General features: G+C 60.5%; 42 protein-coding genes. 20 read left to right on the forward strand and 22 right to left on the reverse strand.

The features are described 5' to 3' along the window. Positions 1–164 precede the first annotated feature (164 nt). Positions 165–1214 (reverse strand): LacI family DNA-binding transcriptional regulator, encoded by a 1050-nt coding sequence (locus E4O98_RS11380; protein WP_248135032.1) that lies wholly within the window; start codon positions 1212–1214, stop codon positions 165–167. 163 nt (positions 1215–1377) lie between these two features. Between E4O98_RS11380 and E4O98_RS11385 the strand changes: the two genes are divergently transcribed. The 5 genes from E4O98_RS11385 to E4O98_RS11405 are packed head-to-tail and all read left to right on the forward strand — an operon-like array spanning position 1378 to position 5824. Next, positions 1378–2472, forward strand: a complete 1095-nt coding sequence (locus E4O98_RS11385) for a fatty acid desaturase family protein (RefSeq protein WP_248135035.1) — start codon at positions 1378–1380, stop codon at positions 2470–2472. Next, the gene (locus tag E4O98_RS11390; RefSeq protein WP_148853566.1) at positions 2469–2792 is read left to right on the forward strand and encodes a MocE family 2Fe-2S type ferredoxin; all 324 of its coding nucleotides are present in this window, start codon (positions 2469–2471) and stop codon (positions 2790–2792) included. The genes E4O98_RS11385 and E4O98_RS11390 overlap by 4 nt, the downstream gene beginning before the upstream one ends. After that, positions 2792–3991 (forward strand): FAD-dependent oxidoreductase, encoded by a 1200-nt coding sequence (locus E4O98_RS11395; RefSeq protein ID WP_032880444.1) that lies wholly within the window; start codon positions 2792–2794, stop codon positions 3989–3991. The genes E4O98_RS11390 and E4O98_RS11395 overlap by 1 nt, the downstream gene beginning before the upstream one ends. Before the next feature lies 1 nt (position 3992). Next, positions 3993–4811, forward strand: a complete 819-nt coding sequence (locus E4O98_RS11400) for a sugar phosphate isomerase/epimerase (protein ID WP_248135038.1) — start codon at positions 3993–3995, stop codon at positions 4809–4811. Positions 4812–4861: 50 nt separating this feature from the next. Then, a complete protein-coding gene (locus E4O98_RS11405; protein ID WP_032880448.1) occupies positions 4862–5824 on the forward strand; it encodes a Dyp-type peroxidase in 963 nt (320 codons plus the stop codon). On the opposite strand, the gene E4O98_RS11410 is transcribed toward E4O98_RS11405, so the two are convergent. Then, positions 5821–6693, reverse strand: coding sequence for an undecaprenyl-diphosphate phosphatase (locus E4O98_RS11410; RefSeq protein ID WP_078821756.1), 873 nt, complete (start codon positions 6691–6693; stop codon positions 5821–5823). The genes E4O98_RS11405 and E4O98_RS11410 overlap by 4 nt on opposite strands. Before the next feature lie 48 nt (positions 6694–6741). Between E4O98_RS11410 and E4O98_RS11415 the strand changes: the two genes are divergently transcribed. Beyond that, positions 6742–7380, forward strand: a complete 639-nt coding sequence (locus E4O98_RS11415; protein ID WP_348984631.1) for a GNAT family N-acetyltransferase — start codon at positions 6742–6744, stop codon at positions 7378–7380. A 179-nt stretch (positions 7381–7559) separates the two neighbouring features. Here the strand turns inward: E4O98_RS11415 and E4O98_RS11420 are convergent, their stop codons facing one another. Next, a complete protein-coding gene (locus tag E4O98_RS11420; protein ID WP_032880454.1) occupies positions 7560–8498 on the reverse strand; it encodes a GlxA family transcriptional regulator in 939 nt (312 codons plus the stop codon). A 173-nt stretch (positions 8499–8671) separates the two neighbouring features. Between E4O98_RS11420 and E4O98_RS11425 the strand changes: the two genes are divergently transcribed. The 3 genes from E4O98_RS11425 (at position 8672) to E4O98_RS11435 (ending at position 11184) form a co-directional block, all read left to right on the forward strand. Further along, entirely contained in the window at positions 8672–9301 is a 630-nt protein-coding gene (locus tag E4O98_RS11425) for a TetR/AcrR family transcriptional regulator (RefSeq protein WP_032880456.1), read from the forward strand. Further along, the gene (locus E4O98_RS11430) at positions 9298–9975 is read left to right on the forward strand and encodes a type 1 glutamine amidotransferase domain-containing protein (protein ID WP_032880459.1); all 678 of its coding nucleotides are present in this window, start codon (positions 9298–9300) and stop codon (positions 9973–9975) included. Before E4O98_RS11425 ends, E4O98_RS11430 begins: the two co-directional genes overlap by 4 nt. A 78-nt stretch (positions 9976–10053) precedes the next feature. Next, positions 10054–11184 (forward strand): alkene reductase, encoded by a 1131-nt coding sequence (locus E4O98_RS11435; protein ID WP_032880461.1) that lies wholly within the window; start codon positions 10054–10056, stop codon positions 11182–11184. Positions 11185–11255: 71 nt separating this feature from the next. Here the strand turns inward: E4O98_RS11435 and E4O98_RS11440 are convergent, their stop codons facing one another. Beyond that, complete coding sequence (locus tag E4O98_RS11440; RefSeq protein WP_248135044.1) at positions 11256–12254, reverse strand: NAD(P)H-quinone oxidoreductase; 999 nt, start codon at positions 12252–12254, stop codon at positions 11256–11258. A gap of 196 nt (positions 12255–12450) precedes the next feature. Between E4O98_RS11440 and E4O98_RS11445 the strand changes: the two genes are divergently transcribed. Continuing rightward, positions 12451–12837, forward strand: coding sequence for a DoxX family protein (locus E4O98_RS11445; protein WP_032880465.1), 387 nt, complete (start codon positions 12451–12453; stop codon positions 12835–12837). A gap of 54 nt (positions 12838–12891) precedes the next feature. On the opposite strand, the gene E4O98_RS11450 is transcribed toward E4O98_RS11445, so the two are convergent. The 3 genes from E4O98_RS11450 to E4O98_RS11460 all read right to left on the reverse strand — a co-directional run bounded on the left by E4O98_RS11450 (position 12892) and on the right by E4O98_RS11460 (position 16092). Beyond that, complete coding sequence (locus E4O98_RS11450) at positions 12892–13710, reverse strand: alpha/beta hydrolase (protein WP_005789458.1); 819 nt, start codon at positions 13708–13710, stop codon at positions 12892–12894. Positions 13711–13807: 97 nt separating this feature from the next. After that, on the reverse strand, positions 13808–15199 hold the full coding sequence (locus E4O98_RS11455) for an alginate export family protein (protein ID WP_148853563.1): 1392 nt from the start codon (positions 15197–15199) through the stop codon (positions 13808–13810). Next, the gene (locus E4O98_RS11460; protein ID WP_032880472.1) at positions 15196–16092 is read right to left on the reverse strand and encodes a hypothetical protein; all 897 of its coding nucleotides are present in this window, start codon (positions 16090–16092) and stop codon (positions 15196–15198) included. Before E4O98_RS11460 ends, E4O98_RS11455 begins: the two co-directional genes overlap by 4 nt. Positions 16093–16418: 326 nt before the next feature. On the opposite strand from E4O98_RS11460, the gene E4O98_RS11465 reads away from it, so the two are divergent. After that, positions 16419–17306, forward strand: coding sequence for a GNAT family acetyltransferase (locus E4O98_RS11465; protein ID WP_248135046.1), 888 nt, complete (start codon positions 16419–16421; stop codon positions 17304–17306). A gap of 40 nt (positions 17307–17346) precedes the next feature. Here the strand turns inward: E4O98_RS11465 and E4O98_RS11470 are convergent, their stop codons facing one another. The 6 genes from E4O98_RS11470 to E4O98_RS11495 all read right to left on the reverse strand — a co-directional run bounded on the left by E4O98_RS11470 (position 17347) and on the right by E4O98_RS11495 (position 23963). Beyond that, on the reverse strand, positions 17347–17625 hold the full coding sequence (locus tag E4O98_RS11470) for a hypothetical protein (RefSeq protein WP_050549410.1): 279 nt from the start codon (positions 17623–17625) through the stop codon (positions 17347–17349). Between the two features lie 171 nt (positions 17626–17796). Next, positions 17797–18816 carry a branched-chain amino acid aminotransferase gene (locus tag E4O98_RS11475; RefSeq protein ID WP_005789450.1) on the reverse strand — a complete coding sequence of 340 codons (1020 nt, stop codon included), beginning with the start codon at positions 18814–18816 and terminating at the stop codon, positions 17797–17799. A 204-nt stretch (positions 18817–19020) separates the two neighbouring features. Further along, complete coding sequence (lpdA, locus tag E4O98_RS11480; RefSeq protein WP_248135049.1) at positions 19021–20400, reverse strand: dihydrolipoyl dehydrogenase; 1380 nt, start codon at positions 20398–20400, stop codon at positions 19021–19023. A gap of 4 nt (positions 20401–20404) precedes the next feature. Next, positions 20405–21667 (reverse strand): dihydrolipoamide acetyltransferase family protein, encoded by a 1263-nt coding sequence (locus E4O98_RS11485; RefSeq protein ID WP_248135052.1) that lies wholly within the window; start codon positions 21665–21667, stop codon positions 20405–20407. After that, positions 21668–22726: an alpha-ketoacid dehydrogenase subunit beta gene (locus tag E4O98_RS11490; RefSeq protein WP_005789444.1), complete on the reverse strand. Its 1059-nt coding sequence runs from the start codon at positions 22724–22726 to the stop codon at positions 21668–21670. Position 22727: 1 nt separating this feature from the next. Continuing rightward, complete coding sequence (locus tag E4O98_RS11495) at positions 22728–23963, reverse strand: 3-methyl-2-oxobutanoate dehydrogenase (2-methylpropanoyl-transferring) subunit alpha (protein ID WP_005789442.1); 1236 nt, start codon at positions 23961–23963, stop codon at positions 22728–22730. Between the two features lie 195 nt (positions 23964–24158). Between E4O98_RS11495 and bkdR the strand changes: the two genes are divergently transcribed. Further along, the gene (gene bkdR, locus E4O98_RS11500; RefSeq protein WP_005789440.1) at positions 24159–24647 is read left to right on the forward strand and encodes a Bkd operon transcriptional regulator BkdR; all 489 of its coding nucleotides are present in this window, start codon (positions 24159–24161) and stop codon (positions 24645–24647) included. Between the two features lie 121 nt (positions 24648–24768). On the opposite strand, the gene E4O98_RS11505 is transcribed toward bkdR, so the two are convergent. Further along, positions 24769–25632 carry an MBL fold metallo-hydrolase gene (locus tag E4O98_RS11505; RefSeq protein WP_032880479.1) on the reverse strand — a complete coding sequence of 288 codons (864 nt, stop codon included), beginning with the start codon at positions 25630–25632 and terminating at the stop codon, positions 24769–24771. A 94-nt stretch (positions 25633–25726) separates the two neighbouring features. Here E4O98_RS11505 and E4O98_RS11510 point away from each other — a divergent pair, with 94 nt between their 5' ends. The 7 genes from E4O98_RS11510 to E4O98_RS11540 all read left to right on the forward strand — a co-directional run bounded on the left by E4O98_RS11510 (position 25727) and on the right by E4O98_RS11540 (position 41306). Next, positions 25727–26062 carry a metalloregulator ArsR/SmtB family transcription factor gene (locus E4O98_RS11510; RefSeq protein ID WP_005789341.1) on the forward strand — a complete coding sequence of 112 codons (336 nt, stop codon included), beginning with the start codon at positions 25727–25729 and terminating at the stop codon, positions 26060–26062. 51 nt (positions 26063–26113) lie between these two features. Beyond that, positions 26114–27358 (forward strand): FAD/NAD(P)-binding oxidoreductase, encoded by a 1245-nt coding sequence (locus E4O98_RS11515; RefSeq protein WP_248135055.1) that lies wholly within the window; start codon positions 26114–26116, stop codon positions 27356–27358. After that, positions 27359–28165, forward strand: coding sequence for a sulfite exporter TauE/SafE family protein (locus E4O98_RS11520; RefSeq protein ID WP_005789338.1), 807 nt, complete (start codon positions 27359–27361; stop codon positions 28163–28165). 309 nt (positions 28166–28474) lie between these two features. Further along, positions 28475–33574: an SET domain-containing protein-lysine N-methyltransferase gene (locus tag E4O98_RS11525; protein ID WP_248135058.1), complete on the forward strand. Its 5100-nt coding sequence runs from the start codon at positions 28475–28477 to the stop codon at positions 33572–33574. A 111-nt stretch (positions 33575–33685) separates the two neighbouring features. Then, the gene (locus E4O98_RS11530) at positions 33686–38359 is read left to right on the forward strand and encodes an SET domain-containing protein-lysine N-methyltransferase (RefSeq protein ID WP_032880487.1); all 4674 of its coding nucleotides are present in this window, start codon (positions 33686–33688) and stop codon (positions 38357–38359) included. 161 nt (positions 38360–38520) lie between these two features. Further along, the gene (locus E4O98_RS11535; protein ID WP_032880488.1) at positions 38521–40164 is read left to right on the forward strand and encodes an MFS transporter; all 1644 of its coding nucleotides are present in this window, start codon (positions 38521–38523) and stop codon (positions 40162–40164) included. Further along, positions 40161–41306, forward strand: coding sequence for an HlyD family secretion protein (locus E4O98_RS11540; protein ID WP_005789334.1), 1146 nt, complete (start codon positions 40161–40163; stop codon positions 41304–41306). The genes E4O98_RS11535 and E4O98_RS11540 overlap by 4 nt, the downstream gene beginning before the upstream one ends. A 566-nt stretch (positions 41307–41872) precedes the next feature. Here the strand turns inward: E4O98_RS11540 and E4O98_RS11545 are convergent. From E4O98_RS11545 to copC, 8 genes are all read right to left on the reverse strand, one after another. Beyond that, positions 41873–43153 (reverse strand): TRAP transporter large permease, encoded by a 1281-nt coding sequence (locus tag E4O98_RS11545; RefSeq protein WP_078821744.1) that lies wholly within the window; start codon positions 43151–43153, stop codon positions 41873–41875. A 1-nt stretch (position 43154) separates the two neighbouring features. Continuing rightward, entirely contained in the window at positions 43155–43682 is a 528-nt protein-coding gene (locus E4O98_RS11550) for a TRAP transporter small permease (protein ID WP_005789330.1), read from the reverse strand. A 63-nt stretch (positions 43683–43745) separates the two neighbouring features. Continuing rightward, the gene (locus E4O98_RS11555) at positions 43746–44708 is read right to left on the reverse strand and encodes a TRAP transporter substrate-binding protein (RefSeq protein ID WP_103735473.1); all 963 of its coding nucleotides are present in this window, start codon (positions 44706–44708) and stop codon (positions 43746–43748) included. A gap of 51 nt (positions 44709–44759) precedes the next feature. Beyond that, positions 44760–45635 (reverse strand): SMP-30/gluconolactonase/LRE family protein, encoded by an 876-nt coding sequence (locus E4O98_RS11560; RefSeq protein ID WP_248135061.1) that lies wholly within the window; start codon positions 45633–45635, stop codon positions 44760–44762. 30 nt (positions 45636–45665) lie between these two features. Further along, a complete protein-coding gene (locus E4O98_RS11565) occupies positions 45666–46484 on the reverse strand; it encodes an NAD(P)-dependent oxidoreductase (protein WP_032880497.1) in 819 nt (272 codons plus the stop codon). A gap of 170 nt (positions 46485–46654) precedes the next feature. Continuing rightward, entirely contained in the window at positions 46655–47917 is a 1263-nt protein-coding gene (locus E4O98_RS11570) for an OprD family porin (protein WP_032880499.1), read from the reverse strand. Between the two features lie 261 nt (positions 47918–48178). Then, complete coding sequence (gene copD / locus E4O98_RS11575) at positions 48179–49036, reverse strand: copper homeostasis membrane protein CopD (RefSeq protein ID WP_248135064.1); 858 nt, start codon at positions 49034–49036, stop codon at positions 48179–48181. A 3-nt stretch (positions 49037–49039) separates the two neighbouring features. Then, entirely contained in the window at positions 49040–49405 is a 366-nt protein-coding gene (gene copC / locus E4O98_RS11580) for a copper homeostasis periplasmic binding protein CopC (RefSeq protein WP_032880503.1), read from the reverse strand. Positions 49406–49521: 116 nt separating this feature from the next. Between copC and E4O98_RS11585 the strand changes: the two genes are divergently transcribed. Further along, positions 49522–50142: a TetR/AcrR family transcriptional regulator gene (locus E4O98_RS11585; RefSeq protein ID WP_005789320.1), complete on the forward strand. Its 621-nt coding sequence runs from the start codon at positions 49522–49524 to the stop codon at positions 50140–50142. Positions 50143–50224 lie beyond the last annotated feature (82 nt).

Here is a 50224-nt window from a genome sequence, read left to right on the forward strand (position 1 = left end):
ATCAAGAGCGGCTCGCTTCGCATCGTGGTTACGGTCGGCAGCTACAAAGTTGCGTAGATACCCATGCCGCGATAGCGGTGTTTCAGCCTCTGAATTTTTGACGGGTTCATTGCCATCGAGGTCGAATCGTTGCACCGCCCCTCCCACATTGTGTTCTTTTTGTCTCAGGTGCCCATGTTTTCCGGGGTCACTATCTGCGGTGGTATATGCACCCGATGCCGCACAGGATCGAAGCCTTCGTCATTCAGCAACTGCACCAGCAGTTGCACCAGCGCCGCCGCCGTCTGCCGCGGCTGCGAGTCCATTACCACATCGATCAAGCCGCGGCTCAACGCCTGGCGTGACAGTTCGGTCGACTCCTGCAGAATGCAGCACAGCGCCGGGCGCTTGGGCAGTTGGGCCAGGGCGTTGATCACGCCGTCGCCACCACCGCCTACCACGCATAATCCACGCAAATCGGTATGGCGGCTGAGCAGGTCCAGGGTGGCTTCCTCGGTGATGTCGCAGTTGTCCAGGTTGATCAGCGGCTCCAATGGCTTGAGCCCCGGCGCGTGTTCGGCCAGGTAGCTGTGCAAGCCTTCGACCCGTGCTTGATGCCCGAGAAAACGATGGCCGCCCAACAGGATGCCCACGCTGCCTTTGCGTGCGCCGCAGGTGTGTGCCAGCAGCCAGCCCATGGTGCGCCCGACCACGTGGTTGTCCTGGCCCACATAGGGTTCGAGGGCCTGCTCATGGATATTCGACAGCAGCGCAACCACTGGTACGCCGGCTTCACGAATCTGCGCCAGGCAGGCGTTGATCAGCGGATGGGCGAAGCTGACCACCGCCAGGGCGTCGCACTGCACCGCCAGTTGCTCGATCTGCGCGACGATGGCATTCGGTGAACGGTCGTTGATGTAGTCGAACTGGCAGCTCAGGTTGGCGGTGGCGTGATGCTGCGCTGCATCGCTTATTGACTGGGCGAGGTTGGCATAGAAGGCCTGGGCGGTGCCCAGCAACAGCACGCCGAAACGGTAGGTGGGCCGCCGTTCGCGGATGCGCTGGCCGATCAGGCGCGCAGCAAAATAGCCCACCGCTTCGGCAGCCTGGAACACCTGTTCGGCCGTGCCGGGGTTGACCGGAGCGCGGGCGTTCAACACGCGGTCGACGGTGGCTACGCTGAGCCCCGCATGGGCGGCAACGGTGGCGATGGTTGGGCGTTTATGGTTGTGCATTGGCAGGCCCCTTGAGCGTCTTGATAGAAAACTATCAAGCTCCGCTGGGCCTGGATGATAGCTTGATAGGGAATGGATTCAAGGCCTTGAGGGTGATTTGGCTGCGCTCTATGGTTGGTTCCGCAAAGCACCTGAAACCCTACGCTTGCGGAGAACAATAACAATGCCTGAACCCACCGCTCACCGCGCCCGACGCGACTACAGCCTCACCGGGCCCGAAGCGGCCCGTGCCGCCGAAAAGGGTCTGGTCTCGGCCAACTGGTACCAGTCACCCATCTCGCGCAAACGCATGAAAGAACTGATGCAACGCCGCGATGGCCCGGCCTTGCTCGACACGGCCATCTGGGCTGCGACGCTGTTGGCCACAGGCTTTGGCGGCTATTGGTTCTGGGGCTCCTGGGCCTGCGTACCGTTTTTTCTCGCCTATGGTGTGCTCTACGGAACGGCGTCCAACCCGCGCTGGCACGAAACCGGCCACGGCACTGCGTTCAAGACCCGCTGGATGAACGATGCGTTGTACCAGGTGGCGAGCTTCATGTGCCTGTTCGAACCTCACGTGTGGCGCTGGAGCCATGCCCGTCATCACACCGACACCATCGTCGTCGGCCGCGACCCGGAGATCGTCGAGCCGCGCCCGCCGAGCCTGTGGATGATGGCCCTCAGCCTGTTCAATCTGCCCCTGGCCTGGAAGACCTTCAGCGGCGTAGCCCGCCATGCGCTCGGGCGCATGAGTGCCCAGGAGCAAGACTTCATCCCTGAATCCGAATGGCCCAAGGTATTCCGTGCCGCACGTATATGGATTGGGATTTATGCGCTGATCATCGGCGCCGCGTTGTACCTGCACAGCTGGCTACCGCTGATGCTGGTGGGCTTGCCCAGTCTCTATGGTGCCTGGCTCGGCTACCTGTTCGGCCTCAGCCAGCATGTGGGCCTGGCCGAAGATGTGCTCGACCACCGCAGCAACTGCCGCACCATCTACATGAACCGGGTGCTGCGCTTTATCTACATGAACATGAACTACCACCTCGAACACCACATGTACCCGATGGTGCCTTACCACGCGCTCAGTCAACTGCACGAAGAGATCCGCAGCGACTGCCCACCGCCGTATGTCAACCTGTGGGAGGCCTACCAGGAAATCATTCCGACTATTTGGCGCCAGCGCAGCGACCCCAGCTATTTCGTCCAACGCCCGACCCGTGGCGAGGGAGCTTGCTCGCCCCACAGTAAAAGCCAGTCATTGGAGATAAATGCATGAACGATCAATGGATCGACGTCTGCGCCGTGGGCGAAATGGAAGCAGAAGACGTGCTGCGCTTCGACCACGGTATTCACACCTACGCGGTGTACCGCTCGGCCGAGGATGAATTCTTCGCCACCGCCGGCCTGTGCACCCACGAGAAAATCCACCTGGCGGACGGCCTGGTGATGGACCATGTGATCGAGTGCCCAAAGCACAACGGGCGCTTCGATTACCGTTCCGGCCAAGCCCTGGGCGCGCCGGTGTGCGTCAACCTCAAGACCTACCCGGTGCGGGTCGAAGCGGGGCGGGTACTGCTCGCTGTCACGGCCGGATGATGAACCAGACCCTGATCATCGTCGGCGCTGGTCATGCCGGTGGACGTGCGGCACTGACCTTGCGTGAAGAAGGTTACAGCGGGCGCCTGATCCTGATCGGCGATGAAGCGCACTTGCCCTACGAACGCCCACCGTTGTCCAAAGGCGTGCTGCAAGGCTCGACGGACCTGGCGGAATGCAGCCTGTGCGACAGTGCACGGTTGGCTGCGCTTGGCATTGAGCATATCGCCGGCAACCCCGCCAGCCGTTTGGAGCCGCAGCATCATCGGCTGCAACTGGCTGACGGCCAATGGTTGACCTATGCCGGCCTGCTGCTGGCCACCGGAGGCCGGGCGCGACGCTTGCCCCAGGAGCAGGCCAACGTGTTCTACCTGCGCACCCATGATGAAGCGTTGGCCTTGCGCAATGAATTAAAGCCAGGCGCCAGGTTGGTGGTGGTCGGCGGGGGCTTTATCGGCCTGGAGGTGGCCGCTACGGCGCGGGGCCTGGGCTGCGAGGTCACGGTGCTGGAAGCGGGGCCGCGGCTGGCCGCCCGGGCGCTGCCGCCAATGATCAGTGAAGCGCTGTTGGCGCTGCATCGTCAGCAGGGTGTGGACGTGCACTTGAACGTTGCCCTGGAGTGCGTCCACGCCGACGCCGTGCAACTGGTCGATGGGCAACGGGTGCCCTGTGACCTGGTGGCGGTCGGTATTGGTATGCAACCCAACATTGAGCTGGCAGCGGCGGGAGGGCTGGAAGTAGGGCAGGGCATTCGGGTCGACGCGTGCCTGCGTACCAGCGCACCGGATATTTACGCGGCGGGGGATGTCTGTGAGTTTCGTCTCGGCGGCGTCTATCAGCGTCAGGAAACCTGGCGCAACGCCGAGGCCCAGGGGCGTCACGCTGCGTTGAATCTGTTGGGCAAAGAACTGCCGTTCGAGAGGGTCCCGGGTTTCTGGTCCGACCAATTCGACTGGGGTTTGCATTCCGTCGGGGCGATGACTGCGCGGTCGGTCAGCCGTGCGTTGCCCGACGGTGGCCTGCTGCTGTTTTGCCTAGACACCAACGCCCGATTGCAAGGCGCTTTCGGCTGGGCTCCGGGCAACCGCGCCGCCAGGGACATCAAGCTGTGCGAGCGCTTGATCACTGCAAGCATTGCGCTTGACGTGGCGAGCCTGGCAGATGCCGATACGTCCCTCAAACACCTGCTGCGAGGTTGAGATGCACCAACTCCTGGTATTCCAATCACTATGGGCCATGCAAACCGAGCCCGGCAGCCAAGAAGCGCAACTGGACCGCATCGTCGCCGCCGGTTTTGACGGCATCACCGACCATTACTGGACGCCGGCCGCAGTCTCGCGCTTGTACGCTGCCGCCACGGCCAGAGGCTTGCAGATCGAAGGTCAACTGTTCCCGCAATCGGTGGATGATCTGGCCAGGGCATTGGAAGTGATCGGCCGCTACGGTTGTCACCACCTCACCCTGCAAGCCGATGTGCGCCCGCGTACCCAGGCCGAGGCGGTCAGGCTGATCGAAGGCTGGCAGCGCCTGGCCGAACAGGTGGACTTCCCGATCCTGCTGGAAACCCACCGTTATCGACTGACCAACGACCTGTTGTTCACCCTCGACCTGCTGGCGCAAATGCCCGACCTGAAACTGCTCGCGGACCTGTCCCACTACGCGGTTGGCCGCGAGTTGCCCGAGCCCGGCAGTGTGGAAGACGACGAGCAGATACGCACGATCCTGCGCCATAGCTGGGGCTTTCATGGCCGCGTCGCCAGCAGTGAGCAGGTGCAGGTTGGCCTGGATTTTCCTCAGCACCAGCCTTGGGTCGAGCGCTTTACCGGCTGGTGGCGCTATGGGATCGACGACTGGCTGACCCGTGCCGACGCGCCCCAGAGCCTGCCCTTCACCTGCGAACTGGGCCCGCCACCCTATGCGATCACCGATGCAATGGGGCGAGAACTCACTGATCGCTGGGCCGAGGCGCTCAAGATGAAGGCGCTGATTCGCCAGGTGTGGGCCAGTTGTCACGGCTGATCTGCTAACCTGCGTCGGTTCAAACCGACCTTAGCCTATGGATCTGCCTGATGAAAACCTGCCCTGTCCAGCCACCTCTCGAACCGCAGTCCGTGTGCCACCCGATCACCAGCAGCGCGATTTTCATGGTCGCCACCCTGGCCCCCGATGCAGTTGAAAACGTGCGTGCCTGGTGCGCCGACATCGCAGGCCTTGTGCGCTCGGTGGGCAAGCGCGTGCCGTCGGGCAACCTGACCTGCGTCTGCGGCTTTGGCTCGGATGCGTGGGACCGGCTGTTCGGCGCGCCTCGCCCGGCGTCGCTGCATCCGTTCCGCGAATTCGGTGTAGAAGGGCGCAAGGCGGTGTCGACCCCGGGCGATATCCTCCTGCATATCCGCGCCGAGCAGATGGACCTGTGTTTCGAGCTGGCGACCCAATTGATGGCTGCCTTGGGCGATAGCGTCAAGGTGGTGGATGAGGTCCAGGGTTTCCGCTATTTCGATATGCGCAGCATCATCGGTTTTGTCGACGGTACCGAAAATCCGGTAGGGCGCAAGGCCGAAAGATTCACCCTGGTCGGTGACGAAGACCCTCAGTTCGAGGGCGGCAGCTACGTAGTGGTGCAGAAATACCTGCACAACATGAGCGCCTGGAACGGCTTGACGGTAGAAGCCCAGGAGAAGGTAATCGGGCGCACCAAACTGGCAGATATCGAACTGGACGAAGAAACCAAGCCGAGCAACTCCCACAGCGCCTTGACCGTCATCACTGACGAGAACGGTGAGGAAGTGAAGATCCTGCGCGACAACATGCCCTTCGGCCGCCCCGGTGCCGGCGAGTTCGGCACCTATTTCATCGGCTACGCACGCTCGCCGCAGCCTCTGGAGCAGATGCTGGAAAACATGTTCGTTGGCCGCCCGGTCGGCAACTATGACCGCTTGCTCGACTTCAGTACCGCCGTGACTGGCGGCCTGTTTTTCGTGCCCTCGGCCGACCTGCTCGAAGCGCTGGCCGACCGCGAACCGGCGGCTTAACTCAACAACCCGCTGCTGACCGCCACAATCAGGAAGATCCCCAGCAGCGCACGGTAGATCACGAACGGCCAGGTGGAGAAGCGCTCCAGGAACTTCATCAGGCCCCAGATCGCAAAGAACGCCGAGATGCTCGCCACCACCAGGCCGAAGATCAAGTGCGGCCAGGCGTGGGCAGGGAGGTCGGCGCGCAGCAGCACCCACAGTTCTTTCAAACCGGCCAGGGCAATGGCCGGCAGGCCCAGCAGGAAAGAAAAGCGCGCCGCTTCCTCACGTTTGAAATTCAGGAACAGCGCTGCGGTCAGCGTGGAGCCCGAACGCGACACCCCAGGAATCAACGCGCCGATCTGCGCCACCCCCACGATCAGCGCATCGCGCAAGCGCATTTGGCTTACGTCGCGGGTATGGCGGGCGCGCACTTCGGCCAGTGCCAGCAACACCGCCATCACCACGCAGGAAATGCCGATCACCATCAGCCCGCGCAATGGCGAGTTGCATGCATTCAGGGTCGAAGACAGCGCCAACCCGGCAATGCCAATCGGGATAGTCGCCAGCACGATCGCCACCGCCAGTTTGAACCACCGATCGTTATAGTCGCCCCGGCGCACCGCACTGATACTGCCGGTGGTGACCTGGCGCACATCCCGCCAGAAGTAACTGACCACTGCCGCCAGCGCGGCCAATTGCATGGCCGCCGAAAACGCCGAGCCCGGGTCTTGCCAGCCGAGCAGGGCGGGCACCACGCGCATATGGGCGGTGGACGACACCGGCAGCAATTCGGTGATGCCCTGGATTACCCCCAGGATGAAAATTTGCAGGTAATCCAGGGAGGCAAAGCCCACATCCAGGCCGGCGGTACAGACGTTGGTCACAATACGTGTCCTTGAGCGAAAGGTGGAAACCGGCGAAGTTTATTCTAAATGTTTCAGGAATTTGGCCAGGGCAACCGCTATTTGCATTTGGTTCAGCCAATAGAAAGGATTCGACAAGCCATTGGCGTGGCAGGCACTTTTGTGAACAATGGCGCCCTGCGTTTTTCCACCGAGAGCCCCATGCCTGAAACCACCGTTGAATTGATCCAGACCGGCCCTGAAGACGCCGAGCTGATTCGCAATCTATACCAGTACTACGCCTACGAGTCTTCCGATTGGGAACAGGAAGATGTCGAGGCCGATGGCCGTTTCTATATCCATGACGAACACCTGGCCCGCTATTGGCAAGACCCGCAGTGGAGCGCCAACCTGTTGCTGGTCGATGGCTATATCGCTGGTTTCCTGTTGATCGAGGGCAGCGAATTGCCCGGTATCGAGGCCCTGGAACTGGCCGACCTGTTCATCCTCAAGCGTTATCGGCGCAAAGGTATCGGCCGCGCCATTGCCAGCCAGGTACTGTGCAGCGGCGAGGCCAATTGGCTGGTGCGTTTCTATGATCAGGACGAAGTGTCCCAGGCGTTCTGGCGTACCGTGCTGGATACCCTGCCGCGCCCGGTGCAGACGATTGAACTGGAGGATGATCCGCAGCTGGTGAGCTACCTGATTACGCGGGTTTCGCTGCACTGACGGGCGGGTTGTGCTGAGGTTAAAGGCTTGCACACCGTAACTGATGCCCCGAGATCAAAATGTGGGAGGGGGCTTGCTCCCGATAGCGGTGGGCCAGTCACCTGATATTGCGGCTGACCCACCGCCATCGGGATCAAGCCCCCTCCCACAGATCGAACGCCAACAACTCGGCTACGCCCCTAGCCTGGATTGAACAACACCTGCTGCATCGCCTGGGGCGGCTGCCCGAATGCACGGAGGAACGCCTGGCGCATGCGTTCGCGATCACCAAACCCGGTTTCGCGGGCCACTACTTCCACCGGGTGACGGCTGGTTTCCATCATCGCCCGCGCCGCTTCCACCCGCAGGGCTTCGATGGCCTTGGCCGGGGTTTGCCCGGTTTCTTCGCGAAACACTCGGCTGAACTGGCGCGGGCTGAGCCGGGCGACTTCGGCCAAGGCTTCTACCGATAAATCATGGGTTAGGTTTTCACGCGCATAGGCCAGGGCCAGTTGCACGCGGTCGGATTTGGGGTCCAGTTCCAGCAAGGTTGAGAGTTGCGATTGCTCGCTGCCGCGGCGCTGGGCTATCACCAGCTTGCGTGCGATGCGGCGCGCAAGGTCGCTGCCCAGGTCGTTCTCCACCATCGCCAGTGCCAGGTCGACCCCGGCGCTCATGCCGGCACCGGTCCACACCTGGCCGTCCACCACGAACAACTTGTCTTCTTCCAGGCGAATATCCGGGTAGCGCTTGCGAAACGCCGGCGCGTGGATCCAGTGGGTGGTGGTGCGTTTGCCGGCGAGCAGGCCCGCTTCTGCCAGCACAAAGATGCCCATGCATAACGAGGCCACCCGGCGCGACTGTGCTGATGCTGCCTTGACCAGTTCCAGCAGGTTGGCCTCCGGCAGGCGAAACTCCAGGTAGCCGCTGACGATCAGAGTGTCATAACCCTCTGGGCGGATGGCGTTGGTATTGACTGAAAAGCCCTGGGAGGTCATCACCGCGCCGCCGCTTTCCGATACCAGGTGAAACTCATAGGCCGGCTCGCCGCGCAGCAGGTTGGCGCACTCGAACACCGAGCCCAGGCTAAGGCTCAACGACTGGAAATTCGGGTAAACCATCAGCGCAACGCTGTGCATTGCATCTCTCCAAGGGGCAGGGGAGAGGGGATTGTCGGCGTGTACCGGGCAAACGGCAACCGACTTTGGCGCATGTCCGGAATCCTTGCGGATATGACATTGTGAGTGGTTGCCTCGCTGCCTAACATGGCCCCAACGAACTAGACGACTGGTCTAATCGCACGGAGGCAAGCATGAGCAACGCAAGCAGCAGTGCACGGCAAGCGATTCTTGAACGTGCGCAATCCATCGTCGGTGCCAAGGGATTTTCCGCGGTGGGCTTGAACGAAATCCTGCACGCCGCACAAGTGCCCAAGGGCTCGTTCTATCACTACTTCAACTCCAAGGATGCGTTTGGCGTGGTGTTGCTCGATACCTATTTCGATCAGTACGTCGAAGGTATGCAGCAGCTGTTGGATCAGCCGGGTTTAACCCATCACGCCAAGTTGATGCGCTATTGGCAAGGCTGGATCGACAACCACACTGGCTGCACCGATACCGGCAAGTGCCTGGCCGTCAAGTTGGGGGCTGAAGTCTCTGACCTGTCAGAGCCGATGCGATTGGCGTTGCAGCGCGGTACTTCGCGCACCATCGAGTTACTCGCGCTGGCCCTGGAGCGCGGGGTCGAAGACGGCTCGCTCAGGTTCGAGCACGCTCCGCACAGCCTTGCCAAGCGCTTGTATGCGCTGTGGCTGGGAACCAGCGTCATGGGCAAGATCACCCGTACCACTGCGCCGTTCTGCGAGGCGCTGCTGCTGACCCAACAGTTGTTGGGCGGCCCTGAAAACCCTGCTACTCACATCGATCGAGGCACTGGAAAATGAAAGTATTAATGGTACTGACCTCTCACGACCAGCTTGGCGATACCGGGCGCAAGACTGGCTTCTGGCTCGAAGAGTTTGCCGCCCCTTATTACGCGTTCAAGGACGCTGGCGCCGATGTGGTGCTGGCTTCCCCGGCCGGCGGCCAGCCGCCGTTGGACCCGAAGAGCGATGAACCGGATGCGCAAACCGAGCAGACAGCGCGCTTCGCCGCAGACCCGGCTGCGCAGCAGGCCCTGGCTACCACGGTGAAGCTGGAAACGGTCAACACCGCCGACTTCGACACCGTGTTCTACCCTGGCGGCCACGGCCCGCTGTGGGACCTGGCGGAGTCACCGGTGTCCATCGCGTTGATCGAGGCGTTCGAACGGGCCGGCAAACCCATCGGATTTGTCTGCCATGCACCGGGTGCCTTGCGCCACGTCAAGGCAGTCAACGGTGAGCCGTTGATCAAGGGCCGCCGTGTGACCGGGTTCTCCAACTCTGAGGAAGCCGCGGTGCAATTGACCGATGTTGTGCCGTTCCTGATTGAAGATGAATTCAAAAAACTGGGCGGCAAGTATGAGAAGGGCGCCGACTGGCAATCCTTTGTGATTGTCGATGGCTTGCTGGTCACTGGGCAGAACCCGGGCAGCTCCAGCGAAGTGGCCAAGGCCCTGCTGACACTCAGCGCTTAAGTTAATAAACCGAGGTACGCGCTGGCGACTCCCAGGAGTCGCCAGGGTTTTCGTTCGTTCTGAATTTGGAATATCCCCATGCCTGACTGCATTTTGAACACCCCGATAAAGCTGGGGCATCATCGCTTGAACAATCGCGTTGTGCTGCCGCCGCTGACACGCCAGCGCAGCGCCCAGCCGGGCAATATCGCCACCGACCTGATGGCCGAATATTACCGCCAGCGTGCCAGTGCCGGCTTCATGGTCAGCGAGGGTACGCAGATCGAGCCGCGCGGCCAGGGCTACGCATGGACGCCGGGCATCCATACACCGGCGCAGATCGAGGGTTGGCGCAAGGTTACCGCAGCGGTACATGCCGAGGGTGGGGTGATCTTTGCCCAGCTATGGCACGTGGGGCGGGTGTCCCATAACGCCTTGCAACCTGGCGGCGCCGCACCGGTGGGGCCGTCTGCACTGCCGGCGCTGCAAGCCAAAGCCTTTATTGAAACCGGTCCGGGTGTGGGTGAGCTGGTGCAGCCACCCGTACCTCGTGCGTTGAGCACGCTGGAAATCGACGAGTTGGTCGGGCACTACGCCCAGGCTGCTCGCAATGCCCTGGACGCCGGGTTCGATGGTGTGGAAATCCATGCGGCCAACGGCTATTTGGTCAACCAGTTCATCTCGGCCCACTCCAACATCCGTGAGGATGAGTACGGCGGTTCGCTGGACAATCGCCTGCGCTTGCTGCGCGAGATTGTCGAGGCGGTGTGCAAGGTGGTGGGGCCGCAGCGCCTGGGCGTGCGCTTTTCGCCGCTGTTCAGCGGCACCGATCAGGATCGGGTCTACATTGGCCTGGTGGAAGAGGACCCGCACCGTACCTATATCGAAGCGATCAAAGTGCTGGAAGCGTCGGGCATCGCCTATGTTTCCATCGCCGAAGCCGACTGGGATAACGCGCCGGACCTGCCTGAAACATTCCGCCAGGCCGTGCGCCGCACCTTCAGCGGCAGGATCATCTACGCCGGCCGCTACACCGCCGAGCGCGGTACACGGCTGGTAGAGGCAGGGCTGGCGGACCTGATCGCCTTCGGACGGCCGTTCATTGCCAACCCAGACCTGCCCCAGCGGATTTTCAATGGCTGGCCATTGAATGCGTTGAAGGCAGAGGGCTTGTATGGGGGGACTCAGGCGGGGTATGTGGATTATCCGGTGTATGCCGAACCGGAGTGACACACGCCCCTCCCACATTTGTGCCGAGTACCGTCAAACTTGGCCGGTCGCCAAGGATTGAGGAAAGCGCCTCACTCCACCCGCAACACAATCTTGCCAATGTGATCCCCACCTTCCATGCGCGCATGGGCCTGGGCGGCGTCGGTGTATGCATAGACCTTGTCGATGATCGGCGGGCAGCGCCCGGCGCTGAGCACCGGCCACACGTAGTCGCGTAGCTGTTCGGCAATCGCGGCCTTTTCTTCGCGGGTGCGGGCGCGCAGCAGGGAGCCGGTGATCACCGCGCGTTTGGCGAGGATGGTCAGCAGGTCGACGTCATGAGCCTTGCCGCCACCGAGGAAGCCGAGCATCACCAGGTGACCGTCCATGCCCAGGGCCTTGAGGTTGTTGTTCAGGTACGAGGCACCCATGATGTCGAGAATCACATCGACGCCTTTGCCATCGGTCTGTTGGGCAATGACCTCGGCAAACTCCTGTTCGCGGTAGTTGATCGGTTCGGCGCCCAGCTTGGCAATCGCGGCACATTTGTCTGCGCTGCCGGCGGTGGCGAATGCCTGGATACCGAACTCCTGGCAGAGCATCAATGCGGTGGTGCCGATGCCGCTGGTGCCGCCGTGGATCAAGGCGCGCTGGCCTTTATGGGCACCGCCGAGGCCGAACAGGTTGGCCCAGACCGTGAAGAAGGTTTCCGGCACGGCGGCGGCCTGAATCCAGTCCATGCCCGCCGGGACCGGCAGCGCCTGGCTGGCCGGCACCGCACAAAACTGCGCATAGCCACCGCCATTGGTCAGGGCACACACCTTGTCGCCCAGGCTGTATTCAGTCACGCCAGTGCCCAGCGCCACCACTTCACCGGCCACTTCCAGCCCGGGAATCGGGCTCATGCCGGGTTTCATCGGGTATTTGCCGGCGCGTTGCAGCGCGTCTGGGCGGTTGACCCCGGCGGCGTGCACGCGAATCAGAATCTCGCCTGGCCCGGCCACTGGCACGTCGGCGCGCCGTGGCTGCAAGACGTCGGGGCCGCCAGGCGTGGTGATTTCGATCAGGGTCATTTCTTGGGGGAGCGTCATGGAAAAGTTCCTGTAGCGATGAGCGTATGGGTTGGGACCGTAGCGCGGGGTCGGCAGTTCAGCAAGATCATGCCGGGTTCTTTCGGCAATGCAACGGCCTGGGGCAACCGCAGGATTTCAGCACAAGCCTGCAAGTGCGTCGGCGCGGCTTTGGACACACTGGCCGTCGATCATTATTGACGGACACAGGTGGCGTATGAACGAAGCGAGAAATCAGGATACCGGACTGTTGTTCCTGCGGGTCAGCGGGGCGGTGTTCCTGTTGTGTGTGCATGGGTTGCCCAAGCTGCTCAACTACGGCGAACAGTTGAAGCTGATCGAAGACCCGTTTCACCTGGGGGGCCAGGTTACCTTGCTGCTGGCGATCTTTGCCGAGGTGCTGTGCCCATTGCTGATCATTGCGGGCGTGCTGGTGCGCCTGGCGTGCGTGCCGATCCTGGCGGTGCTGGTCATCGCTTTGCTGGTGGTGCATCCAGAGTGGACGCTGTGGGAGGGGCAGTTCGGCTGGCTGCTGTTGATCATCTTTACCAGCATCCTCATTGCCGGGCCGGGGCGGCTGGTAGTGGTTCAGCGCTTTGCCTGAGCAAAAAAAGGCCGGGCGAACCCGGCCAAACAAGGAGAGGAGGTTGCAAGCGGTTCAGCGGCTGAGGAACGCCAACAGGTCTTCATTGAGCTGCTGGGTGTGGGTCGCGGCAAACCCGTGGGGTGCATCCTTGTAGACCTTCAGTTGCGCGCCGTTGATCATTTCGGCAGCCACCTTGCCGGTGGTTTCGAACGGCACGATCTGGTCGCCGTCGCCATGGATCACCAGGGTCGGCACGTCGATTTTGGCCATGTCCGGGCGGAAGTCGGTTTCGGAGAAGGCGCTGACGCAATCCACGGTCGACTTGAGCGAGGCAAGCATCGCGATCTGCAGGGTCTGGCTGAGCACACCCTCCGAGACTTGCTGGCCCTTGTTGATACCGAAGAACGGCGTATTGAAATCGCTGATGAATTGGGCGCGATCCTTCAACAGGCCGGCCTTGATGCCATCGAACACCTCGGTGGGGACGCCTTGGGGATAGTCGGGTTGCTGGCCGAAGATCGGCGTCACGGCACCCAGCAACACCAGGCCGGCGACACGAGCGCTGCCATGGCGGGCGATGTAGCGCGCCACATCACCGCCACCCATGGAAAAGCCCACCAGGGTCACGTCCTTCAGGTCCAGGTGTTCGATCAACTGCGCAATGTCGTCAGCGAAGGTGTCGTAGTCGTTACCGGTCCAGGGTTGGTCCGAGCGGCCAAAGCCACGGCGGTCGAACGCGATAGTGCGAAAGCCGCGGCTGCTCAGGTACTCCATCTGGTATTCCCACATGTCGGCATCCAGCGGCCAGCCGTGGCTGAACAGCACGGGCTTGCCGCTGCCCCAGTCCTTGAAGTAGATCTGGGTACCGTCTTTGGCAACGAAGGTGCTCATCTGAATCTCCTTGCTTGAGTTAAAAAAGCGCTGAAAAAACCGTATCACTATTGCCGTTAACCTGAGCCCAGGCTTGTATGGGTGTGCTCGCCTGAGGTTACCAACTGAACTTGAGTTCCATGCCCAGGTAGTTGCTGTCGTGCCCACCGGCATCACGCAGGGTCTGGCCAGCCGCGTAGTGCACGGCCTCGATTGCACCGCTGAGGTTGGAGGTAAACGCGTAGTCGGTGCGCACTTGGCCATAGGCGCCGGTCCAGCGTTGACCCTGGCCAGCCGTTCCGGCGACGGCGAGGTTGGGTTGGGTATAAACCGCGTCCGCGGTGGTCTGCCGCCACAACAGGCCGACAGCGGTTTGCACGCTCAGCTTGGCGATGGGTTTGACGGTGATTGATGGTTTGACGTGGATCAGGTTGCTGTAGCCCGTATAACCGGCCAGGGAAAAGTAGTAGCCGTTGGGGAACAGCGGGTTGAAGGTGCCGACGCGGCCATCACCGCGCTTGCGGTCACCGGAGGCGACATCCACTTGCAGGCCGAGGCGCGGTGTCCAGGCCAGCGTGTCGAAGGTGTAGCCGGTACGGCTGCCGCCGGCCCAGGCGCGGATCGCCTGGCTGCCCACCGACCCCTTTTGCAGCATGGCTTCGATATCCCAGTCGAAGCCCCGGGCCGCGCCGCCCAGGCGTACGTCGAGCAACTGGCGGGTCTCGTTGCCGTCGGCATCCAGGTAATGGGCGGCACGGCGCTCGTAGACGCCGTAATAGGCCGACAACTCATTGCTGCCGCCCACCAGCCGCTCGACCCGCAGCATGTGGAAGCGCGCGTCACGATTGGATTTGTCGTCAAAGTGCCGGCCATCCTGGTATTGCACCGGTTGGCTGGCGATCCCGATAAAACGCCACTGGGGCGTTTCCCAGTCGGCCCACAGCGCGTCGAAGGACTGGCGCACATTCGGGCCATCGCGCGACGAAATAAAGCGCTGCAAATCGAAGGCAAAGTCCTGGCGACCCGCCCGAGCCTTAAAGGTGCCGGCGCTGAAGGTCTTCACGTATTCGGCAAAGGCCAGGCGCAGGTCTACGCGGTTCTGGTCGGCGCCGCCGATGGTGGTTTTGTCATAGGCCCGTACATCTTCCAACTGGGTGAACAGCCGCCAGTGTTCGTTGAGGTGCAAGTCGGCGTGCACCTGAAAACGCTGGATCAGGTAGCGATCACGCGCTACATCGCGCACGCCGAAGCCGCTGGCGTCGTTCATCTCGAAGCGTTCGCGCAACGTCGCACCCATGGACAGGTAGGTGAACGGGTTGGCGGCGGACAGCGGGATGTACTTGAGGTTGTCCAACGGTTGCGTGCGCAATGCCGGATCCTTGAGCACAGACCAGTCTTCCTGCCAGCGATTGGCCTTGATGGCCGGGCGGGTCGGTTGATTGTCGGCATGTACGCTGCCCACCACCAGCGGCCACAGCACGGCCAGGCCCCAGCCTGTACGACGGATCATTTCGCCGCGATGAGTTGGTGAATTTCCGCGACGTAACCGCCCGGGAATTGCACCAATGCGCTGCGACGGCCTTTGCTGGCGAAGCTCGGCACCAGTACGGTAGCGCCCGAGCCCGTGGCTTTGGCCAGGGTGGCCGTCAGGTCGGCTACCTCATAGCCGGTGGTTTCATGGCCAAAGGGGTAGGGCAGTTGGCCGTTGGTCACCAGCACCGCCATACGCCCAAAGGGCGACGTGATTTCGACGCGTCGGTAAGTGCCGCCAGCCTGGCCCACCTCCACAGCAGGTGCGTGCTTGTCATCGGCTACCACTTTGCCGTGGGAGAAGCCAAGGAACGCCTTGATAAAGCGGTCGGCGCGATCGGCGCTGAGGTACACGCGGTTTTCCGGCACCGTCTGGAAGGCGGCGTAGTCGGGAGCCTTGGTGTGCCAATACAGCTGCATGTTCACGCCGCCCGGCCACTGCACCACCGCATCGCGGCCGATGGGATCGGGAAAATCGCTGACGATGACCGCAGCGCCGTTGTCCCGAGCTGCCTTCAGGGCCACGTCCATGTCCTTGACCAGATAACCATTGCGCTCCTGGCCGAAAGGATGGGGGATGGGCGTGGTGAAGCCGAACAGTGACACCGTGCCGGCCGGGGTCTGCAACAGTTGCGAAGTGGTGCTGCTCGGCACCGGCAGCACATTGACCACCACCTGGGGCGTGCTCTTGCCCCCGAACGTGGCCAGGAAACTCTGGGCAAAACCCTCTACATCAGCGGGTGCTACATACACATGGCTGGTGTCGTATTGCGGCGCCACAGCCACTACCGGCGTGGCCGCCCATGCGCTGCCCGCCATGGCCCCGGCCAGCAATGTCACGGCCAGGGTTACCGCCCTCACTTTTCTGTACATGCCTACTCTCCAGCGCTTTTAAGAAAGTCAAAAGCTTAGGGGGCGGGCGGTGACGCCGATTGTATGGGCGTGCTTGGTTGAACGGTTCAGCGTCAATGGCATTGCCCGCACCTGTTGCGGTTCGCTGATCGGCCGTATCCAGAAAGCCCGGGAGATGCTGGGTTCTGCGCCGAACAGAGGATTGTCCGGGATGTGGAAAAGATCGATATGCAGGGCATCAACGAGGCGTATAGCTTATCTTTAGCTGACCCACCGCTATCGGGATCAAGCTCCCTTCCACATGCACAGTGGGGTGTTCATTACAGTCGCGCCAGCCAGGAGGAGTCATGTCGACCGTTGTTCGTCTCGCCCAAGCAGCCGATGCCCAGGGCATCAGCCAGGTCATTCTGGCGGCCTTGCACAGCAGCAATGCACGGGATTATCCAGCAGATGTGATTGCTCGCGTCGCCACTCACTTCACGCCCGATGCGGTTCTGGAACTGCTCAACCGCCGTATTGTGCTGGTGGCTACCCAGGACCATTCAATCGTCGCCACCGCTGCCCTTGATGCCAACGTGGTGCGTTCGGTCTTCGTCAATCCCGAGCTGCAAGGGCAGGGTATCGGCCGTTTGTTGATGATCGAGATCGAACTGCGTGCCCGCGAAGCCGGGGTGACGGTGTTGAGTGTGCCGTCATCACTGACCGCCGAGCCGTTCTACAGCAAGCTGGGTTTTCACACCGTGCGCGATGTCTACCATGGCAACGAGCGCACGCTGGTCATGGAAAAGACCTTGCTGTCACGGCATCCCATCGGCCTCTACCGCGACCGGCAGCATCGCGCCCAAGTGATTGAGTTATGGCAGCAGGCGTTTGGCTATGACACCGCGCACAACCTGCCGAGCCTGGCGATTGACAAGAAGCTGGCGGTCAACGATGGGCTGTTCTTCGTGGCCACCGACAAGAAAACCGTGATTGGTACGATTCTCGCGGGCTATGACGGCCATCGTGGCTGGTTGTACTCGGTGGCGGTGCATGCCGACTATCGTCGCCATGGTTTGGGATCGTCGCTGGTGCGCCATGCCGAGCAGGCGTTGACGGCCTTGGGCTGCATGAAGATCAACCTGCAGATCACCGGCGGCAATGACGTTGTGGTGGGGTTTTATGAGGCGTTGGGGTATGGGGTGGAGCCGAGGATCAGTATGGGCAAGAAGATTGCAGAAAATATCAACGGTTGACGCGCATGACCGACGGCAACCTGGTCATGGCTGGTGAGCTTTATTTCTTCGCTTTTTTTCGTTTTTTTATGGCATAGGCTGTCATTTTGGCGAAAGCGTTGGCTACGTTCAGGTAAAGCGCCTTGTCATCGTTATCGTAGTCTCCATCGCCGTCGACGTCATCGGGTGCCGAGGCGGTATCGTAAATCCCGTCGTGCTTGCTGGATGACGCGTAAACGGCCCAATCAAGGTCGTTGTTAATGTAAGTTTCCATCACGATTTCTTTACTACCGTCATTCTCGAAATCTTCTGCGGACACACGTAATTCATAGATCGCCATGATGGGCTCCTGCTGGGTTTAGAAGGAGAGTTAACTTAGGTGTGCCGATTTTTACTGTCTACTGTCAATCTTCACAGGTGATTGCACATCCAGTAACCCACCGCATAAAAAAGGCCCATTCACCGACAGCGGTGAATGGGCCTTTTCTGAAGTGGCAGGTTCAGATCATTTTCAAACCTTGACGATCCAACCCGCGGGCGCTTCAACGTCACCGGTCTGCACACCGGTCAGTTCTTTGTAGAGCTTCTGGGTAACCGGGCCGACTTCGGTTTCGCTGTGGAACACGTGCATCTTACCGTTGTGCTGGATGCCGCCGATCGGTGAAATCACCGCAGCAGTACCGCAGGCGCCGGCTTCCTTGAACTGGTCCAGTTTGTCGATGAACACTTCGCCTTCGACCACGTCCAGGCCCAGGCGGGTCTGGGCCAGTTCCATCAGCGACAGGCGGGTGATGCCTGGCAGCACCGAAGGCGACTTCGGCGTGATGAACTGGTTGTCGTGGGTGATCCCGAAGAAGTTGGCCGAGCCGACTTCTTCGATTTTCGAGTGAGTCATCGGGTCCAGGTAGATCGCGTCGGCGAAGCCGGATTTCTTCGCTTCAGAGCCCGGCATCAGGCTGGCGGCGTAGTTGCCACCGACCTTGGCGGCACCGGTGCCTTGCGGCGCAGCGCGGTCGAAGGTGGAGATCTGGAAGTTATGTGGCACCAGGCCGCCTTTGAAGTAGGCCCCGACCGGGATAGCGAACACCGAGAAGATGAACTCCGGCGCAGAGCGTACGCCGATATTGTCACCGGTGCCGATCACGAACGGGCGCAGGTACAGCGCGCCGCCACTGCCATACGGCGGGATGAAGCGCTCGTTGGCCTTGACCACTTGTTTGCAGGCGTCGATGAAGTCTTCGGTCGACACATGCGGCATCAACAGGCGGGCACAGCTGCGTTGCATACGTGCAGCGTTCTGGTCCGGGCGGAACAGGTTGATCGAACCGTCCTTGCAGCGATAGGCCTTCAGGCCCTCGAAGCATTGCTGGCCATAGTGCAGGGCGGTGGAGCCCTCGCTGATGTGCAGCACGTTGTCGTCGGTCAGGGTGCCTTCCTGCCATTCGCCGTTTTTCCAGACCTGGAGAAACCGCTTGTCGGTCTTGATGTAGTCAAAACCCAGCTTGTCCCAATTGATGCTTTCGTTACCCATGACACCCTCTATCTCTGGTCAAGTCGGATTTTTTTCTGGATGGGAGCAACAATACTGCATTCTTGGCTTATGTGGGAGCGGGTGGGTGGACCATTGAGCCTTTGTACTGGCTGGTCCACCGTCATCGCGGGCAAGCCCGGCTCCCACATTTGACTGCATTCCAAATGTGGGAGCTGGCTTGCCTGCGATAGCGTCACCGCAGTTTCACAGATGCAAGGCGTGCCCCAGTGCCCGCAATGCCGCTTCCTGCACCGCCTCGCCAAGGGTCGGATGGGCGTGAATGGTGCCGGCCACATCCTCAAGGCGCGAGCCCATTTCCAGGCTCAGGCCGAACGCGGTAGACAGCTCGGACACCCCAGCCCCCACGGCTTGCCAACCGACAATCAGATGATTGTCACGCCGCGCCACCACCCGCACGAAACCGGCTTTGGACTCAAGCGTCATGGCCCGACCATTGGCGGCGAACGGGAAGCTCGACACGATGCAGTCCAGCCCGGCAGCCTTGGCCTCGTCCGGGGTCTTGCCGACCACCACCAGTTCCGGGTCGGTAAAGCACACCGCTGGAATCGCGGCCGGGTTGAATTCGCGGGTCTTGCCGCTGATCAGTTCGGCCACCATCTCGCCCTGGGCCATGGCCCGGTGCGCCAGCATCGGCTCGCCGCTGAGGTCGCCGATGGCGTACACATTGCGCATGCTCGTCTGGCAGCGGCTGTCGATCTTGATCGCCGCGCCGTTCATGTCCAGGTTCAGCGCTTCGAGGTTCCAGCCTTGGGTGTTGGGTTTGCGCCCAATGGCTACCAGCACCTGGTCGGTGTCCAGCGCCAAGGTGTCGCCATTGGGCGCACGCACTTGCAGCTTGTTGTCGGCAAAGCCGGTGACACTGTGCCCAAGGTACAGCTTCACCCCGAGTTTCTTCAGGGACTCGGCCACCGGTAAGGTCAGCTCGGCATCGTAGGCGGGCAGGATATGTTCCTGGGCCTCGACCACACTGACCTCGGCACCGAGCTTGCGATAGGCGATACCCAGTTCCAGGCCGATATAACCGCCGCCCACCACAATCAGGCGCTTGGGCACGCGGGTCGGTGCCAAGGCTTCGGTGGACGAGATGATCGGCCCACCAATCGGCAGCATCGGCAGGTTGACACTTTTCGAACCGGTGGCCAGCAGCAGGTGTTCGCACTGGATGCGCTGGTCGCCCACCTCGACAGTCTTGCCGTCGATAACCTTGGCCCAACCGTGAACGACCTGCACCTTGTGTTTTTTCAGCAGCGCGGCGACACCCGTGGTCAGGCGATCGACGATGCCGTCTTTCCATTCCACGCTTTTGCGGATGTCCAGGGTCGGCACATCCACTTCAATGCCCAGTTGTGAGCCCTGGCTGTGATGCACGGTCTGCTGGAACTGCTCGGCTACATGGATCAGCGCCTTGGACGGAATGCAGCCGATGTTCAGGCAGGTGCCGCCCAGTGCCTGGCCTTCCACCAGTATGGTGGGGATGCCCAGCTGGCCGGCGCGAATCGCCGCCACATAGCCGCCGGGGCCGCCGCCGATAATCAGCAGCGTGGTGTGCAATGTCTGAGTCATGCCCTTACTCCAGGAACAGGCTGGCGGGTTGTTCGAGCAGGCCGCGAATGGCCTGGATGAATTGCGCCGCGTCCATGCCGTCGACCACGCGGTGATCGAAGGAGCTGGAGAGGTTCATCATCTTGCGCACCACGATCTGGCCCTTGATCACCATGGGCCGTTCGACGATGCGGTTGACGCCAACGATGGCCACTTCCGGCAGGTTCAGCACCGGCGTGCTGACGATGCCGCCCAGGGCGCCCAGGCTGGTCAGGGTGATGGTCGAGCCGGACAGCTCTTCACGGCTGGCCTTGCCTGTGCGTGCGGCGTTGGCCAGGCGCACGATTTCTTCGGCAGTGCCCCACAGGCTGCGGGCCTCGGCGTGACGCACCACCGGTACCATCAGGCCCACGTCGCTTTGCGTGGCGACGCCCACATGTACCGCGCCGAGGCGGGTAATGACCTGGGCTTCGTCGTCGTAGCGAGCGTTGATCTGCGGGAAGTCGCGCAGCGCCACCACCATGGCCCGTACGATAAACGGCAGCAGGGTCAGCTTGCCGCGTGTCGCACCGTGCTTTTCGTTGAGGTGCACGCGCAACTCGTCGAGGGCGGTGACGTCGATTTCTTCCACGTAGCTGAAATGCGCGGCGCGCCGGGTGGCGTCCTGCATACGCTGGGCGATCTTGCGGCGCATACCGATCACCGGGATCTGGTGTTCATCATTGCGCTCGGCGTAAGGGTTGGCGGCGCTGGCGCTGGTGGCCGGCCCCTGGTGCAGGTACGCCTCCAGGTCTTCGTGCAGAATCCGGCCCGCAGGCCCTGTGCCATGGACCAGACGCAGTTGAATCCCGGCATCCAGCGCGTGCTTGCGCACGGCCGGGGAGGCCAAGGGGCGCTCACTGGCGTCGCGGGCCACGGGTGCTTGCGGCGCCTTCACGGCAGGCGCGGGTTTGCTTTCTACCGGTGCGGGTGCCGGTTTGGCTTCGGCCACGGGCGCGGTCTTCATCGGTTCGGCAGCCACCGGCACATCCTTGGTGTTGCCTGCGCCTTCCACTTCAATGCTGATCAAAATACTGCCCACCGCCATGACTTCACCCGGCTCGCCGCCCAGGGAAATCACCTTGCCGTGGACGGGCGAGGGAATATCCACCATCGCCTTGTCGGTCATCACATCCGCCAGCACCTGGTCTTCAACCACCAGGTCGCCGACCTTCACATGCCACACCGACAATTCAACTTCCGCGATGCCTTCGCCAATGTCCGGCATCTTGATAACGTGCGTGCCCATTCAGACCTCCATGACCCGTTTCAACGCCGCGCCCACTCGGGACGGCCCTGGGAAATACGCCCACTCCTGCGCGTGCGGGTAGGGCGTGTCCCAACCGGTGACGCGCTCGATCGGCGCTTCCAGGTGGTGGAAGCAGTGCTCTTGCACCAGCGATACCAGTTCGGCGCCAAAGCCGCAGGTGCGCGTGGCTTCATGCACCACCACGCAACGTCCGGTCTTTTTCACCGACTTGACGATGGTTTCCAAATCCAGCGGCCACAGGCTGCGCAGATCGATGACTTCGGCGTCGATGCCGGTTTCTTCGGCGGCAACTTGCGACACATACACGGTGGTGCCATAGGTCAGCACCGTCACAGCCGAACCTGGGCGCACGATGGCGGCCACGTCCAGGGGCACGGTGTAGTAACCGTCCGGAACCTGCGCTTGCGGGTGTTTTGACCACGGCGTTACCGGGCGATCGTGGTGGCCGTCGAACGGGCCGTTATACAGGCGCTTGGGTTCCAGGAAGATCACCGGGTCATCGTTCTCGATGGAGGCAATCAGCAGGCCCTTGGCGTCGTAGGGGTTGGATGGCATCACCGTGCGCAGGCCGCAGACCTGGGTGAACACCGCTTCGATACTCTGGCTGTGGGTCTGGCCGCCGTAGATGCCGCCGCCGCAGGGCATACGCATGGTCAAGGGCGCGGTGAACTGGCCGGCCGAGCGATAACGCAGGCGCGCCGCTTCGGAAATGATCTGGTCGGTGGCGGGGTAGACGTAGTCGGCGAACTGGATTTCCGCCACCGGGCGCAGGCCATACGCACCCATGCCCACGGCTACGCCGACGATGCCGCTTTCCGAGATCGGTGCGTCAAACACCCGTGAGCTGCCGTATTTGGTCTGCAAACCTTCGGTGCAACGGAATACGCCGCCGAAGTAGCCGACGTCCTGGCCGAACACCACCACGTTGTCGTCACGTTCGAGCATCACATCCATGGCCGAGCGCAGCGCCTGGATCATGGTCATGGTGGTGGTGGTCATGGCGGTTTCCAGTTCGATGCTGTTGTTGTGGTCGTTCATGTCACACCCCCAACTCTTGACGCTGGCGCTTCAAGTGCTCCGGCATCTCTTTATAGACGTCCTCGAACATGGTCGCGGCGCTTGGAATCTGGCCGCCGGCGAGGGTGCCGTACTGTTCGGCTTCCTTCTGCGCCTTGACCACTTCGGCTTCAAGTTCGGCACTGACCGCCGCATGTTCCTCTTCGGACCACTGGCCAATCTTGATCAGGTGCTGCTTGAGACGGGCAATCGGGTCGCCCAGGGGGAAGTGGCTCCAGTCGTCGGCTGGGCGGTATTTGGACGGATCATCGGAGGTGGAGTGCGGGCCGGCGCGGTAGGTGACCCACTCGATCAACGTTGGCCCAAGGTTGCGCCGTGCGCGTTCGGCAGCCCAGGCCGAGGCGGCATACACCGCGATAAAGTCATTGCCGTCTACCCGCAGGGAGGCGATGCCGCAGCCCACGCCGCGTCCGGCGAAAGTGGTGGCTTCACCGCCGGCGATGGCCTGGAAGGTGGAGATGGCCCATTGATTATTGACCACGTTGAGTATCACCGGCGCGCGGTAGACGTGGGCGAAGGTGAGGGCGGTGTGGAAGTCCGATTCAGCGGTGGCGCCGTCGCCGATCCAGGCCGAGGCGATCTTGGTATCGCCCTTGATCGCCGAAGCCATGCCCCAACCCACGCCCTGCACGAATTGGGTGGCGAGGTTGCCGGAAATGGTAAAGAAGCCCGCCTCTTTGACCGAGTACATGATCGGCAACTGGCGACCCTTGAGCGGGTCGCGCTCGTTGGACAGCAGTTGGCAGATCAGGTCTACCAGCGGCACGTCGCGGGCCATCAGAATGCTTTGCTGGCGATAGGTGGGGAAGCACATGTCGTCGATGTTCAAGGCCAGGGCCTGGGCGCTGCCGATGGCTTCTTCGCCAAGGCTTTGCATGTAGAACGACATTTTTTTCTGGCGCTGGGCGACCACCATGCGGTTGTCGAAGATGCGCGTCTTGAGCATGGCGCGCATGCCTTTGCGCATGATCTCGGTCGAAACACCCTCGGCCCACGGCCCGAGCGCCTGGCCCTGGTCGTCGAGCACGCGGATCAGGCCCTTGGCCAGGTCGGCGGTGTCGGCGGGTTCTACGTCGATGGCGGGTTTGCGTACCAGGCCGGCGTCGGTCAGACGCAGGTAGGTGAAGTCGGTCTTGCAGCCTGGACGGCCCGAAGGTTCGGGAACGTGCAGGCGCAGCGGTGCATACGGCTGGGTCATGGCTTTCTACGCTCTATCTTGTGAATTTCTTGTAGTGGGCGCGCTAGCTGACAGTCAGTCTTCGGGTAGAAGAAATCTTGTCCTACAACAATCATAGGCGTGGCGTAGAAGAATATTTATCTGTGTTTCATTGCGCTCACCGTCATTTGCGGATAAAAAAACTGCATAAACATAATAAACAGGTGATTTTGTCTCATGCGCAAACTGGACCGTACCGATATCGGCATTCTCAACGCCCTGCAGGAGAATGCCCGCATCACCAACGCCGACCTGGCCCGCTCGGTCAACCTGTCGCCCACGCCGTGTTTCAACCGGGTCAAGGCGATGGAAGAACTGGGCCTGATTCGTGAGCAGGTCACGTTGCTGGATGCTGACCTGCTGGGGCTGCACGTCAATGTGTTCATCCATGTAAGCCTGGAAAAGCAGAATGAGTTGGCGTTGCAGCAGTTCGAAGGGGCGATCTCGGACCGTCCCGAGGTGATGGAGTGCTACCTGATGGCGGGTGATCCGGATTATTTGATCCGCGTGCTGGTGCCGACGATCCAGTCGCTGGAGCGTTTCATGATGGACTTTTTGACCAAGGTGCCGGGGGTGGCAAACATTCGCTCCAGCTTTGCCTTGAAGCAGGTGCGCTACAAGACGGCGCTGCCGCTGCCAGCCAACGGCATCAGCCTGGGCAACTGACTCAACGCGGTAAAAATGTGGGAGGGTGCTTGCCCCGATGGCGGTGTGACAGTCAACTTATGTGTAGCTGATCCACTGCTATATCGGGAGCAAGCCCCCTCCCACATTTTTTTACTGTATTTCAAAGTTGGTTGAGGGGGATCTTCAGGTAGGTCACGCCGTTTTCTTCCGCCGGCGGCATATGCCCCGCCCGCACATTCACCTGGATCGCCGGCAGCAACAAGGTCGGCATTCCCAGCCCGGCATCACGCTGGGTACGCATCTCTACAAACGCCGCTTCATCCACGCCATCGTGCACATGAATATTCCCCGCCCTTTGTTCCGCCACAGTGGTCTGGCACTTGGCCTCACGCCCCTCAGGCGGATAGTCATGGCACACATACAGCTTGGTATCCGAGGGGAACGCCAACAGCTTGCGCATCGATGCGTACAACTGCCGCGCATCGCCGCCGGGGAAATCGCAGCGGGCGGTGCCGACGTCGGGCATGAACAGCGTGTCGCCCACCAGGATCAAGCGGCCGTCGATCAAGTAGGCCATGTCGGCAGGGGTGTGTCCCGGCACATGCAGGGCTTGGGCTTTCAAACCGCCGATATGAAAGACCTCATCCGGCGCAAACAGGTGATCGAACTGCGATCCGTCGACGCGAAATTCCGGCTCCAGGTTGAACAGGTTTTTGAACACACCCTGCACCTTGCTGATCGATTCGCCTATCGCGATCTTGCCGCCCAGGGTGCGACGCAGGTAGGGCGCGGCGGACAGATGATCGGCATGAGCGTGGGTTTCCAGCAACCACTGCACCTGCAAGCCATGCTCGCGCACGAACGCGATCACCTTGTCAGCCTGGGCGGTATCGGTACGCCCCGACGCCGGGTCGTAGTTGAGTACCGAGTCGACAATGGCACAGGGGCCGCCATCCGCTTCATAGACGATGTAGGTATAGGTCGACGATGCGTCATCCAGAAAGGCTTGAATCAACGCTGGCATGGCGGCTGTCCCCAATGAAGAAAAAAGTGGTTACAATCAGTTTACGTTTACACATAATGTTTTGAGCTTAAGTGACATAAAGGACCCGAAGCAAATGGAATCTACCTTGAGTGAGGGCGAAGTCGCCCAGTTGCGTGCGTCGGCGTCCAAGGCTTGTTCCTTGCTCAAGGCCCTGGCCAATGAAGACCGACTGTTGATCCTGTGCCAGTTGACCCAGGGCGAGCGCAACGTCGGCGAGCTGGAAGCCCTGACTGGCGTGCGCCAGCCCACGCTGTCACAACAGTTGGGCATCCTGCGCGATGAAGGGCTGGTCGCCACCCGCCGAGAAGGCAAATACATTTTCTACGGGCTGGCTAGCCATGAAGTGATTCAAGTGATGAAGACCCTGTCCGGGCTGTATTGCGGCGCGGTCATAAAAAGCTGGGCGTGACGCCATCCGGCAGCGACCCTTGTGTGCATTGACTCAAAAAGGCAGTAGACAATGACCGAACAACACTGGGGACCGACCATCAGTGGCGATATCGTAGTCATCGGCGGCGGCTCGGCAGGCATCGGCCTGCTGGCCAGCCTGCTCAAGCGCGATCCGCAGTTGAACATCATCCTGATCGAGCCCAACGATTACCACTGCTACCAACCGGCCTGGACCCTGGTCGGCGGCGGCGCCTACGACCTGCAAAAGACCCGCCGCCCCCTGGCCGATGTGCTGCCCAATGGCGTCAGTTGGGTACAGGCCGCCGTCAGCGAAGTGCTGCCCGACGAGCAAACCCTGGTGCTCGACAGCGGTCAGCGCGTCACCTGGCAAAACCTCATCGTCTGCCCCGGTCTGCGTCTGGCCTGGGAGAAAATCGAGGGCTTGCCAGACACCCTCGGCCAGCACGGCGTCACCTCCAACTACAGCTATGAGCACGCCGCCTACACCTGGCAACTGGTGCAGCAACTCAAGGGCGGCAAGGCGCTGTTCACCCAGCCTGCCATGCCGATCAAATGCGCTGGAGCGCCGCAAAAAGCCATGTACCTGTCCTGTGATCACTGGCTCAAGCAGGGCGCACTGAAAAACATCGAGGTGGAGTTCAACCTGGCCGGCGCTGCGTTGTTCGGCGTGGCGACCTTTGTGCCGCCGTTGATGAAATACGTCGAAAAATACAACGCGCGCCTGGCGTTCAACTCCAACCTGGTAAAAGTCGACGGCCCGGCGCGCAAAGCCTGGTTCGAAGTCAAGGACGCCGAAGGCAACGTGAGCGTCGAAGAGAAAACCTTCGATATGTTGCACGTCGTGCCGCCGCAGCTGGCCCCGGACTTTATCCGCGAAAGCGAGCTTGCCGACGCCGCCGGCTGGTGCGAAGTAAACCCCCACAGCCTGCAACACCTGCGCTACCCGCACGTCTTCGGCCTTGGCGATGTGTGCGGTACCACCAACGCCAAGACGGCGGCCGCGGTGCGCAAGCAAATCGTGGTGGTGGCCGAGAACCTGCTGGCCCTGCGCAAACAGGCGCCATTGCCGCTCAAATACGACGGCTACGGCTCCTGCCCGCTGACGGTGGAGAAGGGCAAGGTGGTACTGGCCGAGTTCGGCTACGGCGGCAAGCTGCTGCCGACCTTTCCCCTGGACCCGACTCGGGCGCGCCGTTCGATGTGGTTCCTCAAGGCCACGCTGCTGCCGTGGTTCTACTGGAACGGCATGCTCAAGGGCCGCGAGTGGCTGACCCGTCTGAGCAAGGTGGACTGAATGCTGCTGGCCAGTCTGTTGGGTGTATTGATGGGCCTGGTCATGGGCCTGACCGGCGCGGGCGGCGGCATCCTTGGGGTGCCGGCGTTGGTGCTGGGGCTGGGGTTGACGATGACCCAGGCCGCGCCGGTGTCGTTGCTCGCAGTGGGTGCGGCAGCGGCGGTGGGGGCCATCGATGGCTTGCGCCATGGCCTGGTGCGTTACCGTGCGGCGTTGTTGATCGCCTTGCTCGGCGCGCTGTTTTCGCCGTTGGGCGTGTTCGTCGCCCACCAACTGTCGGAGCCGGTGCTGATGGGGTTGTTCAGCGCGCTGATGGTGCTGGTGGCCTGGCGCATGCTGCAACGGGAAAAGCGCGAGGCGGGGCCGAGTGACCATGGCGCCGCTTCATGGGGCCAGAAGAATTGCATGCTGGATCAACAAACCGGGCGCTTCTCCTGGACCGCCAAGTGCAGCGCCACCCTGGCTGCACTGGGAGCTGTGACGGGTGCTGTATCGGGCTTGCTGGGCGTGGGCGGCGGCTTCCTGATCGTGCCGGCGTTCAAACAACTGACCGACGTGCAGATGCGTGGGATCGTCGCCACGTCGTTGATGGTGGTCAGCCTGCTATCGCTGATCGGCGTGGCCGGTGCGTTTCATGCGGGCGTGAGCATCGAGCCGGTGGGCTGGGTGTTTATCGGCGCGAGTGTCGTCGGCATGTTGGCGGGAAGGCGGTTGTGTTCGGTCATCCCCGCGCGGGTGTTGCAAGTGGGGTTCGCCAGCCTGTGTGGGGTGGTGGCGATTGGCATGTTTGTCAGCGCGTTGCTCTGACGCGGTACCGGTGCACGGTCACGAAGTCTTGCAGTTGGTCGGGAACCTCCTCATTGGGTGCTGACACTCAGTGAACGGCCGCAAGCGCCGGACTCCTCGACTACGCATAGGCGTTTTATGACAAGCATTACCGCTGCAAGTACGCATTTTTCGCTTCCCCTGCCGACAGATGAACATCCGTCATCACCTGTGACCGATGGCGTCGACACCTCAATGACGTCCCCTCGTCTCAGCCAGGATAGACCGATACCCAGCAGCCCGGCGCCCTCGCTGGGTAATCTGGGAGGCGCATTATCCTGGTCGGTTCCCTTGAGCGCAGACGAACAGCGGCGCTTGCGTCTTGTCACGATGAGTCACCAACACGCCCTTGGCGATCAGCCGCTGGTGATGCAAACCCAGGGCGGGGTGCTGGAGTTTCTGCGGTATCGGCAGCCGCTGCCGGCAGAGGCGGGCGACGACCCGGCTAAAATACTCCAGGCACTGGTCAACTCCCCGCAAGGGCAGCGGATGGGCAAAGCGCTACAGCAAACCATGCAAGGCGTTGACAGCGAAAGCAGCGCAAGCGATTACCTGCTGGCCGCTATCGCCCTGCAGATGGACCCTGAGTCGATCACTGCGCCCGGTCGCAACAGCGTTGCCGGTTTCGACCTGGGCAGTGACACACGTGGGGGGCACCACGCCTCCAAGGTTGTGGCCGGCTTGGCCGAACATTTGAGCAGTACTGGCAAAACCAGCGCTGCACTGGCGAGTGTCGGTGCGTACCTGTTGCTGGCCAAGGCGGCACCGCAGTTTCTGATCAAAGACATTCCCCCGACCGTAAAGGTTGGCAGTCAGGCGTGGGCCAGCCTGACGATGGCTGCGATGACGATTGAGGCGCACACACCCGGCAAAGTCCCTGGTATGACGTTTGCCCAAGTCATGAGTGAGGCGCAAGAAGCGCAGCGGGTCGACCCTGCAGTTACCCAAGCGGCACAAACCCTGGCATTGCTGGACTGGGCCGTGGCGAGCGGCGTGCTCACAAAAAGACAGGATGGCGACTATCTCCCCGCGCAACTTGAATCGGCAAGGGTCGCATTCAACGCGCAACAGGACGCCCGGCTCGTTGCTTCCCAGGCACTGGACACAGCACTGCCCACTCGAAAAGAGATCGCACTGGCCAAGCTCAAGGAGCGTTTTGGCGACCTTGGCGCATTTTTCGAAGAGAAAGCATTCGCGATTGATCAGCACTACGTGGCGATTGAAGGGGGAGGGATTTCGCTATTGGATATCGCCATGATCGACTGGCTGGAACCCCGGCTCTTCAGGGCGTATGAACCGAGCAGTTCACTCAAGGGCAATGACCTGCGAAGGGTGCTGACGCGTTTGAACGCCAACCGGCAGTTTGGCGTGCCGGCTGAATTCGAACGGCAGTTCAGCCGTGCGATCGAGGAAAAAAAGGCCGCCGTCAATACAGTGGTCAGGCACATGATTTCGCAACTGCCGTTGGAAGATCGCCAGCGCCTGGAGTTTGGGAAAATCAGCTTTTTCCAGGAAGGCTCATACGTCATGGATGGTCATTTCAATAATACGTATGGTCAAAATAAACCGGGGCTGCTGGTTAAAACTGAACTGCAGGGCGTGTCGCACGCCTACGTCATCGACTTCAATAAAGGCACGATTGAAACAGCGAGCCTTTACGATACGAAGATCAGGGCGGACAGGGTTGGCAACAAGGTAACGACGACCAAAACGTTCACGCCCAGCCACAAAGCAGATGATCTTGGGCGTGAGCGCCCGTTGGATAACGGGCCATGGGAGAGCTTTACCAGTGCTCGATCCCATGGGATTGCCACGGCCTTTGTCGAGCACTTGGATCTCGACGATCCGGCTATCAAGTTGCAAGCCCGTGGGCAGACGGCCTTGGACACGGCGAACGCGCAGTTGAGCGAGTTTTTGTTGAACTTGATCCCCTTCAGGTCCGCCATTGTCAATTTTCAAAACGGCAAGTACGGGGACGGGGCTTTCGATCTCTTGCTGGATGTTTTCGGCTTTCTTACCGCCGGCACCGCCACCGCCGGAAAATTGCTCAAGGTCGGCCGCTCGGCGCTTTCCACCGGCGCCAAGGCATTGCGGGCGGCCAAGGTCATCGGTGTGGCGGCCATTGACGTGCTCAACCCTGTGGGAGGGATGGGCGATTTGCCCAGGTTGGTGGGTACCGCTGGCCTCTATGTACTGTCCAAAGGCATCAAGGCCGTCAACAAACTCAGAGGCGCCACTGGCAGCTACGACGTGTTGAAAACTATCAGCAAACAGTACGACGTCGCGGCAACAGGCACCTTGAAGGTGGGAGGCCAGACAGTGGAAGGGGCTGCTGTGCTCAAAGGCGGCAAGTGGTATTCATTTGACGCTGACGCCATGCGACCTTATGGCAGCCCGCTTGAGCAGTTCAAAGTATCGACCCAGGCTGTCGACGGTGAGGTGGACACGGCGCACATTGATGGGCTGAGTGAGTTGAGCCATGAGCTGTTCGGGCACTTCAAAGTGCCAGACCGCAAAATCGTGGGGCTGTCACGCAATAGTCAGGGGGTGTATGTGGCGGCCGATGGGCACATGTCGCATATACGCCATACCGACAGCAACGGTGATACAGCGGTATATGAGGTGCGCCAGGTTTCGCGCACGGACGACGGTGTTGTGCAGGCGCGGGTTTATCACAACAACCGGCAAACCGAGTTGCTGGTCCAGCATGTACAAGGGGACGAATGGCAGCGCCTGGGGGCGCCCGGTGGCGGGCAGATCACCGCTGAACATTTGCGGGCCTGGGAGGCGTTGTCGCCGGATGAACAGGCCAGTCTTACCCGAAAGGGCTTTGCCAAAAAGAATCACCTCCCCCAGAAAACCTTTGAGTACTACGTGAAACCTGACGGCCAGTTGAGCGATACCGGTGTGATCGTGCGTGACCGCCCCGCCAACGCATTCACCGATAAGGTGACCGAAACGCATGTGCGTGATTGGCAAAACATGACACAAGCGGCGCGTGACGAAATGACCTTGGACGGATTTATCGGCCTTCATAACCTTCGACCAGGAACATTCAAAAGTTATGTGCGCCGGGATGGCACCCCCATGATCAGGGGCGAAGCGTTGCTCAAGTCGTCCGTCGCCCCTAGAAGCAACCAAATTACCGATGATCATTTACGCCAGTGGGATGAGCTTTTCAGGAGCCCGGACAACACATTGACGTCTGCGCAGTTTGTTAGCCAACACGGGCTCAGCCAACGTAGCTGGGAGATGTACGTCAAGGCGGATGGTTCTTTAAAGGAAATGGGCGCGCAGCGCCTGGAACAGGCACGGCAAAATGCCGCACTGGCGTCCGCAGGCCAGGCCCCGCCCTCCATGGCTGATCATTTGCGCGCTTGGCAGGCGCTGTCTTTGGAGCAACAACAAAGCCTTACCCGTGAGGGGTTCGCCCGGCAAAAACACCTCCACCCGAGAGTTTTTGAGCGCTACGTGCAACCCAATGGTCAACTGACCGCTACCGGTGTGGCAGTGCGCGACCGCCTGCCCGGCACGCCCTTCTATACGGTGACTGAAACCCATATCCGTGACTGGCAAGACATGACACAGGCGCAGCGTGACGTAATGACCCTCGAAGGGTTTGCCGAGCTTTATCACGTCAATCCGGGCTCGTTCAAAACGCATGTGCGGCGAGATGGGACCTTGGGGCCAGTCGGCAGGGAGTTGATGGACAGGGTAGCCGGGGTCGTCCCTAACAGAATTACCGATGACCATCTTCGCCAATGGAAAGCGCACTTCGAGAGCCCGGATAACGCGGTCACGCAAGCGCAGTTCACCCGCGAGAACGGGCTCCATCCTGCTACGTGGAGGGACTGGGTCAACCCTGACGGCTCCTTGAAAAACACCGCCAGGGAACGTGTTGAGCGCGCTGCACTGGGGCCCGCGGCCCATGCTCCGAGGGCGCCGATGCTATTGATCACCGCCGAGCATCTGCGCGACTGGGAGGCGCTGCCGCTTGCGCAACAGCAAGGCTCTGCCCGTAAGAACTTTGTCCGACATAGACACATCTCCCATAGAACCTTTGATCACTACGTGCAGCCTGACGGCAAACTGAGCCCTGCCGGCGAGCTTGTGCGCGACCGCGCGGCCAACACACCGGTTGACAAGGTGACCGAAACGCACATCCAGGCGTGGCAAAACATGACACAGCAGGCGCGGGACGCCATGACCAGGGAAGGTTTTGCCGGTCACCATAACCTCAGTGCACACTCATTCAGATCACATGTACGGGCAGACGGTAGCCTGTCGGCCACCGGCGAAGCACTGGTGAGCAGCGCAACCGATGGCACCTATAGGCGGATCACCAGTGACCTTTTACGCCAGTGGCAAGTGCGTGCCACCAATGCGGACAACTCAATGACGCAAGCGCAGTTCTTGCACCAGCACAGGCTCAATCCAAGCGTCTGGACGAAGTACGTTAAAAGTGACGGCTCCTTTACAGCGATTGCTGTCCAACGTCTCGAACGGTTACAGCAAAACACTGGACCGCGTCTCACGCCCCAGCAACCGGCTGTGGATACGGCACGAAAACGACCGGCATCAGAGTCTCTGGACCCGCCGCAAGCGAAGGTTGCGGATCTGACCTTGCACGCCGATACGCCTCAGGGCGTAGAGGCCCCGGGGCCAACGTTGGCAGTCCCGCCTGTCGTTATCAAGGTTGAGCCCAGTGATTTCCAGACACTGCCCCGCCATCAGATCGACAACACACTGCCGATCCTGCAGGACCCGGCGAACCCCAGGCTCAGCTTGACTCAAGCACTTGAAGGTCCTATCGATGACATCCGTATCGCCTACTGGAATGGTGTGCTTGACGGGCTGGATAGCGCAACAAAGGCGCGCGTTTCAGCCCAGATCAAGGAATCGATCAAAGACTGGCTGCGAACCGAAGGTCAACACCAGTCTCGGTTTGAGGAGGCTATGGAAGTGGTCACGCCGCTGGACGATGGTGGGCCGGCTCGCGGCGCTTCGGTGTGGGCGCGGCGCGATATTCCTCAATATGAAGTGCTTGGTCCGTATGCAGGCAAATATCACCCAGACGAGGCGTCGTTGTTCGAGGAGCAACGCAAGCAAGGCTCGCGGGCTGTAATGACCTACCTGTTTGGTACCCGTTCGGGTACGCGGACGGTGAGTGGGCTGCACACGGGCAACACCCTGAGCCTGATCAACACCTCGCAAGTGGGCGATGGGCCAGCGTGGAGGTCCAACAATGTCGTGTCCATCTCGGTCGGGAAAAACCTGACGTTCTACGTGGCGCTGAAGGACATCAAGAAAGGGGAAGAGTTATTGCTGGACTATGGACCGTTCTATAAACCGGTACCTGATATTGCGATCAAACCGGATCCTGATCGCTGAGTTCAGTGCTCGGCGCGTCAGCCTCCGCCCCCTAGCACCCCATGAATGAGCGAAAGCGCCAGCAGGCGCTTTCGTCAGGACGCTTCCTCGACAATGGACAGGTCGTTTTTTATGACAAGCATTAGCGCGGCACACACGCATTTTTCGCTTTCACCGCCTGCTGCTGAAAATCAGTCGGCGCCCGTGACCGACACCTCGTTGACTCCCCAGCCTCCCAACCAGGATGTGCCGTTGCCCGGCAACCCCGCCCCCTCGCTGGGGCATCTGGGCGGGGCATTGTCCTGGCCGGTTCCCTTGAGCGCAGACGAACAACGACGCTTGCGTCTTATCACGATGAATCACGCACATCATCTGGGCGATCAGCCGCTGGTGATGCAAACCAAAGGCGGCGTGCTGGAGTTCTTGCGGTATCGCCAGCCTCTCCCGGCGTCTGTGCAGGACGACCCTGCCAAGATGCTCGAAGCACTGATCCGTTCCCCTCAGGGACAACGGATGGGCAAAGCGCTGCAACAAAGAATGCAGGGCATTGACAGCGCGAGCAGCGTGACGGATTACCTGCTGGCAGGCATCGCGTTGCAGATGGATCATGAGTCGATCAGCGCCCCGGCGCGCAACAAAATAGCTGGGTTCGACCTTGCCAGTGACCATTATTGGGGCCACCCCCCATCGGCAGTCGTGGAAGGCTTGGCCGAACACTTAAGTCGCACCGGCAAAACCAGCGTTGCGCTGGCAAAAGTCGGTGCGTACCTGTTGCTGGCCAAGTCGGCTCCGCAGTTTCTGATCAAAGACATTCCCCCGACGGTGAAAGTCGGCAGCCAGGCCTGGGCCAACCTGACCATTGCCGCCATGACGAGCGAAGCGCAGGCACCGGGCAAAGTTCCCGGCATGACGTTTGCGCAGGTCATGAGCGAGGCTGAAAACGCCCGACGGGTTGACCCTGTGGCCACTCAGCATGCCCAGGCTGCCGCGTTACTCGATTGGGGCGTTGCGAATGAAATCATCCCCAAAAGAAACGCTGACACCTACACCGCTGCACAACTTGAAACCGTCAGAACCGAGTTCAACCAACAGCTTGATGAGCGGATGTCTGCTTCAAAAATACTGGACAAGGCAATACCGACGCGAACAGAAATCGCACAGTTCAAGTTGCAGGAGCGGTTTGGAGACTTGGGCGCGCTGTTTGAAGTCAAAGCACTCAGCACTGATGCGTCTCGCGTGGAGCACGGGCAAAACGGGATAAGCGGCACACATTCACTCTTGGACTACGCCAAGATGGACTTGCCGAATCCGAGGCCGCTGAAGTCGAGCGACTCCCGCATCCCCGTAGAGGCGCTGAACAATAATCCTACGTTCGGCGTTCGGGAGGCTTTCGAACAGCAGTTCACCAGCGCCATCCAAGCAAAAAAGGCTGCCATCAATACAACCGTCAGGCACCTGATCTCGCAGCTACCATCTGCGGATAGGAGGAGCTTGGAGTTTGGAAAAATCAGCTTTTTCCAAGAAGGCTCATACGTCATGGATGGTCATTTCAATAATACGCAGGCTCAAAATAAACCTGGACTGTTGGTCAAAACTGAATGGCATGGCACAACAAAAGCCTACGTCATCGACTTCAATAAAGGCTCGATTGAAAGGGCGAGCGTGTACGCAGCGCAGGTTCAGGAGTCCAGGGCAGGCAAAAATGTTTCTACGACCAAAGCGTTCACGCCCCGTCATAACGCAGATGATCTGGGTCGTGAACGCCCGTTGAGTGACGCACTTGTGAATAGTTTCACCAGCGCTCGATCCCGTTCGATTGCCGACGCCTTTGTCCAACACCTTGATCTCGATGATCCCGCTATAAAAGAACAGGCGCGCGGGCAGACACCCCTCGACGAGTATTACAGCCCCAAGCCGTTGAACGATTTTTTGTTGAACCTGATCCCCTTCAGATCGGCCATCGTCAATATTCAGAATGGTAAATATGGTGAGGCAGCATTTGATCTCATGCTGGACATCTTCGGCTTTGTTACTGCGGGGGCCGCCACGGCTGGAAAACTGCTCAAGATCGGCAGCGCTGTTCTCTCCAGCGGTGCAAAGGTGCTAAAGGCTGCCAAAGTCATTGGTGTCGCCACGATTGACTTGCTCAATCCGGTGGGTGGTTTGGGGGATTTGGCAAGGCTAGTGGGCAGCGGCGGCTTGTATGTACTGTCCAAAACCGTCAATAAACTCAGAGGTGCCACCGGCAGTTACGACGTATTGAAGGCGATCAGCAAGCAGTATGACGCAGCGGCGACAGGCGTGGTGAAGGTGGCCGAACAGACGGTGGAGGGAGCCGCCGTACTCAAGAACGGCCATTGGTATGCTTTTGATGCCGACGCGATGCGACCCTATGGCAGCCCGCTCGAAGAGTTCGTGGTCGCAACCCAGGCTGTCGCCGGTAAGGTGGGCGCTCCGCACCTCGAAGAAGTGAGCGAACTGAGCCATGAATGGTTTGGTCAGTTCAACGTGCCTGAGTCGCGTATTGCTGGCCTTTCACGTAATGGCCAGGGCGTGTATGTGGCCGCCGATGGGCACCTGTCTCATATACGTCATATCGACAGCCACGGTAAGGCGGCGGTGTACGAAGTCCGCCAGGTGTCGCGCACGGAGGACGGCGTTGTGCAGGCCCGGGTTTATCACAACAACCGGCAGACCGAGTTGTTGGTCCAGCATATACAGGGTGACCAATGGCACCGCCTGGGGGCAACCGGTGGTGCAAAGCAAATCACCGCTGAACATTTGCAGGCGTGGGAAGCATTGCCGCGCCAGGAGCAAATAAGGCTTACCCCCAAGGGTTTTGCCCGCCAGCACCAACTGCCCTGGAAAACGTTTGAGTACTGTGTGAAAGCTGACGGTCGACTGAGCGAGACTGGCTTGATCGTGCGCAACCGCCCCGCCAACACGCCGTTCAACAAGGTGACCGAAGCGCATATCCAGAGTTGGCGAAGCTTGACTCGGCATGAGCGTGGCGCCATGACCTTAGACGGGTTTGCCGTTCATCATCACCTGAATTCGCATACGCTCAAAAATTATGTGCGGGTCGATGGCAGCCTGGGGCCAGAGGGTGAAGAGCTATTGGGCAGGGCTGCCGGTACTGCCTATGAGGTAATTACCGATGAGCATCTACACCAGTGGCGCACGCTCTTGGCACAACCGAACAACGTAGTGACATCAGCGCAGTTCATGAGCCAACACAGGCTCAGCCCAGGCAGTTGGAGTCGCTTCGTTAAAAAGGATGGTTCCTTGAAAGAGGCGGCCGTGCGACGTCTCAATCAGGCCGAGCAAAACACCGCGCTCGCCCCCACCTTCCAGACTTCGGCACGCAAACAGATCATTACGGGTGAACATCTACAGGAGTGGGAGGCGTTGTCGTCCGCGCAACCGCGAAGCATTACCCGTGAAGACTTTGCCCAACAGAGGAACCTCTCGCCGAAAACCTTTGCCTACTATGTGCAGCCTGACGGCCAGTTGAGTGATACCGGCAAGATTGTGCGCGACCGCGCGGCCAATACACCCTTCAATACACTGACCGAAACGCATATACGTGATTGGCAAAGCAAGACGCAGCAGGCGCGTGACGCAATGACCATGAACGGATTTGCCGGCCATCATCACCTTAATCCGAGTACGTTCAAAAATGGTGTGCGGCAAGATGGTGGCCTTGGGCCGGCCGGTGAAGCGTTGTTGAACAGGGCGGCCGGTCTCACCTATACCGCGCTTACTGATGACCATCTACGCCAGTGGCGGGCGCTCTTCGCTCAATCGAACAGGTCAGTCACGCAGTCGCAGTTTTTGAGCCAACATGGGCTCAACCCAAACACTTGGCATCAGTACGTTAACGCCGATGGCTCTTTAAAAGCGGCGACCGTGCAACGCCTCAATCGGGCAGAGCAAGATATCCCGCAGCTCCCCGTGCCCGAGCAACCGGCTGCGAGTGCAACACGAAAACGGCCTGCGCAAGACCCTCTGGATCCGCCGCCGTCGAAATCTTCGGATCTGAACACTCCCACCGACACGCCATACAGCGAACAGATCCCAGGTTCGTCTTCGGACATCGTCGTTATCAAGGTTGAACCCGACGTTTCCCCTGTACTACCTCGTCATCAGATCGACAATACTCTGCCGATTCTGCAGGACCCGACGAACCCCAGGCTCAGCTTGACCCAATCACTTGAAGGCCCTATCGAGGACATCCGTATCGCCCACTGGAATGGTGTGCTTGACGGTCTGGATAGCGCAACCAAGGCACGCGTATCAGCCCGGATCAAGGCGTCGATCAAAGACTGGCTGCGGACCGAATGCCAGCACCAGTCCCGGTTTGATGAAGTCCTGGAAGTGGTCACGCCGCTGGATGATGGTGGGCCGGCGCGCGGCGCATCGGTGTGGGCGCGGCGCGATATCCCCCAATTTGAAGTGCTTGGCCCGTATGCCGGCAAGTACCATGCAGACGAGGCGTCGTTGTTCAAGGAGCAACGTAAGCAAGGCTCCCGGGCTGTACTGACTTACCTGTTCGGTACACGTTCGGGTGTGCGTACGGTGAGTGGGCTGCACACGGGTAACACTCTGAGCCTGATCAATACCTCGCAACTGCGCAATGGGCCAGCGTGGAAGTCGAACAATGTCGTTTCCGTGGCGGTCGGGAAAAACCTGACGTTCTATGTGGCGCTCAAAGACATCAAGAAAGGTGATGAATTGCTGCTCGACTATGGGCCGTTCTATAACCCTGTGCCTGAGATAGCGATCAAGCCGGACCCCGATCGTTGAGGTGAGCCGCTCGGCGCAGGCAGTGGGCCAGCCGATGCCGCCTTTCGGCCGTTTGAAGATCAATTGTGCGTTCGCCATGGAAAGATGAGCGCTGCTCAGGTTTACTACTACCTGAGTAAGCGCTTCACCGACCTTGCACGTCGGCTCACCAAGGTCACCGAATGGATAAATACACCCCCCACACCTGGCAGCCCCACGAGCGGCCGAGCCTGCCCGGCTCGCCGTCGACGCCGCTGCACCCCACCCACAGGCGCTGGCTGTTTGCGCTGGTGGGCGTGCTGGTAGCAATCACCGGTGGCCTGGGCAATGCCCTGGTTATCGCCAACCTGCAATACCTGCAAGGCGCACTGGGCGCGACCACCGCGGAAATGGCCTGGCTGCCCGCCGCGTATGTCATGACCAACGTGTGCATGAACCTGCTGCTGGTGAAGTTTCGTCAGCAGTTCGGCCTGCGTGCGTTTACCGAAGTGTTCCTGGTGTTGTATGCGCTGGTGACTTTCGGCCACTTGTTTGTCAACGACCTCAACTCGGCCATTGCGGTGAGGGCGGCTCACGGCATGGTCGGCGCGGCGCTGAGTTCGTTGGGTTTGTACTACATGATCCAGGCGTTCCCGGCCAAGTGGCGCTTGAAAGCTCTGGTGCTGGGGCTGGGCACCGCGCAATTGGCGCTGCCCCTGGCGCGGCTGTTTTCCGAAGACTTGCTGCAGATCGCCGAATGGCGCGGGTTGTACCTGTTTGAACTGGGCCTGGCGCTGATCTGCCTGGGTTGCGTGTTCCTGCTCAAGCTGCCGCCCGGTGACCGCTTCAAGACCTTTGAAAAACTCGACTTCCTCACCTTCGCCATCCTTGCCACTGGCGTTGCTTTACTGTGTGCGGTGCTGTCCCTGGGGCGTATCGACTGGTGGCTGGAAGCGCCGTGGATCGGTGTGGCCTCGGCCTGCTCGCTGGTGCTGATCATGGCGGGGCTGGCCATCGAGCATAACCGCAGCAACCCGATGCTGATGACGCGCTGGCTGGGCAGCGGCGTGATGATTCGCCTGGCCTTGGCGGTAGTGCTGATTCGCATGGTGCTGTCCGAGCAATCCACCGGTGCGGTGGGGTTCATGCAAATGCTGAACATGAGCTACCAGCAAATGCATACCTTATATGTGGTGATGCTGGCCGGGGCGATTGCCGGGCTGGTGGTCAGCGCGTTGACGATCAACCCGGCGCACCTGTTGATGCCATTGGTGATTTCCCTGGCACTGATGGCGACAGGTTCGGTGATGGACAGTTTTTCCAGCAACCTGACGCGTCCGCAAAACCTCTACATCAGCCAGTTCCTGCTAGGCTTTGGCGGCACGTTCTTCCTCGGGCCGACCATGGTGCTGGGCACGAAAAACGTGCTGACCAACCCGCGCAACCTGGTGAGCTTCTCGGTGATGTTCGGGATTTGCCAGAACCTCGGCGGCCTGATCGGCGCGGCGTTGCTGGGCACCTTCCAGACCGTGCGCGAGAAGTATCACTCAAGCATGATCGTCGAGCACCTGACCTTGATCGACCCCCGTGTGGCGGCGCGAGTGCAGAGCGGCGGGTCGGCCTACGGTGGCATCGTCGCCGACCCGGAACTGCGCAACCTGATGGGCATCCGCAGCCTGGCCACGGCGGCCACCCGTGAAGCGAATGTAATGGCTTACAACGATGTGTTCATGCTGATCGCGATTATTGCGATCCTTACCATGCTGTGGATCTTCACCCGCAGCCTATGGTTGATGAGCACCACCAAGGCAATCCCTCCTGTTCAACCCAGCGGCGCGACTTCATGACCGAACCTTCAACCACCACCACAACCGCCATCGCTGCCACACCGGAAGGCAGCACGCCACCGGGCGCCGTGCCCACCCAATTGCGGCCTTTGCGCGTGCGCATCATCTCGTCCCTGGGTTTTGCCGCCATCGCCATCATCGGTGTGCTGATCGTGCTGTACGCCTGGCAGTTGCCGCCGTTCAGCAGTGCGGTGGAAACCACCGAAAACGCTCTGGTGCGCGGGCAGGTGACGATTATCGGCCCGCAACTTGGCGGCTATGTGTTCGAAGTACCGGTGCAGGATTTCCAGTATGTAAAAGCGGGGGACCTGCTGGTACGCCTGGATGACCGCATCTACAAACAGCGCCTGGACCAGGCCCTGGCGCAGTTGGCCGTGCAGAAAGCGTCCCTGGCCAATGTGGTGCAGCAACGCAACAGCGCCGAAGCGACCATCAAGCTGCGTCAGGCCGCGCTGGTCGACAGCCAGGCCCAGGCGCGCAAGAGTACCGCTGACTTGCGTCGCAACGAAGAATTGATCAGCGATGGCTCGGTGTCCAAGCGCGAGCTGGACGTGACCCGCGCCGCCAATGCCCAGACCATTGCCGCCGTAGCCCAGGCCCAGGCCAGCCTGGAAATTGCCCGGCAAGACCTGCAAACAGTGATCGTCAATCGCGGCTCCCTGGAAGCGGCAGTCGCCAGTGCCGAGGCGGCGGTGGAGCTGGCGCGGATCGATTTGTCCAACACCCGCATCACCGCGCCACGCGATGGTCAGTTGGGGCAGATCGGCGTGCGCCTGGGTGCCTACGTTAACTCCGGCGCGCAATTGATGGCCCTGGTGCCCAAGCAGCTGTGGGTGATCGCCAACATGAAGGAAACCCAGATGGACAATGTGCAGGTCGGCCAGCCGGTAACCTTCACCGTTGACGCGCTGAACCATCGCAAATTCCATGGCACGGTGCAGCATATCTCGCCGGCAACCGGCTCGGAGTTCAGCCTGTTGCAGGCGGATAACGCCACCGGCAACTTCGTCAAGATCGCCCAGCGCGTGCCAGTGAGGATTACCGTGGACCCGGACCAGGCCGAGAGCGAGCGGTTGCGACCTGGGTTGTCGGTGGTGGTGAGTATCGATACGGCAGGGCGCCTGAAAAACAGCCCACCCTGACCCTGACACAGTGCAGAGCAAAATGTGGGAGGGGGCTTGCTCCCGATTAGCACAGGTATCTACACAACTTTGCATTCGCCAACAGTAACCACGATGCGCAGCGAGCCGCTCTTGATCTTGATCTGCTTTTGATCTCAGGCGCCCCGTTAAACCACGCTGGCCGGAATTCGACAGGGATTTGGGGGGTAAACCGGCAGGGATGCCGGTTTAGCCGCCCCGCGCCATGGATGGCGCGTGGCGGCGGCCCCCCAAATCCATGGTGGATTACGGGCACACCGAGCCTAGGCGAGGTGCCGAGTGGTGGGGCAAGAGCCCTTTTGGTTACTTTTGGGGCTCTTTTCCAAAAGTGACCCGCTGTAAAAGCGGAACCAATAGCGGCCGTTACCGCAGGAATGGATATGTACTCGGTCTGATCCAGCACCCTGGTCGGCCCGGAGGCCGCCATCGGGAGCAAGCCCCCTCCCACATTTGACCAAGGTGTGTCACGTAGGCGCCTGTCGATTGTGAGGCCGTCAGGTGAGCAACCCCCCTCTCACATTTGCTCACCTGTGTTCTGACGATTGGGTTTACAGCACCACGCTCGGCAACCACAACGACAGTGCCGGAATGTAGGTCACGGCCATCAGCACCAGAAACAGCACCGCATAAAACGGCAGCAGCGCCTTCACGGTTTTCTCGATGCTTACCTTTCCCACCGCCGCGCCGACGAACAACACCGCGCCCACCGGAGGCGTGATCAAGCCGATGCCGAGGTTGACCAGCATGATCATGCCAAAGTGCACCGGGTCGACGCCGATACCAAGGATCACCGGCAACAGGATCGGCGTAAGGATCAGGATCAGCGGTGCCATGTCCATCACCGTGCCGAGCAACAGCAGCATGACGTTGATGCACATCAGGATCACGTAGCGGTTGTCCGACAGGGTCAGGAACAGCGTAGTGATCTTCGCCGGGATCTGCATCAGGGTCATGATGTAGCCGAAGCTGGCGGCGAAGGCGATGAGGATCATCACGATGGAAATGGTGCGTACCGTGCGATGCATCAGCTTGGGCAGCTCGCGCCATTTGTAGTCGCGGTAGATGAACATGGTCACGAAAAACGCCCACAGCACCGCGATGGCCGCCGACTCGGTGGCGGTGAAGATGCCCGACAAGATGCCGCCGAGGATGATCACCATGGCCATCAGGCCCCAGAGCGCATCAGCGGCGATCTTCAAGGCCTGCTTCAAGGGGATGACTTCGCCCTTGGGGTAGTTGCGCTTTTTCGCGAAGATCAGGCACAGCACCATCAGGCACGCGCTCATTAAAAGGCCCGGCACCACGCCGGCCATGAACAGCGAGGCGATTGATACCGTGCCGCCGGCGGCCAGGGAGTAGAGCACCGAGTTGTGGCTGGGCGGGGTCAGCAGCGCTTGTACCGAGCCACTCACGGTCACCGCCGTGGCGAACTCCCGTGGGTAGCCACGGCGTTCCATCTCCGGGATCAGCACCGAACCGACCGACGCGGTATCGGCCACCGACGAGCCTGAGATCGCACCGAAAAACGTCGACGCCATGATGTTGACCAGCGACAGCCCGCCGCGCACAAAGCCCACCAGCACCCCGGCAAACGCCACCAGCCGCCGCGACATGCCGCCCTCGGCCATGATCGCTCCGGCCAATACGAAGAATGGAATCGCCATCAGTGAAAACTTGTTCACCCCGCCCGCCACCTGGATCATCAGGGCCTGGAACGGAATGTCGATCCACCACGCGCCGATCAGCGCCGACAAGCCCAGGGCGTAGGCCACCGGCATACCGATCAGGATCAAGGCGATAAAGCTGCCCAGCAGAATCAATGCGTCCATATCAGGCAGCCCCTTCGCTTTCTTCAACCAGGTCGAAACGCACTACGCGCCGGTGGCTCTGGTCGCCCAGCAGGAGTTTTTCCAGCACGAATATCAGGGTCAGCAAGCCGCCAATCGGGATCGGCATATAGGTGATACCCACACGCAGGGTAGGGATGGCGCTCATGAACTGGTTCCAGGTGGACAGGCACAGCTTGGCGCCCCAAATGGTCATGAACAGGCAGATGGTCGCCATCAACAGTTGCGAGACGATGCCGACAACGCGGCGCTGAGCATCAGGCAGGCGATCAGTGATCATCGCCACCGACATATGCGCCCCGGCGCGGTAGCTGGCAGCCGCGCCGATAAAGGTGAACACCAGCATCAGCAGGATCGCAGAGGGTTCCGGCCAACTGGAGCCGGTGCCGAGAATATAGCGGGCGAAGATGCCCCAGGGAATGATCAGCGCGACCCCCAGGACCGAGAGGCCGGCGACCCAGATGCAGGTCATGTAGATACGGTCGTTGATGCGCAGCAGTAGATTCTTCATGGCGTTCACCGTGACCGGGCGCGTCGATACCGACCGCGCCGGGCCTTGTCAGGGAGGAGGGCGTTACTGAACGGCGTCGATACGCTTGATGATGTCGGCGTAAGGCGCACCGTACTTCGCGCGAACCTGCGCGGTGGCGTCATAGAAGGGCTTTTTGTCGACGGTGATGAACTCGACCCCGGCCTTTTTGAGTTTCTCTTCACTGCTGGCCGACTTGGCATCCCACAACACACGCTCGTCAGCCTGGGCGGCCTTGGCGGCTTCCTTGACCATGTCCTGCTGTGCGGCGGTGAGCTTGTTCCAGGTGATTTTCGACATCACGATGGGCTCGGGCAGGATCAGGTGTTCGGTGAGGGTGTAGTACTTGGCGTTCTGGAAGTGGTTGTGTTCCAGAAGCGTCGGCGGGTTGTTTTCTGCGCCGTCGATCACCCCGGTCTGCAAGGCGCTGAAGATCTCGCCGGTGTCCATGGCGATACCGTTGGCGCCCATTGCATTGAAGGCTTCGATGAAAATCGGGTTGCCTTGCACGCGAATCTTCATGCCCTTGAGGTCTTCGATCTTGCGCACTGGTTTCTTGGTGTAGAGGTTGCGCGTGCCGCCGTCCATCCAGGCGAGGGCGACCAGGCCGAACTCGGAATCGGTGATCTTGGCGAGGATCTCATCGCCGATTTCGCCGTCAATCACTTTGCGCATATGCGCCTGGTCGCGGAACACGAACGGCAGGTTGAACACATTCACGTCCGGCACCACCGGGCCGACGATGCCAAGGCTGACGCGGGTCATTTGCACGGCGCCGACCTGGGCCTGTTCGACGACTTCCTTCTCGGAGCCGAGCACACCGCCCGGGAAGTACTTGAAGGTCAATTCGCCCTTGCTTTGCTGGGTCAGGGCCTTGCCCATGTTTTCTTCGGCGACCACGGTGGGGTAGCCAGCGGGGTGGATATCGGCAAACTTGATTTCCAGCGCGTGGGCGGCGCTGCTGAGGGCCACGAGTGTGGCAGCGAGCAAGGTGCGTTTGAAGTCCATGGGCGGTGATTCCTGTCTTGTTATTGTTGTATTCAAGGCACAGCGATGCAGCTAGAGGATGAACTGGGGTTCGGGCAATCCCTTGACGCCGGGGTTGAGGGCAAACACGCCGCCGGACAGCGAACTGTCACGCTGATCGTCACGAATGGAGGTGACGTACAGGGTGTCCAGGCGACTGCCGCCGAAGGCGCACATGGTGGGTTTTTTTACCGGTACGGTGAGGGACTGGTCGAGGCGACCGTCGGGGGTGAAACGGTGGACCAAGCCGGCATCGTTGGCGCAGATCCAGTAGCAGCCATCCGCGTCGACAGCTGCACCATCGGGCCTGCCGAGAAAGTCATGCATGTCCACAAACACCCGGCGGTTGGACGGCGTGCCAGTGTCGATGTCGTAGTCGAATGCCCAGATCTGCTGCACTAGCGGGTGTGAATCAGAGGCATACATTGTGCGGCCATCGGGGCTGAAGGCCAGACCGTTGAGGGTGATGAAACCATCGAGCTGCGCATGGGGCGCCGTGCCAGACGCATAGCGATAAAGGGTGCCCTCAGCGGCGTTCAACCCCATGTTCAGCACCATGCTGCCGGCCCAGAAGCGGCCTTGGCGATCACAGCGGCCGTCGTTCAAGCGCATGTCCGGGCGCGGATGTTCGACACCGGCCAAGAGCGTAGTGTCGAGGCTGCCGTCGTTGTGCGGGGTCAGTTCAAAGAAGCCGGTTTCCATGCCTGCCACCCAGTTGCCCGCTTGGGTACGGGCGATGCAGGCTAGCATCTGCGGGGCCTTCCAGGCACGCAGGTGCCCGGCAGAGGCGTCCCAACGGTGCAAGCCACCGTTGGGGATGTCCACCCAATAGAGGGCGTTTTCTTCAGGCACCCATATCGGGCATTCCCCCACGGCGTTGCGGGCATCGACAATCAATTCTGCAGTCATGGCCACTCATTCCTTTGGGTTGCTGTGCACTCAGTCACCGAACGGGCCTGCCGCGCAGAACGCGCCGCCCTGATAAATCCTTGCCGGGTCATCATCTGCGACCGGCGGCTGGGCCTCGACCTGGGCGCGGAACACTTCGGAGCTGTCCTTGGGCGCAAAGCCCAGGTGTGCGGCGTAGCGGTTGTCCCACCAGGTGTCGAGGTTGGCCGACATGCCGTAGACCACGGTATGGCCGACATCGGGCGTGTACAGCGCGCGTTCGAGTAGTTGGGTCAGGTCGTCGAAGCTCAGCCACGTGTGCATCATCCGGCGGTTCTGCGGCTGCGGGAACGAGGAGCCGATGCGGATGCTCACCGTCTGGATGCCATAACGGTCAAAGTAGAAACTGGCCATGTCTTCGCCGTAGGACTTGGACAGGCCGTAGTAGCTGTCCGGGCGGCGTGGGGAGTGGGCGTCGAGTTGTTCACCCTGTTTATAGAAACCGATCACATGGTTGGAGCTGGCGAAGATCACACGCTTTACGCCATGGCGACGTGCGGCCTCGTAGATATGGAAGATGCCGCTGATATTGGCGCCGAGCACTTCTTCGAACGAGCGCTCTACCGATACGCCACCAAAATGCAGGATGGCGTCGACGCCTTCTACCAATTGGTGCACGGCTTGCTTGTCGGACAGGTCGCAGGTTTGCACTTCTTCGCGGGCATCGATGGCGGGAGCCATGTCGGCGATATCCGACAGGCGCAGGACCTTGGCGTAAGGGCGCATACGTTCGCGCAAAACTTTACCGAGGCCACCGGCGGCGCCGGTGAGCAGCAGGCGGTTAAACGGAGCAGGGGTTGTGGTGGTCATGGGCGTTCCAGATTTTTGTTGTAGGTTGTCGTATGACTATATGGAAATAGTGTTAGGGATTCTTGGTGTTGTCAACGTCCTTCCAGGCGCATGAGATCAAAGGTGGGAGCTGGCAAGCCAGCTTCCACATGGATGTGTGGCACCTTTGAGATCGAGTTCGACCCTGGAACTTACAACAACGAAATCGGATAGCTGATGAAAATCCGGTTCTCATCAAACTCGTTATTGCTGAAGTCGCGCCGCATTGTCGAATTGCGCCACTTCACATTGAGGTTTTTCAGTGCACCACTTTGCACCGTATACGCCAGTTCCGACTCACGTCCCCATTCCTTGCCATCGGTGATCGCTGCGGTGTGCACGTTACTGCCGCTGATATAGCGGTTCATCAGGGTCAGCCCTGGCACGCCGAGTACGACAAAGTTGAAGTCATGGCGCACCTGCCAGGATTTTTCCCTGGCATTGTCATAGCTGGAGTTGTAGCTGTCGTTGGCCAGCGTGCCGCCGCTGGTGCCGTTGATGCGCATCCATACACTGTCGCCGGTGAGTTTTTGCAGGCCGACGTAGAAGGTGTGGCCGTTGTATTTGGCCGAGAGCAGGGCGAACACGGTCTTGTTGTCGAGGTCGCCGGCCAAGGCGCTGCCGTCTTCCTTGCCGTTGAAGAAGCCAAGGTTGGCGCCCAGGGTCCAGTCGCCCACCGGCTGGCTGTGGGTGAGGTTCAGATACTGTTGCTGGTAGATATCAGTGAGTTCGGCGTACCACAGGCCGACCTGGGTGCGCTTGTCGTTGAAGGTATATTCGCCCCCGCCGAAGTTGAAGCGGTCCGAGGTGAACGCAGCTTTGCCGTTCATGAACATGTCTTCCATGCTCGCGTCGTTGCGTGGGCTGTTGCCGCGAAACTGGCCGCCGTAGAGGGTCAGACCGGCGATCTCATTGGACGTGACCTGGCCGCCGCGAAAGGTCTGGGGCAGAGAGCGGCCATCATCGGAACGCAGGATCGGCAGCACTGGCATCCACTCGCCAAGTTTGAGCTCGGTCTTGGACAGCCTGGTTTTCAGCGCGACCCCAAGGCGTCCGAAATTGTCGGCAGGGCGGCCATCGTCATGCACCGGCAGCAGTTGAGTACCGGCAGTGCCTTTGCCGCCATCGAGCTTTTGCGAATACAGGCCCAATACATCAATCCCGAACCCGACAGTGCCTTGGGTAAAGCCGGATTTGGCGTCGAGAATGAAGTTTTGCGTCCACTCTTCGGCCTTGCCCTGAGGGTTGCCGGGGTTGGTGAAGTTGCGGTTGAAGTAGGCGTTGCGCAGGTTGAGCGTGGCCTTGGCGTCGTCGATAAAACCTTCGGCTTGAACGCACAGGGGCAGGGTGACGGCCAGGCTAGCGAGGCTGATAAGGCCCAGGCGTGCAGAGCAATTGCGGGCGAATTGACTCACAGTGAGGCTCCCTTTCTTTTGTTGTTTTTATTATTTGTTATACGTCGTCGTACAACATTGAGCGGGATATTTGCGGGGTTTTCGGGGTGTGTCAAGCAGAAGTTATACGATGACTGTGTATGGCCTGATCTAAAGCGGGCAGGGTCAATGTGGGAGGGGGCTTGCTCCCGATAGCAGTGTGTCAGTCACAGATGATCTGACTGATACACCGCTATCGGGAGCAAGCCCCCTCCCACATTTGATTGAGTTAAACCTGGTTTTTTATACCGCTAAAACCATCGGAGGCAGGGTGCCAAGGAGTGAAACGGCGGCTACTGCGCAGACCCCCAGCAGCCATTCCATCATCACGCTGGCTTTCAAACTGCCCAAGCGCTGTTCGCAGCGTTCGATACGCAACCGGTTCAGCAGCGCCAACCCCAACATCCCCGCCACCAACCCCACCTTGATCAGCAGGATCAAGGCAAACCCATTGAACAGTGGCGTGGGCCACAGTTGCCCGGTGAGCACGCGCACATTGATCAAACCGGTTACCAGCAAGCCGGCGACGAGGCCGTAACCCACGCCGCTGAAGCGCCGCAAAATCGGCTCCAGCCGGTGCTCTTGCGCGTGCCTGAGGATCAGCACCAGCACCAGCAACCCACCCAGCCAGGCCCCCACGCAGAGCAGATGCACCACTTGGTTGAGGATCAGCAATTGCCCACTCAGCCCGTCGAGCATGGCGCCATGGCCCACCGGCGCGAGGGTCGCCAGCAGCAGGGTGATCAATGGCAAACGCAAGGCTGGCCAGGGTTTGATCAGCACGATTACCAGCAGAACATTCAGCAGCAGATGCCAGGTCCATACCTGGCCGAAAAAGGTCTTGCCCAGCACCAATTGCATGGTGGCCGGTTGCAGCGCCGCGTCCCAACTGCCGGCCATGCTGGCGGTGATCAGCAGTAGCCACGCCACGCCGGAGCCAAGCCCCAGCCAGGCCAGGCCACGGGTGATGCATAGCAGTTGCCGGTCCAGAGTCGGCTGTACCTGGGCGCCGAGCAGCCAGGGCCGGAGTACGCAAGCCCCGAACATCAGCAGCACGACGATAAAATGCAGGAAACGGCACAGCACCAGCAGGGTTGCCATGGGTTACTGGCCGACCTTGAAGCTGTATTTACCGCTGCTCTTGTGGGTGTCGACCGACACTGCATTCCACACCACTTTGTAATTGCCGCTCGCGAGCGGGGCGGCAGGGGTCACGACCAGGACTTTCTTGTCCGCGTCCGGGGTTTCCAGGCCCTTGATGGCGATTTCAGTGCCGTCCTTGCTCAGGGACACCTTGGTGAAGGTGGCTTCGACGCCTTCGGTGAAGGTCAGGCGCAGGTCTTTCGGCGCGGCGACGCTGCTGTTGGCCGCAGGTTCTGCGCTCTTGAGGTGGGCATGGGCAAATGCTGCCGAGGCGCCCAGCAGAGAGGTGAGCAGGGCGAGGGTGGTCAGGGCTTTCTTGATCAACATTGTTCAATACCAATCAATGGGTAGGAGCGGGCAGTGTACGAAGTTTCGGCTTGGCCTGTCGCCCCGATCTAGAGCTGGTGGTAGTCTTTAACCCGTGTTGTTGTCAGGGAGCCCTTATGGGCAATCACAAGATCGGAATCCGTCGGGTCAACGTCGAGAAAATCCTGCTGGCGGCGGAAAAAGTCTTCGCTGAAAAAGGCTACGGCAGCACCGCCATGGCCGACATCGCCGAAGAGGTGCAACTGCCGCGTTCCAACCTGCATTATTACTTCACCACCAAGAGCGAGCTGTACAGCGCGGTGCTGTTCGACCTGCTGGAGCTGTGGAAGCAGGATGCCCTGAGCTTCGAAACCTTCGATGATCCGCGGGTGGTGCTCAGCAGCTACATCCGCGCCAAGATGCAGCGCTCGCGTACGCGGCCGTATGGCTCCAAGGTCTGGGCCAATGAAATCATCCACGGCGCGCCCACGCTCGGTGAGGCCCTGGATGAAAGCCTGTACGACTGGGCCAAGATGAAGGAAGCGAAGATTCGCCAGTGGGTGCAAGACAAACGCATCCTGCCGGTGGAACCGTCGAGCCTGCTCTACATGATCTGGGCCTCGACCCAGCACTATGCCGACTTTGATCACCAGGTGAAGATTTTGAATGATCACCAGCCGTTGTCGGATATGCAGTTCGAAAAGGCGATTCAGACGGTGACCAGTGTGATCTTGCGGGGGATCGGGTTGGAGCCTTGAGCCCTGTGGTGAGGCTGAGGGGCCCATCGCAGCATGGGTATCTACACAACTTCGTAGCAGTCACCAGTAACCACGATGCGAA

The sequence above is a fragment of the Pseudomonas sp. W2Jun17 genome, assembly GCF_023127795.1.
GTDB lineage: Bacteria > Pseudomonadota > Gammaproteobacteria > Pseudomonadales > Pseudomonadaceae > Aquipseudomonas > Aquipseudomonas synxantha_A.

Bases quoted from the DNA above. Each gene is read 5' to 3' on its own strand.
- E4O98_RS11380 (WP_248135032.1), bottom strand. From the start codon at position 1,214: ATGCACAACCATAAACGCCCAACCATCGCCACCGTTGCCGCCCATGCG.
- E4O98_RS11385 (WP_248135035.1), top strand. From the start codon at position 1,378: ATGCCTGAACCCACCGCTCACCGCGCCCGACGCGACTACAGCCTCACC.
- E4O98_RS11390 (WP_148853566.1), top strand. From the start codon at position 2,469: ATGAACGATCAATGGATCGACGTCTGCGCCGTGGGCGAAATGGAAGCA.
- E4O98_RS11395 (WP_032880444.1), top strand. From the start codon at position 2,792: ATGAACCAGACCCTGATCATCGTCGGCGCTGGTCATGCCGGTGGACGT.
- E4O98_RS11400 (WP_248135038.1), top strand. From the start codon at position 3,993: ATGCACCAACTCCTGGTATTCCAATCACTATGGGCCATGCAAACCGAG.
- E4O98_RS11405 (WP_032880448.1), top strand. From the start codon at position 4,862: ATGAAAACCTGCCCTGTCCAGCCACCTCTCGAACCGCAGTCCGTGTGC.
- E4O98_RS11415 (WP_348984631.1), top strand. From the start codon at position 6,742: ATGTTTCAGGAATTTGGCCAGGGCAACCGCTATTTGCATTTGGTTCAG.
- E4O98_RS11420 (WP_032880454.1), bottom strand. From the start codon at position 8,498: ATGCACAGCGTTGCGCTGATGGTTTACCCGAATTTCCAGTCGTTGAGC.
- E4O98_RS11425 (WP_032880456.1), top strand. From the start codon at position 8,672: ATGAGCAACGCAAGCAGCAGTGCACGGCAAGCGATTCTTGAACGTGCG.
- E4O98_RS11430 (WP_032880459.1), top strand. From the start codon at position 9,298: ATGAAAGTATTAATGGTACTGACCTCTCACGACCAGCTTGGCGATACC.
- E4O98_RS11435 (WP_032880461.1), top strand. From the start codon at position 10,054: ATGCCTGACTGCATTTTGAACACCCCGATAAAGCTGGGGCATCATCGC.
- E4O98_RS11440 (WP_248135044.1), bottom strand. From the start codon at position 12,254: ATGACGCTCCCCCAAGAAATGACCCTGATCGAAATCACCACGCCTGGC.
- E4O98_RS11445 (WP_032880465.1), top strand. From the start codon at position 12,451: ATGAACGAAGCGAGAAATCAGGATACCGGACTGTTGTTCCTGCGGGTC.
- E4O98_RS11450 (WP_005789458.1), bottom strand. From the start codon at position 13,710: ATGAGCACCTTCGTTGCCAAAGACGGTACCCAGATCTACTTCAAGGAC.
- E4O98_RS11455 (WP_148853563.1), bottom strand. From the start codon at position 15,199: ATGATCCGTCGTACAGGCTGGGGCCTGGCCGTGCTGTGGCCGCTGGTG.
- E4O98_RS11460 (WP_032880472.1), bottom strand. From the start codon at position 16,092: ATGTACAGAAAAGTGAGGGCGGTAACCCTGGCCGTGACATTGCTGGCC.
- E4O98_RS11465 (WP_248135046.1), top strand. From the start codon at position 16,419: ATGTCGACCGTTGTTCGTCTCGCCCAAGCAGCCGATGCCCAGGGCATC.
- E4O98_RS11470 (WP_050549410.1), bottom strand. From the start codon at position 17,625: ATGGCGATCTATGAATTACGTGTGTCCGCAGAAGATTTCGAGAATGAC.
- E4O98_RS11475 (WP_005789450.1), bottom strand. From the start codon at position 18,816: ATGGGTAACGAAAGCATCAATTGGGACAAGCTGGGTTTTGACTACATC.
- lpdA (WP_248135049.1), bottom strand. From the start codon at position 20,400: ATGACTCAGACATTGCACACCACGCTGCTGATTATCGGCGGCGGCCCC.
- E4O98_RS11485 (WP_248135052.1), bottom strand. From the start codon at position 21,667: ATGGGCACGCACGTTATCAAGATGCCGGACATTGGCGAAGGCATCGCG.
- E4O98_RS11490 (WP_005789444.1), bottom strand. From the start codon at position 22,726: ATGAACGACCACAACAACAGCATCGAACTGGAAACCGCCATGACCACC.
- E4O98_RS11495 (WP_005789442.1), bottom strand. From the start codon at position 23,963: ATGACCCAGCCGTATGCACCGCTGCGCCTGCACGTTCCCGAACCTTCG.
- bkdR (WP_005789440.1), top strand. From the start codon at position 24,159: ATGCGCAAACTGGACCGTACCGATATCGGCATTCTCAACGCCCTGCAG.
- E4O98_RS11505 (WP_032880479.1), bottom strand. From the start codon at position 25,632: ATGCCAGCGTTGATTCAAGCCTTTCTGGATGACGCATCGTCGACCTAT.
- E4O98_RS11510 (WP_005789341.1), top strand. From the start codon at position 25,727: ATGGAATCTACCTTGAGTGAGGGCGAAGTCGCCCAGTTGCGTGCGTCG.
- E4O98_RS11515 (WP_248135055.1), top strand. From the start codon at position 26,114: ATGACCGAACAACACTGGGGACCGACCATCAGTGGCGATATCGTAGTC.
- E4O98_RS11520 (WP_005789338.1), top strand. From the start codon at position 27,359: ATGCTGCTGGCCAGTCTGTTGGGTGTATTGATGGGCCTGGTCATGGGC.
- E4O98_RS11530 (WP_032880487.1), top strand. From the start codon at position 33,686: ATGACAAGCATTAGCGCGGCACACACGCATTTTTCGCTTTCACCGCCT.
- E4O98_RS11535 (WP_032880488.1), top strand. From the start codon at position 38,521: ATGGATAAATACACCCCCCACACCTGGCAGCCCCACGAGCGGCCGAGC.
- E4O98_RS11540 (WP_005789334.1), top strand. From the start codon at position 40,161: ATGACCGAACCTTCAACCACCACCACAACCGCCATCGCTGCCACACCG.
- E4O98_RS11545 (WP_078821744.1), bottom strand. From the start codon at position 43,153: ATGGACGCATTGATTCTGCTGGGCAGCTTTATCGCCTTGATCCTGATC.
- E4O98_RS11550 (WP_005789330.1), bottom strand. From the start codon at position 43,682: ATGAAGAATCTACTGCTGCGCATCAACGACCGTATCTACATGACCTGC.
- E4O98_RS11555 (WP_103735473.1), bottom strand. From the start codon at position 44,708: ATGGACTTCAAACGCACCTTGCTCGCTGCCACACTCGTGGCCCTCAGC.
- E4O98_RS11560 (WP_248135061.1), bottom strand. From the start codon at position 45,635: ATGACTGCAGAATTGATTGTCGATGCCCGCAACGCCGTGGGGGAATGC.
- E4O98_RS11565 (WP_032880497.1), bottom strand. From the start codon at position 46,484: ATGACCACCACAACCCCTGCTCCGTTTAACCGCCTGCTGCTCACCGGC.
- copD (WP_248135064.1), bottom strand. From the start codon at position 49,036: ATGGCAACCCTGCTGGTGCTGTGCCGTTTCCTGCATTTTATCGTCGTG.
- copC (WP_032880503.1), bottom strand. From the start codon at position 49,405: ATGTTGATCAAGAAAGCCCTGACCACCCTCGCCCTGCTCACCTCTCTG.
- E4O98_RS11585 (WP_005789320.1), top strand. From the start codon at position 49,522: ATGGGCAATCACAAGATCGGAATCCGTCGGGTCAACGTCGAGAAAATC.